The organism is Veillonella sp. CHU740 (assembly GCF_003992055.1).
Taxonomy (GTDB): Bacteria; Bacillota; Negativicutes; order Veillonellales; family Veillonellaceae; genus F0422.
The window spans coordinates 1-57,671 of sequence record NZ_RQVD01000001.1 but is presented as its reverse complement, the minus strand read 5'-3'; the positions used below and the strand labels follow the sequence as shown (position 1 = coordinate 57,671).

The following is a 57,671-nucleotide window of genomic DNA, read 5'->3' as shown; positions in this document are numbered from 1 at the left end:
AGTAGCAGGATTTGGCGCATTTGGTGCTGTAGTGGCTCATGGTGGTATTACCTTGGCAAAACATAAATATGATTCTATCCAAGAAGAGAAAAAATATTTAGCTGAACAAGAAGCAAAACAAAAAGAAGTGGAACAGAAAGGTAGTGACCAATAATGAAACGAGTTGTAGTGGATCCAGTGACCCGTATTGAAGGTCACTTACGTGTAGAAGTTAGTGTTGATGAATCCACAGGTAAAGTGCAAGATGCCTTATCTAGTGGTACGGCTTGGCGTGGGATTGAATTAGTAGCTAAAAATCGCGATCCTCGTGACGTATGGGCCTTTGTACAACGGATTTGTGGTGTGTGTACTTCTACGCACGCCTTAGCATCCCTTCGAGCGGTAGAGGATGCATTGGGTATTCAAATTCCTAAGAATGCAAACTATATTCGAAATATTATGCATAGTTGTTTAGATACACACGATCATATTGTGCATTTTTATCACTTGCATGCTCTTGACTGGGTAAGCCCAGTAGAGGCGTTGAAAGCAGATCCTAAAAAAACTGCAGAATTGCAACAACAAGTATTAGAAACTTATAATGTGAGTGGATTACAACCAAAAGATTTGGAATCTGCCACATCTGCATACCCTAAGGAGTTTCCTAAAGGAAATGCTACGTATTATGCAGCGATCCAAACAAAAGTGAAAAAAATTGTAGAAAGTGGGCAATTAGGGATTTTCTCTGCTCAATGGTGGGATCATCCAGATTATCAATTATTGCCTCCAGAAGTGCATTTGATGGCCATCTCTCACTATTTGACAATCCTAGATCGTCAACGTGATATTGTAACACCTCATGTTATTTTCGGCGGTAAAAACCCACATCCTCACTACATTGTAGGTGGTATGCCATGCTCTATCTCTATGGATGACATGAATGCACCTGTGAATGCGGCTCGTTTAGCAAGCGTAGATGAATCTATTTCCTTGGCGAAAGATTTGGTGAACAATTTCTACTTACCGGATTTACTAGCTATAGGTCATTTATATGTGAAAGCTGGCATGGTTGATGGTGGGGGCTTAGCCAAAAAACGTGTCCTTGCTTACGGTGGCTATCCAGATGATGCATATACAGGTATAAAAGATGGAGACTTCTTTAAAAAGTCTCTTGTTCGTGCTAATGGAGTAGTAGAAAACTTTGAACTTGGTTGGGAAAAAGCAACATTTACAGCTTTAGAAGGTGAAGACTTGATGAATCCAGACTTCTTGTCTGAAGAAATCAATCACTCTTGGTTTGAATATCCAAATGGTGAAACATCCTTGCATCCAACAGAAGGTGTGACAAAACCAGCTTTCACAGGTCCTAAAACAGGAACAAATAAAAAATGGGAATTCTTGGATGAAGAGAAAAAATATTCTTGGATTAAATCTCCTACATTCAAAGGAAAAGCCTGCGAAGTGGGTCCATTGGCAAAATATATCGTTGTCTATGTAAAAGTAAAACAAGGCATCATCAAAGCCCCAACTTGGGCTGAGAAAATGATGGTAGATCAAATTGAGGCAGTATCTAAAGTGCTAGGCGTACCAGCACATGTGTGGATGTGCTCCACAGTGGGCCGTACAGCAGCTCGTGGTTTAGATGCACAAGTAGCAGCGAACTTGAGTCAACACTTCTACAATCGCTTGATTGAAAATATCAAAACTGGTGATACTGTTGTGGCGGATACTCGTAAATTCGATCCTAATTCTTGGCCAAAAGAGGCAAAAGGTGTAGGTTTATTAGATGCACCACGTGGTGGTTTAGGACATTGGTGTGTCATCAAAGATGGTCGTGTAGACAATTATCAATGTATCGTGCCAACGACATGGAATGCATGCCCTAAAACGATTGCTGGCGAACATGGTGCATACGAATCTAATATGATAGACACTAAAGTCAAAGTGGCGGATAAACCATTAGAAATTTTAAAAGGTATACATTCCTTTGACCCTTGTTTGGCATGTGCTACACACTTGTACAATAAAAAAGGTGAAAAAATAGTGTCTGTGAATACAGATGCCCTATGTAAATAGGGAGGAGGCGCATCTATGTTACCATTAAATAAAAAGCCTTATCGTGTATTTAGTTTATGGCTCCGCATTTTCCATTGGACGATGGTTCTCTGTGTAACGGCTCTATTCTGGACTGGTTTATACATTGGGAATCCAGGTTTCCAAGCTACACCAGGTAGTGTGGAACCAACTATCGCAGTAGGTGGTTGGTTCTCTATGGAGATGATTCGTAAAATTCACTTTATCGCAGCATTTATCTTAATTGCTGCACTTATATTCCGTATTTATGGTGGAATTCGATATCGTGGGGATAGATTGTTTCCTAGATTTCATAAAAAGTCGTATTGGATTGGTCTGTGGGACACAATTAAGCACTATCTAATGCTACCACAGCAACGAGAGCATCGTTTCTTGCGTAACTCTATGGCTCGTACTAGTTATTTTGGGGTATATGTGATGTTATTCCTAGAAATTTGTACAGGTCTTGCTATGTTTGCACAAGTATATCCTAATACGTGGATTGCACAAATTTTTAATCCTGTAAATTTATTATTTACAGAGTATGAAGTGCATATGATTCATCACTACATTGCTTGGGGATTTTTATTATTTACAATTATACATGTGTATATGGCATTCCGCGAAGATGTTATGGAAGAATCTGGAGAAGTATCTAGTATGGTTTCAGGTATGAAATTTTACCCAGAAGATCCAGAAGATATAGAGGACTTATATGGACCAAATAAAAAGTAATCCCATCGTATTATTAGGGGTAGGCAATATTTTGCTTACTGATGAGGGATTCGGTGTCCATGTGGTGAACCAATTACGGGAGGATTATGTATTTAATCCTCCTATTACCATTCTAGATGGGGGAACCATGGGCATGGAATTGCTTACCTATATGCGAGGTATGACAAAATTGCTATTAGTAGATGCTATCAATGGCGGTGATGCGCCAGGCACAGTATATGAGTTTCCTCATGAGGAAATGAACACCTATTTTACAGAGGCTATTTCTGTGCATGAGGTAGGAATGCAAGATATTTTACGAATCCGAGCCTTACAAGAAGATCCTTTAGAAGATGCTGTTGTCATCGGTGTGGAGCCTGAAAGTTTAGAGTTAGGCCTTACATTGAGTGATGCTACACAGGCTGCTGTAGAAGATGTGAAAGCCCGTGTGCTATCTGTTTTATCGAATTGGAACGTAACCGCTAGCCCTGTGAATACAGTAACAGAATAGGATATTAAGGAGTATGACTCTGTATGGATTTGATAAGGAGTTTCTATGCAAAATGAATTTGGCCGTGTAAAAGCGGTATTTCAAGAATTAAAAAATGCTTTGCAACAGTTGCGTAAAACTGGTGAAACCTATACAATTTATGTGGAAAACACAGGACTGACTATGGAAGAACAAGTGGAAGTGTTAGAAACGTTAGGTCGTGGTGATGTAACAGTACACTTAAAAGATACAGATCAACCTGTGGAATGGTATGAGTCTACTATTCGTGGTGTATGGATTGGCACCTTCCGTAATGGTCGAGATGAAGCAATTTTATATACTATTGAAGTATGTCGCTATCCAGAGTTAGCAGGAGCCTATGATGAAGATATCATAGGAGGTGAAGCAGATTTACAAGAATGGATTGAAGCGGCTGACTTATAATTGGTATCATTGTCTATAAAAAATGTTACATGTTACTATGAAATTGTCTCTTTTATGTATATCAATAAATCATAGATAGTCGTAATTATTGATTAAAACATGTAAAATATGATTAAATACACTCTCTCATCATTCGTTAATGAGAGAGTTTTTCATTTTTGTAAGTACACATATTGTAGAGGAAAATAGTAGGTTTTTGGAGAAATTATAGAATAGATAATTTTGAATATAAGTTGTATTTAAAGGGTTTGTGAAGGGTGGATATATGTCCATAAATAGAATATCATAATATCTTTAATAAAAGACTACATAAATGTTAAATTTATTACATAACCTTAAATGATAATAAATACTATCATAATAAACAGTTATAGAACATATTCTTAGGGAATTGAAAAAGGTAGGGCATGGTGATACAATAATACACAAGAGAAAGGTCTCTGTTTTAAGTTGAGGAGGGATTACTTTGCGTAACATTCACGTTGAGAAAGTAACAGAAAAGGTAGCAGAATTATGTATGAATGCAGCATATCATCTTCCAAAAGATATGTACAATGCATTGAAAAAAGGCTATGAGTGTGAGAAATCTCCAGTAGGTAAAGGTGTATTAGATCAAATCATTAAAAATGCGGAAATCGCTGATGCTGAAGATCGTCCAATTTGCCAAGATACTGGTCTTACTATCGTATTCTTAGAAGTTGGTCAAGATGTACACTTCGAAGGTGGAAATCTTGAAGAAGCTATTCAAGCTGGTGTAGCAAAAGGTTATGTTGACGGATACCTTCGTAAATCCGTAGTAGCTGAACCTTTGTTCAATCGTGTTAATACTAAAAATAACACTCCAGCGGTTATTTACACAAAAATCGTTCCAGGCGACAAAGTTGATATCAACGTTGAGTTAAAAGGCTTTGGCTCCGAAAACAAATCTGGCGTTAAAATGCTAGTACCTGCTGATGGCGTTGAAGGCGTTAAAAAAGCAGTTCTTGAAATCGTTAAAAAAGCTGGCCCTAACCCATGCCCTCCAATGGTACTAGGTATTGGTATCGGTGGTACTATGGACTATGCAGCATTCCTTTCCAAAAAAGCTCTTCTTCGCTCTGTAGAAGAACGCAATGCACATCCTGAATATGCAAAATTGGAAGAAGAAATCAATGCAATGGTTAACAAAACTGGTATCGGACCTCAATTAGGTGGTTCTACAACAGCAGTTTCCGTTAATATCGAGTGGGCAGCAACACATATCGCTGGTCTTCCTGTAGCAGTAACTATCTGCTGCCACGCTAGCCGTCATGCTCACGGTGAAGTTTAAGAGGGGGAATAACCATGGCAGAACAAATTCGTATTCAAACACCTTTAACAGAAGAACAATCCCGTAAATTAAAAGCTGGCGATATGGTTCTTATCTCCGGTAAAATCTATAGTGCTCGTGATGCTGCTCATAAAGTAATGACTGAAGCATTAGCACGTGGCGAAGAATTGCCAATCGATTGGCATGATAAAATCGTCTACTACTTAGGACCAAGCCCAGCTAAACCAGGAGACCCAATCGGTTCCGCTGGTCCTACAACATCTGGCCGTATGGACGCTTACACACCAACAATGCTTGATCAAGGTATCAAAGGCATGATCGGTAAAGGTTCCCGTAAACCAGAAGTTATCGAATCCATGAAGAAAAACGGCGTAACTTACTTTGCAGCCGTTGGTGGTGCAGCAGCTTTGATTGCTAAATCCATCAAAAAATATGATGTTATTGCTTATGCTGACTTAGGTCCAGAAGCTTTGGCTGAATTGACTGTAGAAGATTTCCCAGCAATCGTTGTTATCGATAGCGAAGGAAACGATTTCTACGAAATTGGTCAAGCTCCATACCGTGAAGATGTTTAATAACAATAGTAAAGAGACTCTCTTATATGAGAGTCTCTTTTTTCCTATATACTTTTAATACAAAGCAAAATCTAGAGCTTTTTCATCTTACTTATACACAGTCTGTGTTATAATACAGGTATATAGACATTGTAAGAAAGGAGATACTATGATAGGACTTATCATCAGTGGTATTATTTTGCTCCTCATTGAAATGATGATACCTGGGTTTGGTATTTTTGGCCTAACAGGGCTATTGCTACTCCTCTGGGGCATCTATGATGGGCTGGGCGGAGGCCCTATGGCGATGATCATGGTAATGGCGCTTTCAATAGTAGGTGTCATTGTACTGTGGTGGATTATATCTGTTTTTCCGAAAACAAAAGTTGGAGATAGGTTGACATTGCGCTTACAATCTACTAAGGAGAAAGGGTATGCCAGTCATCCTGATCCAACCGCATGGTTAGGGAAAATAGGCGTCGCAAAAACGGTGTTGCGCCCTGTAGGAACCATTGTGGTAGACGATACTTTTTTAGATGTTGTTACAGATGGTGAATTTTATGAGCCAGGTACGGAGGTTATCATTGTATCCGTTATGGGTGGTCGTATTGTAGTGCGAGCTACAGAAAAGTAGGAGGAATTATGGAAATTAGCATTGGCAATATTGGATTTGTTATACTTCCGATTGTATTAGTAATTGGGGTATCTTTATTTTTACATTTTGTTCCATTAGGACTTTGGATTTCTGCTTTGGCAGCGGGAGTAAAAGTTAGTATCATGACCTTAATTGGTATGCGTCTACGCCGCGTATCACCAGCTCAGATTGTTCTTCCTTTGGTAAAAGCTAATAAAGCGGGTTTGGATGTAACCGTAGATCAATTAGAAGCACATTATTTAGCAGGTGGCGATGTAGATCGTGTAGTAGATGCCTTAATTGCTGCTGAGCGGGCAACTATGGAATTAACTTTTGAACGCTCTGCTGCCATCGACTTAGCCGGTCGTGATGTATTAGAAGCTGTACAAATGTCGGTAAATCCGAAAGTGATTGAAACGCCGATTATTTCTGCAGTAGCTAAAAATGGTATTGAATTAAAAGTTCGTGCTCGTGTGACAGTACGTGCTAATATTGATCGTTTAGTAGGCGGTGCTGGAGAAGCAACAATTATTGCACGTGTTGGGGAAGGTATTGTTACTACCGTAGGTTCTTCTGAAGAGCATACGGATGTATTAGAAAATCCAGATCATATTTCTCGTACGGTGCTGAATAAAGGCTTAGATGCTGGTACAGCTTTTGAAATCTTATCGATTGATATTGCGGATGTGGATGTAGGACGTAATATTGGAGCCCAATTGATGACAGATCAAGCAGAGGCGGATAAAAAAATTGCCCAAGCTCAGGCAGAAAAACGCCGTGCTATGGCGGTAGCACAAGAACAAGAAATGCGTGCGCATACACAGGAAATGCAAGCGAAAGTAGTAGAAGCTCAAGCAGAAGTGCCAAAAGCGCTATCTCAAGCGTTACGTGAGGGTCATTTAGGCGTCATGGACTACTATTCTATGAATAATATTATGGCGGATACAAAAATGCGTGAAAGTATTTCTGGAGGAGAGTATCAATCAGATATCGATGCGAAAGGCATACATGAGTAAAGGTAAGGAGGTATTCTAGTATGGAGTTTGGTATACTCATATTGATTATCTTAGGGGCCTTTATTTTTAAAAGTAGCAAATCTGGCTCTACCGAAACGACAAAACCGATCCCTAGCAAGGATATGACTTGGGAAGAGATGGAAGCGTATTATGGAATTACACTTTCACGAGATCAGAAAGAACCTATAGAAGTGGAAGTAGATAGTCATACTGATGAACATTTAGAAGCGATGTCTGTAACATACGATCCGGTAGGTCTAGATAGGCAAGCGCGGTCAGTAGAGGCAAGTAAGAGTGATACACTAGTGGATAGGGACGTATCCTATGAGGGGGCACAGGGGGTACGTGTACACCATAAAAAACAGTCTACTCCTGGGACTGTTTCTAACAGGGAATCCTTGCGATTAGCGGCTAGGCGTGGCATGGTGTGGTCCATCATATTGGAAGCGCCGAAAGGGCTGATGCGACGATATGGTCGATAAATAGAACAAGGCATTGTAGACGATACATATAAAATGAGATACTCGATAGGTGTATTATATGGTAATAGAATCATAAAGAAGAGCTGTCATTCAGGATATAGCGATCCTGATGACAGCTCATTTTCGTATACGCATTTGTAGGTAAAAAGCGACCCTACTGAGTAGAGTCGCTTTGGTTATTTGTGGTTAGAAAGTTTTGATTTCTGTTTCTTCTAAGGAAGCTACGATGGCATCTGCCAATTCTTCAAATAATGGCAATTGTTCATCATGTAATGCACCTTTGATATCTAATGGAGTGCCTACGATTTCCATGTTGTTGAATTTTTCAGTGAAATACTCAACCATGCGTTTCATTGCGCCGGATGCCCAAGAGTGGTTACCAACGATAGATACTTTATGATTGTGGAAATTTAATGCTTGTAATTCGTGTAACAAGTTTTCCATAGTCAAATATAAGCCTAGGTTGTATGTTGGTGCCATACATACTAAATGGCTATATTTCCATGCATCAGAGATGATGTAGGAAGGATTTGTCTTAGATACATCGTGGATACGGATATCTGTGATACCGCGTAAGGACAATAGTTTTGCTAATTGTTGTGCCATTTCAGCAGTGTTACCATACATGGAACCGAAAGCGATCACAACGCCTTTTTTCTCTGCGTTGTATGTGCTCCAGTGCATATATTTGTTTACAATGTAAGAGATGCTTTCAGGGGTTCTCCAAATTGGACCATGAAGAGGAGCGATGTTATTGATTTGTAAAGACAAAGCTTTTTTCATTGCATTTTGTACTTGTGCACCGTATTTACCTACGATGTTTGTGTAGTAACGACGTGCTTCGTCTTCGTATAGACGGTCAAAGTCTAATTGATCAGCGAAAATATTACCGTTGATTGTGCCGAATGTACCGAATGCATCAGCAGAGAATAATGTACCTGTTGTGGATTCGTATGTGCAAGTTACTTCTGGCCAGTGAACCATTGGCATAGTATACGTGTGTAATTTATGATGGCCAAGGTCAATTGTGTCACCCTCTTTTACTTCGTAGTAATTATCAGGAGCAGGGCGGCCATAGAACTGTTCAAAGAAACGGAATGTAGTTTTGTTACCTACCATCTTTACATTGGGATAGCGGTCTAGTAATTCTACTAATGTAGCGCAATGGTCAGGTTCCATATGATTTACAATTAAGTAATCCAATTGGCGGCCATTTAATAAATGTTCTACGTTATCGAAGAACTCTTGACGAATGCTGTCATCTACAGAGTCCACGATACAAGTTTTTTCATCATCAATAAAATAGGAATTGTAGCTTACCCCATGTGGAATTGGAAATAGGTTTTCGAACCGTTCAGTGCTCCAATCGTTGCTACCAATCCAATAAATATGATCAGTCAATTTTTGTGCGCAATGCATAGTTAAATTCCTTTCATACATACGGGGGATTGTTATGCCCCAGATTTTCTTATCAAATATATATTACTAGTTTATAGGCTATAAAGCAACTGTTTTATCGGTGCTTATAGGAAATTTTAGATATAATTGTCTTACATCATTTGACAACATTTATAAATCTAGGTAAACTTATAAGTAATTATAATAGTTGATTAGAGGGTGAAAGGGTACTTTCACAATAGATATGAGGTCAGTATGTCTGTGTCTGCAGAATTATTGCGCTCCTTTGTGGGCGTAGGTTTGCACCTATCTTTTTCCAAGGCGGCTAAAGCAAGTGGGGTTTCACAATCAGCCATTAGCCAGAGCATTAAGCAATTGGAAAAAGACTTGGGGATTCCCTTGTTTGAAAGGACGACAAAATCAGTAGCATTTACAAAAGCCGGCCGTGAATTGTTTGAAACGGCAGTAGAAGCATTTTCAATGTTAGATAATGGTCTTATGCAACTGCGAGAACGTCTATCTCGCGAATATAAGAGCTTGCACCTGGCAGCTACTGATACATTGAGTAAATATTTTTTATTGCCCTATTTTAAAATGTGGCAAGATAAAGACCTTGATATTAGCTTACGCATTACCAATCGACCATCCCGTGAATGTGTGGCTATGGTGGAAGCTGGTGAAGCACAGCTAGCAGTTGTTCATGCGTATGAAGGATTATATGATAATAATCATTTAGAAGTTGTTGATTTAGCTGCTGTACGCGATATTTTTGTGGGTGGTACTACATACCAGGATACTGAAAAGGTTTGGAGTATTGATGATATTTTGGCTGAGCCACTATTAGTACTCACAATGGGTGCTAGTAGCCGAAACTTTTTTGATGCTGTTACCTACAATCGATGTACGAAACCAGCCTTTGAGCTTGGCAGTTTAGAGGTTCTTATTGATTTAGTAGAAATTAATTTAGGTCTATCATTAGTGCCAGAAATGGTAGCACGCGAAAAAATTCGCAGTGGTTCATTAGTAGAGTTACAGACTAATTTGCAAATTCCAGAACGGAGAATTGTATTAGTACGATCGCGAATGGATGCATTGACAGAAGGCGTAACGCAATTTATTGATATATTAGATACAGGAAAATAATAAGGAGGATCATCGTGGATTTATTAAAACAACGTATTGATGCAGAGGGAATTGTATTAAATAATCGAGTATTGAAAGTGGATGGTTTTTTAAATCATCAAATTGATCCAAAGTTATTTGTTCAAATTGGTAAGGAAATTGCAAGACAATTTGCAGATAAGCAAATCGATCGCATTGTCACTATTGAAGCTTCTGGTATTGCTATTGCATTGCAAGTAGCGATTGAATTGGATGTGCCATTGGTATTTGCACGCAAGAAAAAATCTATTTTGATGACAGAAGATGTATATCACTCTGTAGTGTATTCGTATACAAAAGAAGAAAATTATGATATGACGATTTCTAAAAAATTCTTACCAGCTGGAGAAAAAGTGTTAATCATCGATGACTTCTTGGCCAGTGGTGAAGCAGCTATGGGGCTTGCAAAATTAGTAGAAGGTGCTGGAGATACAGTAGAAGGTATTGCTATTGTTATTGAAAAATCCTTTCAACCTGGCCGTGAACGTTTGGAAAAAGCAGGGTATGATGTGCATTCCTTAGTGCGTATTGCGCGCTTTGAAAATGATCGTTGTATTTATGTAGACGATGAAAATTGTTAATGAATTGATATTTTATACCAATATATGGTATGATTGTGGCAATGAGTTTTAATTTTAAAAGTGTTAGTAAATGGAGTTAAGACAGTGAATAAAAAAGCAGAATTATTTCAACAGTTTATTGCAGAGAATGAATTAACAAATCTTTTCACGTTGCGTGAGATTGAAAATGACCAATATAATACAGTAGTATTTGATGCTAGTGTAGAATACAATGACATTGTATTCCCATTATTTGTTGTATTAGATGATACACCATTTGGATTTGTGCGTTTAGAAATTGCTGGTGGTCGTTTTACACCTGAGCAACGCAAAGCTACATTAGAGGTATTGAATCAATTAAATAGTGAATTTAAATGCTTCAAACATTATGTAATGGAAGAAAATGGTTATGAAGCAATTATCTTAGATGTAAGCTTGTTGGCAGGAGAAGAAGAGTTTAATCCAGCATTAGTAGCCTATACTATCTTTGAAGTGTTGTATCCACATACTCAAAAAGATTTAACTCGTATCATTGCGGCGTTAGAGAGCGTAAAAGTGGAAGAAGCTCCTGTAGAAGGACAAGAAGCTAAAAAAGAAAGCAAGCCACGCAAAACGACAAAATCTAAAAAAGGTTAATACACAGAGATAATAGCATATGGGGCATTGTGACAAGCAATGCCCCTTTTTTTACGAGGTGATATTCATGAATGAAAAGGCGAGAGTATTTGAAGAATTTTTAATCGAAGAAAAAATAACATGTTTTGAAAAACGAGAAGTTGGGGATGATGATCATACAGTTGTGTTCCGATCCTATGTGCAAACTGAGTTGGGTGATATTCCCGTGTTTCTATTGTTAGATGATACCATCTATGCTACTATTCGATTTTTAATTGGTGCAGGTGTAGTCACAAAAGAAAATCGTCAAGAGATTCTGACATTTATCAATCGTGAAAATAGTACTTATAAAAGCTTTAAATATTATATTGAAGAAGATGATGATAGCGTATACCTAGATTGTATTAATCAAAGTGCAAACTCTCATTTTGATCCAAGATTGTTATATGTGCTAATGTCTCAAATTGTAGAGTATATTCCAGGAAAAATTGAAACTATAGGAAATATATTTGGTGTTGAACAGTTGCCTCCACCTGAGCATGCACATGAATGATATGATTCTTTTTTACAAAAAGGAATAATATCAATCAAATTGCGATTAATAGCAATCAAAAACGCTCAGAAAAACATATGTGCAATTGGAGTAAACAATTCAATTCGTGTAATACAATTCAAAAATGTTAAAAAATGTTGATAGATACACAATTCGTGATATGTGAATTCAAATGTATCTATAGCAAATGTACTATGTATCGTGCTATAATAGATGTAGGTTATTTATACTATAGCATCACGTAGTATAAGGGGTGATACAATGGCATTAGGTGAAAATTTAAGACATGCCCGTAAACGAATTGGGCGGAGTCAACTAGATGTGGCTCGTGATATTGGTATTAGTAATGCTGCCCTGTCAAATTATGAAACAGGATATCGAGAGCCTGATTTAGAAACCTTGAAGCGATTAGCTAATTATTACGATGTGACCATTGATGAACTGGCAGGTAACGCAAGTATGGCCAGAGAAATACTCTATGATCTAAGTAGCATTGTAAAAAATGGGCGGATTGCACATAATGGTGTAGAATATGTATTAAGTGATTCACAACGATTAAAATTAAGACGCCAAATTGCACATGCATTTGAAATGTTCAATGAAGGAAAATCTAATTGGTAGGATAAACATGTTATTCTAGAGACGTTTGTGGAATAGCATATCATCGTATAGAAAGCGCAGGGGCTCTCGGGTACGTTTGAGAGTGCAAGTACTGTATCTACAAAATGAAAAGAACAGTTCTATGAAAATAGGACTGTCTTTTTTTATTGTCCAAGTATATATGATATAATTTACATAAGATTATATACAGGTGAATGCTAAGATATGGCGGTCTGTATATGATATAGAATTAGCAAGTAAGATAGTACATGGTACTATATGAGCGAAAAATTAGGTGATTATGAAATAGAATCGAGAATATGAAAGGATGCTTATGAGTAAACCGATCGTAGTTGTGCCAGGTTTGGTACGTAAAGATGTAGTAGCTTACCTTAGTGAGCATGTGACAGTTCGCCAATGGACTGAAAAAGAAAAGATGCCAAAAGAGGTATTAAAGGAATGGCTTCGTGAAGCGGATGGCTTGTGGAGTATTAATCATTTTACTGTGGATGAAGATCTAGTGAAAGATGCTCCTAATTTAAAGGTCATCGCTCAGGCTTCTGTAGGGTATGATAATATTGATATCGATGCCTTAACAGCGCGCCATATTCCGTATGGAAATACGCCTGATGTATTAACGGAAACAACAGCGGAGTTAGCTTTCACATTGATGGCAGCTGCAAGCCGTAGAATTTATGAGAATGCCCAATTTGTGAAAGATGGAACATGGGCGGAACGACCTTCGAATATAAAAGGTAAAGATTTAAGCCGTATGACATTGGGTATTATTGGCATGGGTAAGATTGGTGTATCTGTATCTCGCAGAGCGCGTGCTTTTGGTATGACGGTGCAGTATCATAATCGGAATCGTCGCAATGATGATAGCTTGCTGATGACAACGTATGTGTCATTAGGTAAATTATTAACGACTAGTGATGTCATCTTGGTGATGGCTCCGCTGACAGAGGAAACCTACCATTTAATCGATGCAGAAGCTTTTGAAATGATGAAAGAAACTGCTTTGTTTGTCAATGTAGGGCGAGGGAAAATTGTAGATACCGATGCGTTAGTACATGCTCTAGAAACAGGTCAAATCGACTATGCGGCTCTCGATGTGGTAGATCCAGAACCAATTGGTGCGGATCATCCACTATTAAAAACGGGAAAATGCCTAGTGGTACCACATATCGGGTCTTTCACAGATAGAACTCGGAAGGAAATGGCTATGCTCACAGCCAATAATCTTATAGCTGGTGTACATGGTAAGCCTTTATTGACCTGTGTCAATGAAAGTGTCAATTATACGGTAGCTGAAGAGTAGGAGAGACACCGTAGCCGGTACGATACGAAATACTAGGATTTGCAAGAAATCCATGAAACATGGAGTAGCCTGTGGTATAATAAGAGAATGTGTAGAACTTGCACGTGTGTATAATCAATATAAGAGAGGAAGAATCACATGGAATCGAAAGAGACGATGATGAGTACGGAAGAAACAACGCCTCAAACAGTTAACTTTATTGAAGCGATTATTAATACAGACAACGAAGAAAATACCTATGGAAAACGTGTCCACACACGTTTCCCGCCAGAACCTAATGGGTATTTGCATATTGGCCATGCAAAATCTATTTGCCTTAACTTTGGGTTGGGTAAATCCTACCAAGGTTTAACAAACTTGCGTTTTGATGATACGAATCCGGTCAAAGAAGATGTGGAATATGTAGAATCCATTGAAGAAGATGTAAAATGGTTAGGCTTTGAGTGGTATGGGGATATACATTATGCATCTGACTATTTCGGTAAACTATATGAATATGCTCAAGTGTTGATTAAAAAAGGTAAAGCCTATGTAGATGATCAAACACCAGAAGAAATTCGTGCTACTCGCGGCGACTTTACAACGCCTGGTACGAATAGCCCTTACCGTGATCGCAGCGTAGAAGAAAATTTGCGACTTTTTGAAGAAATGAAAGAAGGCAAATATAAAGATGGGGAAAAAGTATTACGTGCCAAAATTGACATGGCAGACCCTAATATCGTAATGCGAGATCCTGTATTGTATCGTATTTTACATGCTGATCATCATCGTACAGGTTCTGAATGGAATATTTACCCTATGTATGACTATGCCCATCCAGTATCTGATGCGATTGAACGTATTACTCATTCTGTATGTACCTTAGAATTTGAAGTGCATCGTCCATTGTACAATTGGGTATTAGAAGATTGGGAAGATACAGAAAAACCAAAACAGATTGAATTTGCCCGCTTGAATGTGACAAATATGGTCATGAGTAAACGTAAATTGCGTCAATTGGTTGAATTGAATATTGTGAGTGGATGGGATGATCCTCGTATGCCGACGATTTCTGGTTTGCGTCGCCGTGGCTATACACCAGAGTCCATTCGTGATTTCTGTGAACGCATTGGCGTAGCAAAAGCAGATAGCATGGTAGAAGTAGGACTATTAGAGTTCTGTATCCGTGAAGATTTGAAATTAAAAGCTCCACGCTACATGGCGGTATTAGATCCTGTGAAAGTTGTCATCACAAACTACCCAGAAGGACAAACAGAAACACTTATCATTGAAAATAACATAGAAAATGAAGCGATGGGGCATCGTGAAGTGACATTTGGTCGAGAAGTGTACATTGAACGTGGTGACTTTATGGAAGAGCCGGTGAAAAAATTCTTCCGCTTAGCACCAGGTAAAGAAGTCCGTTTAAAAGGGGCCTACATCATTGAATGTCAATCTGTTGTCAAAGACGCTGATGGTAATATCACTGAAATTCACTGTACATATGATCCAGCTACAAAATCTGGCACAGGATGTCAAAAGAAAGTGAAAGGTATCTTGCACTGGGTAGAGGCATCTACTGCGGTAGATATGGAAGTGCGTCTCTATGACTATCTATTGAACTCAGAAAATGAGGAGAATGCAGATAAAGATTTCTTACAACAGTTGAATCCAAACTCCTTAGAAGTAAAAGCTGCGAAAGGGGAAGCTGCATTCCGTACTACACAAGCTGGAGACCATTATCATTTCTTGCGTACAGGCTATTTTGTAACCGATAAGGATAGCACAGCAGATCATATCGTGATGAATCGTACGGTAGGTATGCGCGATACATGGGCTAAGATGCAAAAGAAATAAGATTAGGCGAATTGTATGATGAAAAAATATAGTATAGTATCCTTAGCGGCGGTTGCGGGAATCTTTGCATGGGGAAGTATTGTGTCTGATGTAGATGCGGCGAATACCTCTACAATCCGATGGCCTAAACATATGGTAGTGCAAGAAGGTAGTAGTCAAAGTATTATTTCTACGGGAATTGCACAGACGTTGGAATCAGGGATGCAACAAATTGGATTCGAAGTGACAAAGTCCTATATGATACTGGATAAGTCTGGAAATAATTACTATTATGCTCGTTATGGGAAAGGTAGATTGTTGTATGGATTTGGCCCAGAGGCTACTGATAGTGCGCACCCATTCCCAACAGGAGAGCATATGGGTGAGCAGATGGTTCAGGATTACCAAGCGTATATGGAAAGTCACCCAGAACTATTTACGATTGTGACTCCATTACATGTTGAGGGGAATCGACGCTACCGCGGAGAAGTAATTGTAAATTCTTGGTATAAACAGGCGGAGTATCCACTGTATATGCAAGTAGTGTTTACCGTAGAAAGTAGCCACCCGCCACGTGTGCAATACGTATTAACCAGTGTAGATGATATACATATGCGTGAAAAGTTACAATCGATTCTAAAATAAAAGAAGACTTCGAGAGATAGGTATGGTGTATAGCCAATACTATATCTTTCGAAGTTTTTTATTGTTTGCTGTATCTTGGTTCCTATATCCGTGTATAAGAACTAATGGTATGAGTATATAGTTATAGTTAGATTGTATATATAAAAAGATATAACTGCTTATAATAATGAAAAAAATTCTCATACTTATTGACATGAGTGCAAAATATTTGTATCATATTAATAGAAATAATTTTCAATTATTTTAGCTATCTTTTGATAGCAAATCCGGATTATCTATTTGCTGTGAGAGCAAGTGTTCTCCCCAAAATACGTAAAAAGGCAGGTACAACAAATGGGATCCATCGAGCAGATTATCGGATATCATTGTGCGCCCGCGATTCGAGGTATCAAAGTGGCTAATTTAGTGGCTTTACCTCAACATTTAGGGGCCCATATGATAAAGAAAACAAATGAGTATAATGATAAATTTAATCAAAAAGGGCTGTTCTTTTATGAATTGTGCCATTGTGAAAAACGAAAATTATTACTCGTATTCCGAGAACGAATGCTTGATGAGTATTTGAGACGACCTGATGTGCTAGCGTTTCTCCAACAGTATGGATATGAATCTTATGAAACATTACAAGAGTGGTTATTACACTTACGTCATCGTATTGAAATGAGCGATGTGTTTCCCCATGAGATAGGCGTATTTTTAGGATATCCTCTAGAGGATGTCAAAGCTTTCATACAATTCCGAGGAGCAGGCTATAAAGTTTGTGGAGATTGGAAAGTATATGGAAACCAAGCGTCTGCTATGCACGCATTTCATTGTTTTCGAATGTGCCGTGACTATTGTCATGCACAATTGAATAAAGGAAAATCTTTAGAGTCTTTGGTTGCCGTAACGGCATGCTAGGAGGTAACATTATGATCGCTGTAATTTATTGGTCTGGAACAGGTAACACAACTGCAATGGCGGAAGCTGTAGGTAAAGGCATCGCTGATGCTGGTCAAGAAGTAGTAGTAAAAGCTGTTTCCGAAATCACGGCTGACGAAGCTGCAGGTTATGAAAAATTAGCATTAGGATGTGCTGATATGGGTGCAGAAGAATTAGAAGATGCAGAATTCGCACCATTCTATGATGCATTAGAACCAAAATTAGCTGGTAAAAAAGTAGTATTATTCGGCTCTTATGGTTGGGGCGGATCCTGGTTAGATGACTGGGCTGTTCGTGTTGAAGGTGCGAATGGTGTAGTGGTAGATAAATTACCAGTACTAGGTGAACCTGATGATGCAGGCAAAGAACAATGCGAAGCATTGGGTAAAGCACTAGTAAACGCATAATCCAAATATAAGGCATATAACAAATCAATATACTAGCTCTTACTCATAAGAGGTGGATAGGTAGATCTATTCACCTCTTATTTTAGTTTTGCAACCTTCTTGCTAATTCGGAATCGATGACACATTGACCATGCACGTTAAACTTTACTATAATAAAGAAATCATATAGTTATTAGTATAGGAGGTATTGTATGCAAGTATTACAAAATTGGAAATTACATGCGTTGGCTCTTCTCATCACCATCATTGCAGAAATGATTGGTATTCAACGATTTGGAGCAGTCGTATTTTTGCCGCTTCTCTACGCGTTGATTATGGGTCTATTTGTATCGATTCCATCATTAAAAATTTTAACTGTGGAAACAATGGAAAAATCAGCCGATTACCTAGGGATTGCAGTGATGTTGTTAATGGTGAAAGTAGGCTTAGGTATTGGCCCCAACTTAGAAATTTTGTCTACTGCTGGATTGGCTCTTATGCTACAAGAGTTAGGTCATTTCTTTGGTACAATCTTGTTCGGCTTACCAGTGGCATTATTAGTAGGAATGCGCCGTGAAGCGGTGGGTGCTTGTTATTCTGTAGACCGTGAACCTAATGTAGCGATTATTATCGATAAATTTGGCTTTAGTTCTCCTGAGGGCCGTGGTGTTATGGGTATGTACATCTGTGGCGTATTAATTGGTGCTATGTGGGCCTCTGTGCTAGCAGGTTTCTTTGCACAAATGGGCTGGTTCCATCCATTGGCATTGGCTATGGGTGCTGGCGTAGGCAGTGCTAGTATGATGGCTGCTTCTACAGCTCCTATTATTGCGGTATATCCAGAGCATGAAGCCCAAATTGCAGCCTTAGCGGGGGCAGCCAATTTATTGACCACTGTATTAGGTGTGTACTTTGGTATCTTCGTATCCTTACCGGTGATGGAGAAAACATATAATTTCTTTACAGGCCGTACACGTGAACAAGATTTAGCAGAGGAGGGACAATAAGATGACTATCAGCGAAAAAATTATACAGTTTATCATTGTGATTTGCATTGCAGCCATCATGACGGCTATAGGTAATATCCTTGATGGCAAGCATCTATTGGGACCAAGTCTTGTGGGGGTCTTTGTCATTGCAGGCTTAGCTATCATTGGTGCTATTATTTCTTATTTACCATTAGCAAATCGATTTCCCATGGTATTCTGGGTGTCTTTAGTAGGTGTGATTGCATCTTTGCCAATGATGCCAGGTCAAGCGTGGATTATTGCACAAACAAAAGAAGTAACATTCTTGGCGACTACTACACCAGTATTAGCCTATGCAGGTCTTTCCTTAGGGAAAGATTTAGGCGCTTTCCGTCGTCTATCTTGGAGAATTATTCCAGTAGCGTTAGCGGTAACGGCAGGTACATTTATTTGCGCTGCTGCAATGGCTCATTTTGTATTACATATGCAAGGCGTTATTTAATATTGAATAGATGCATATAGATTGTAGATGCACTTAATAAAAGAGAGTTGATGATTTCCTATCAACTCTCTTTTTGATTTCATGGTACAATAGAGTTCAAGAGTCATACATAGATACCTTTTGGTGAAAGGTATTTTCATACAATGTAAAAGGAGACAGACTATGTTAACAAAAGAAGAAGTAAAACAACGTGTGTGTGATGCCATTGTAGCAGGACAAGATCGATTGCGTGCATTAGCTAGTGCCATTATGGATGAGCCAGAATTGGGTTATAAAGAGCATAAAACATCTCAAAAAGTACAAGATATGTTTACAGAGCTAGGGATTCCTTTTACAACGGGTCATGCTATTACAGGTGTGAAAGGACGTTTACAAGGGGGCAAATCCAAAAAAACTGTAGCCATGATTGGTGAGCTGGACGCCATCGTATGTCATCGTCATCCCAAAGCAGATCCATTAACTGGAGCAGCCCATTGTTGTGGACATAATGTGCAAATTGCTAATTTATTTGCAGTAGCTATGGGCTTACAAGCGGAAGGGGTTATGGAAGCTCTTGGAGGAGATGTAGTTTTATTTGCTGTGCCAGCGGAAGAAATGATCGAAGTCGATTATAGGAATACATTGCGTGAAAAAGGAACAATCAAATACCTTGGGGGCAAACAACAGCTTATCTATGAAGGATCCTTTGATGATATCCATATGGCCATGCAAATGCATGTGGAAACAGCGGATACACCTACGGGAGAGATGAATTTGGGTAGTACCTCTAATGGATTTGTGGCGAAACTGATTGAATACCACGGTAAAATTGCTCATGCGGCGGCAGCTCCTCATGAAGGGATTAATGCATTAAATGCAGCTTTAATGGGTGTTATGGGGGTACATGCTATTCGTGAGACTTTCAAAGAAAGTGATTACTTCCGTTTCCATCCTATCATTAATCAAGGGGGAACATTGGTAAATTGCGTACCAGATTATGTGCAAGTAGAAAGCTATGTACGGGCATCGAATGTACAAGCGATTGTGGATGGCAATCAACGAGTGAATCGTGCCTTGAAAGCTGGCGGCGATGCAGTGGGGGCTACTTGTGTTATCCATGATTTACCAGGCTATTTGCCGATGCGTGATAATCCAGATATGAATCAGTTATTGCGGGCTAACTCAGAACCGCTATTTGGTACAGACAATGTACGTCAACGGGTGCATATGACAGCAAGTACAGATATGGGTGATGTATCCCATTTAATGCCTGTTATTCATCCTTGGGTGGGTTGTATTGAAGGAGTGCTTCATAGTGCGGAATACAATATCACCGTACCAGACGTAGCCTATATTAAAACGGCCCAAGCGTTAGCTATGACTATTGTTGATTTATTATATGATAAGGCACAGGTGGCGGAAGAGATTCTAGAAAACTTTGAAGCTCCGTTAACGAAAGAAACGTATATTGAATTGTTAGATTCCATTGCTAGTGGAAAATAGTAAAAATTCTCATATCTAAAATAGTCGATGTATGATATACTATATATTAAAGAATAAAGATTATCCAATAGTTTAGAAAGGATGACGTAAATGAAGCAATATGATGTAATCGTAATTGGTACTGGCGGTGCTAGTTTAGTAGCGGATGCAGCATTAAAAGCAGGTAAACGTGTAGCTGTTATTGAAAAAACAGGCTTTGGTGGGACTTGTTTAACACGTGGCTGTATTCCAACAAAAGTAATGGTTACGGCGGCAGATGTGGTACATGAAAGCCATGGTTGGAAAAAAATTGGTGTAGAAACTGCTACACCGACTCTTAACTGGGATGTAGTGAGTGAACGTGTATGGAAAGCTATCAATAAAAGCAAAGGGGTCAAAGAATTTTATGAAAGCTTTGACAATGCTGATGTATACCATGGAGCAGCTACTTTCATCAGCGATAAAGTGTTATATGTAACATTACAAGATGGCACAAAAACAGGAGAAATTACTGCACCTACTATTATCATTGGGACAGGTGGACATTCTAAAGTGAATCATGTGGACGGCTTAGAAGAGGCGGGGTACATTACTAGTGAGAAATTATTTGGCAATGAATATCCAAAAGTACCATATAAACGACTAGCTGTATTTGGCGGTGGTCCTATTGGTACAGAATTTGCTGGTGTGTTTGCTGCAGCAGGTACGGAAGTGACGTTAATCCAGCGCAATGTGCGTTTATTGCCAAAAGAAGATGAAGCGATTTCTGCTCATATTTTAGAAGAAATGAAAGCCATTGGAGTGAATGTATTAACAGATACTGTATGTGATAATGTGCGAGTAGACAATGGTGATAAAGTGATCACTGTGAAAAACCGTACTACAGGTGAAGTATCTGAAATCCGTGTGGATGAAATTTTGGTGGCTACTGGGATTGCTCCGTCTGTAGAAGATTTGCACCTAGAAAATACGCATATTGAACAATTACCAGGCGGCTGGATTAAAACTAATGAATTTTTAGAAACATCTGTAGAAGGTGTGTATGCCTTAGGTGATGTAAATGGTAATGCAGCATTCCGTCATCGTGCTAACTATGAAGGGGATATTATCTCTCATAACTTATATCGTGCTACGTCTCCAACAGACTATCGTTGGGCGCGCTATGATTTGATTCCTATGGTGACTTTCACATACCCAGAAGTAGGTCGTATTGGTATGACAGAAGCGGAAGCTAAAGAAGCTGGTTATGATGTAGGGGTTGGTATCAACCATTATTCTAACTCTGCGAAAGGCATGGCTCTTGGTATTGACAAAGGTGATGTACATGATGGGTTTATCAAAGTAGTGGTAGACAAAGCTACGAATCGTCTATTAGGGGCTCATATCGTGGGACCACAAGCATCGATCTTGTTCCAACCATATGTACATTTAATGAATAGTGGTGAGGTGAAATTAGTTCCTGTTCACGAAGAAATTGGTTCTACTACAACGAAAGAACTACGTGCACAAGGTTTGACGCGGTACTTGGATCCACAATCTGTTATCTCCATTGGCGAGGCTATGGCCCCACATCCAACATTGTCAGAAGTGTCTATGTGGACGCAAGTGTTCTACGAACATAAATGGTAATCTATTAATTGAAATATATAATAAAGCTGTAGTGATGGGGAACTCTGTCGCTACAGTTTTTATATTATACTGCATGGTTATAATTGATACTGCTTACAGTACCTAGAAAAAGAACATGTCTACTCGGTACAGGCTAATACAAGTTTGAAATAATAGTAAAGCTAAAGGAGTAAAATATCATACAGAAATATACTCGACTATGTTGTATGAGTGTATGACATAGGTTATAAGTATTTTGAAAATTTAAATTCTCAATTAAAAATGTAGTTGATAAAATAAAAATAAAAGTATATAATGAGAAAGTAATTGAGAATAAAAAGAAATCTACAGGGATGTATAAAATGATTTCTGTGTGGATTTCAGAAAATATGTAGTAAATTATCAAAGGGAGTATGTATGACAGAAGTATTAATCCGTTTATTTGTAAACAACAAAGATGAAGTAAAAGATACTAGTGTGCGCCAACAATATGGTATTATGGCGAGTGTTACTGGTATTGTGGTAAATGTACTAGTTTGTTTAGGGGAATTAATTATTGGTTTTCTTATTGGATCCATCGCTATGATTAGTGATGCCATTCATAATGTAGCTGATGCAGGGGGATCTTTAGTATCCTTTTTGAGTTTTAAATTATCTGGCCGTAAAGCAGATGCAGAGCATCCATATGGACATGGTCGAATGGAATATTTATTATCCATTGGTTTTTCTATCTTACTGTTTGTTGTAGCGGCTCAACTAGGTATTGAAGCGGTAGAGCACATTATGAATCCCGAGGTAGTAGAGTTTTCTATGTCTGCATTGGCTGTGATGCTAGGTGCTATGGTGTTAAAAATTTGGTTATCTTTCTTTTTGCGTTCCATTGGTAATCGCATTGATTCCCCTATCTTGCGTGCTAATGGTAAAGAAGCCTTATCTGATGTATGGGCTACTGCAGCCATTGCTATCGGCTTATTGTTAGGTGGTATATTCCAGTTGAGCGTTGATGGTTACTTAGGATTAATCGTGGCGATTATCATTGCAAAAGCCGGCTTTGAAGTGCTGAAAGAAGCGACAGACCGTTTATTGGGATTTGAGCCTAGTGTAGAACGAGTACAAGAGATTATTGAATTTGTTGAATCTAAGCCGGGTATTTTGGGGACGCATGATTTGATGATTCACGATTATGGTCCAGGTCATGAATATGCATCCATCCATGTAGAAGTAGATGCGAAACAAGATGCTATGACCATTCATAACATGGTGGATCGAGTGGAACGATTAGCTTTGAAAGAATTGCAGTTAAAACTGACTATCCATATGGATCCAATCGTTGTCAATGAGCAAACCCTAGCTTTACAACAGCGTTTAATAGCAGTGATTCAAGCCTATGATGACAGTTTTTCTTTATACGATATTCGAATCGATGTGGAGAATAGAAAGATTGGTTTTGACGTACAAGTACCGCATGATGTGAAATATACGAAAGAGGAACTTTCACAAAAGTTGCGCCAATTAGTGGAAGCCGTATTGCCGACCTATGAAGTGAAACCGAATGTAGTGCATGGCTACACTGGAGTATAGTGGAAAGTAGACTAAATCTACGAACTATATAGGATACAATAAAATATATAAAACAAACTAGAGGCAAGTTGAACGATGGATGTCAACTTGCCTTTTGTGTTTGAGGATGGTTATTGCTGCAGAAAATATAGTATAGAACCATAAAAAAATGTTATAGAGCGGATAAGAAAAGGACTGGTGCAGATTGTACCAGTCCTTATTAGCGCTTACGTTCATAAGCTATATGTAGTTGTAGATTCTATTGGGCATCCCATACTTTATAAATTAAGTATCTTTCAAATACTACGTATCTAGTACTCTTATACTTTATCTGCAGGGTAGCCATTACGTGCATAGTCTACAGCAGCTGTGAATAAGATATCTGTAGAAGAGTTCAGCGCTGTTTCAGTGGAGTCTTGGATGACGCCGATGATGAAACCAACACCAACAACTTGCATTGCTACGTCGTTGGAAATACCGAATAAGGAACAAGCAAGTGGAATCAATAATAGAGAACCACCAGCTACACCAGATGCACCACATGCGGAAATTGTAGCAATAATGCTAAGTAAGATAGCAGTGGCAATATCCACGTGGATACCTAAGGTAGATACAGCAGCCAATGCCATAACAGTAATTGTGATAGCAGCACCACCCATATTGATCGTAGCCCCTAAAGGAATGGAAATAGAATATGTATCAGGTGTAATACCCAAACGTTTTGCTAGGTCCATATTCACAGGAATGTTAGCTGCAGAACTACGAGTGAAGAATGCGGTCACACCAGACTCACGTAAGCAACGGAATACAAGTGGATATGGATTGCGTTTCATTACGATAGCTACGATGATTGGATTGATAATCAATGCTACAGCAAACATGCAACCAAGAAGCACTAATAATAATTTACCGTATGTTAGAAGAGCGCCTAAGCCATTCTCTCCAATGGATTGCGCCACTAAACCAAGAATACCAAGTGGTGCAAATTTAATGATCCATTGTACAGAGGTAGTAATCGCATCAGAAATGGATGCCATCACATCTTTTGTTTCCGTAGATGCATTGCGTAAAGCTGCACCGAATATTAAAGCCCACCCTAAAATACCGATGTAGTTACCGCCTAAAATTGCTTTCACTGGGTTTTCTACTACATTTGTTAATAAGGTAGATAATACCGCAGTAATACCACTAGGAGGTGCTGTATCTGCAGGAGATGCAGTTAATAATAACGTAGTTGGGAATAAGAAACTGCCTACAACAGCAATCGCTGCAGAAGCAAAAGTGCCAACTAAATATAGTACGATGATGGATCGCATACCTGTTTTTTGTCCAGAACGATGACGACAGATAGCAGAAATTACCAAGAAAAATACTAATACCGGTGCGACACCTTTCAAGGCACCTACGAAGATTGTACCTAACAGTGATAATTTAACCGCTAAATCTGGTGCATACACGGCAATTAAGGTGCCGATGATAAGACCTACACAGATTTGCTGAATCAGGCTAAACCTATTGATAAAATTAAATAATGCCCTCATAGAAAACTCCTTATACTTATAAATACTTAAAATCGAGTACAAATATCTACTCATAAAAGACATAAGGACATTATAAACGGATTGCTCGGTTTTGGCAAGAGAAAAATATCACATGTTATGGAATATACTTAGCCATTCGTGTATAATGAGTGTCATTAGAGAATCATTGGAGGTAGACCGTGGAATTTAAAACACATGATGATAAAAAAGCCTATGTACAGGATGTATTTTCTCATATTGCAAAGCATTATGATATGATGAACACATTGTTGAGCTTTAACCAGGATGCGAGGTGGCGTAGATTTGCCATAGCACAATTACAGTTATCAGAAGGGATGCGTATTGCAGATATTGCTTGTGGTACATGTATGCTCACAAAGACGGCATTACAAGAAATTCCGTCTCTCCATGTGGAGGGGTTAGATTTTAGTCCGGAAATGTTAGCAGTAGGCCAAGATCGTTTAGAACGTGAGGGCTACACAGATAGAGTTACGTTAACACAAGGGGATGCGATGGATCTTCCTTATGAAAGTAATTCCTTTGATGGTGCTGTATCTGGATTTGCTTTGCGAAATGTGCCAAGCATTGAGCAGACAATTCGAGAAATGAAACGAGTTGTTAAACCAGGTGGGAAAGTAGTCACTTTAGAATTGGCTAAGCCTACCATGTTTGGTTTTAAACAAGCTTATTATCTATATTTTGAAAAAATCTTGCCTATCTTAGGCAAACTAAGTCGAGATCAATCGTCTTATGCGTGGCTTCCAGAGTCTTTGCGAAGATACGTAGGGCAAGAAGGGGTATTGCAGATTTTTAAAGATGTGGGATTACAAGATGCCACATACCATGAATTAACGGGTGGTATTGTAGCTGTACACGTAGGCACGGTACCTGAAGAGACAGAGGCTAGCCTTGGTGAATAAATAAAAAGCTGTCATTCATTGTGCAATGGATGACAGCTTTGTGGTTTCCAATATGTTACTTATTCATGGCCGAAGCGAGTAGGGTTCTTTAACGTAGTATCATACAATTGGTTGACTTTGTCCCAATTGATGATGGTAAAAAAGTTACGGATATACTCAAGGCGACGGTCTTGATATAGTCCGTAATAGGCATGTTCCCATAGATTGATACCTAAGAGGGCTATTTGCATTTCCATAATAGGGTTATCTTCGTTATTAGTAGTTGTGATAGCTAGAGTGTTGTCTGGATTGATTACTAGCCAAGCCCATCCGCTACCAAAGTGTGCCATAGCAGCTTCCGTCAATGCTGTTTGGAATGCTTCGTATGAGCCAAATGTTTTATTGATAGCTTCCGCGATAGGGCCTTCATACTTTGAAGTATTAGGCTTTGTTAGGATGTCCCAGAATAAATTATAGTTTTTATAAGCGCCTCCATACTGACGGACATCTTGACGAATTTCTTTAGGCACATGGCTTAAGGCCCCTAATAAACAATCTATATGACCAAATCTAAGATCGGGATGATGTTCTAAGGCGTGATTCAGCTTGTTAGTATAAGCTTTGTGGAACTTTTCATATTGAACTTCCAAGCTTGTATAGTCTATAACAGGCTCTAAGAAATCGTAAGAGTAAGGTAATGGTGGGACTTCAAAATACTTCATAGTAACCTCCTTAATGGAAATTTCGATAATGATATATATTATCATAGTTACTATTATAGTAAGATATGGAACTATAAAAGTCAATAAAGTAATCGAACATAACAGATTGAATAAAAGGGCCATAATCTGTATAATAAAGGTATAGAATCAAATAGAAGCGTGTCAATTCTTGAAAGGAGTTTTGTATGGAAATGCAAAGTAAACGTTGGATAGTAGGTGCAGTAATCGCAGGTATAATGACATTGGGACACACTGCTTATGCAGCAGCAGATCCTTTAATGTTACCAGAAAAAGAAGGGTTACAAGCAATCACGGAGATGCAAGCTAAGATTACGGTAGAAAGTCCTAATTGGGAAGTAAAACAAATAGTTGATACTTATACAACATTTGGACAAGAGCATAGTAAGCAATTATTTGAATTGCAAACGAATCAAGTAATAACAGCTGGACAGTTAGATGTATCTAATGTTCTATTCTATATGAATGTTCGCAAGAACTTTTATATTGAAAGCCATCGTTGGAAAAAAGATAGTTATGGACGAAAAGTATTAAATCGATTGTATGATGAATACCAAACATACTTTAATAACCATCGTTTCGTTCCTAAGGATCAAGTAAATGCCTACAAAGAAGGTATTCTAGAGATTTTAGAACGTCACTCTAAAAATGTATATAATGATGAGTTGCGTACGTACATGAATGAAATGGTTATTTTCAGTTTAGAACAAGCTATGAAGGACCATAATCCAACGATTAAAGTGTACACAGGTAAATAATATTTTACCTATAATTAGGTAATTATCCAACTTGCAAAGGGGCTGTAACAAAATGTACTTTTTTACATTTTAGTTACAGTCCTTTTTTATTGGGTAAGAAATAAAAGAAATACCAGTATTTAATAAAAGGTATTTTGACAAACTATATAAGTTATGGTTTAATATGAGTAGATTATAATTAGTATAACTTCTTAATGAATGGAGACATGACATGAGTGAAATGGCAAAACAAGTCCATCCTGTGGACGAGATGCTTCCCGTATCAAAGTTGTTTTCCTATGGTCTGCAACATGTGCTAGCAATGTATGCTGGAGCTGTAGCGGTCCCGATTATTTTGGCAAATGCATTAGGATTGTCGTCGGCAGACTTAATTCGGCTTATTAATGCGGATCTATTTGCTTGTGGTATTGCAACGTTGATTCAGACATTAGGGATAGGGCCTGTCGGTGCGAGAATCCCAATGATTCAAGGGGTGACGTTCGCTTCTGTAGCGCCGATGATTATCATTGGTTCAGAACATGGGTTGCCAGCCGTGTATGGTGCGATTATTGTAGCCGGGCTATTTACTTTTTTGATTGCTCCTTATTTTAGTCGTTTGATTCGTTTATTCCCACCTGTGGTAACGGGAACGATTGTGACGATTATCGGCATTAGTTTAATGCCGGTGGCTATTATGTGGATTGCAGGCGTCAATCCGGCTGATCCCGATTATGCAAGCCCAACGAATTTATGGTTAGCAGGACTTACATTATTGATTGTTGTCTTAGTGAATCGATTTACAAAAGGATTTATTAGTAATCTATCGGTTTTGATTGGATTACTGGGTGGCACGCTTATTGCCTATGCCTTAGGTGTTGTTAACTTTCACGAAGTAGGGCAGTCTGATTGGGTGGCGTTGGTGACACCATTAGCATTTGGTATGCCAACATTTGATGTTAGTTCTATTATTGCCATGCTAGTCGTTATGTCTGTGTGTATGGTAGAAACGACTGGTGATGCTATTGCAATTGGTGAGATTGTAGATAAAAAGATTGATAAAAAGACACTTAGTTCTTGTTTGCAAGCTGATGGATTATCCACATGTATTGGTGGTTTCTTGAATAGTTTCCCCTATACGGCATTTGCACAAAATATAGGATTGATTGCAGTAACCAATGTAAAAAGCCGATTTGTAGTGGCTACATCAGGTATTATTTTGATGGTTCTAGGTTTATTCCCTAAATTAGCCGCTGTAGTGGCATCGATTCCAAGTCCTGTATTGGGCGGAGCAGGGATTGCCATGTTTGGTATGATTATTGCTAGTGGTATCCGCTCGCTAGGTAAAGTAGATTATGAAAATAATCATAACTTAATTATTGTAGCATTAAGTATTGGTGTGGCCATGATACCAATTGGAGCACCTGAGTTCTACCATAATTTCTCTGCAGCAGCAAAAATTATCTTTAAAAGTGGCATTACCTTTGGTAGTATCTTAGCAGTCGTATTGAATGTAGTGTTCAATGGACTGGGCAAAGAAGATACAAATCAATAAAGAGTGTGATAGCTAGCATATGTTACTAGCGTTGAGAAATAAGAGCACGTCCTTTGGCTAATAAATTTTTATTAGAATCTTTGAGGGCGTGTTTTTTGTTATAGCTTTACAAAATAAACATGTTATAATATGAACTATATAGGTAAATTTAAATATACTAATCTAAGGAGATATAATGAACGCTAAAATTATTGCTATATCGATTAGCAGAGCAAAAGGTCAGAAAAAAACGAATATTCCTGAAGCGGAATTGTTGGTCAATCACGGTATTGAAGGAGATGCACACGCAGGCCCTTGGCATCGCCAATTAAGCTTATTAGGGATTGAAAGTATTGAGCTCATGCGAAAAAGTGGAGCAGATGTAAACCCTGGTGACTTTGCTGAAAATATTACTGTGGAAGGGCTAACATTATACCAGTTACCAGTGGGTACTAAGTTAGAGTTAGGCAAGACGATTGTTGAAGTCACACAAATCGGCAAAGAATGTCATCATGGCTGTGAGATTATGCAACAAGTTGGAAGTTGTATTATGCCGACACAAGGTATTTTTGGACGTGTCTTAGAAGGTGGCATCATTCGTGTGGGAGATGCAGTGAGAATTATCGAGGAACAATAAATGCAAGATAGTCAAGGGCGTGTCATTGAATATGCACGCATATCGTTGACCGAAGCCTGCAATTTTTGTTGTACCTATTGTCGTCCTCATGAAATTACAGAAGCTATGGCCCCCGTGTTGCCCGCATCTTTTTGGATGTCCGTGTTAGAAGCTTTGTGGTTAGGCGGAGTCAAAGCAGTACGCTTTACCGGTGGGGAACCTCTATTGTATCCACACTTATATGAATTGTTAGAGGTGGTGCAAAAAAAAGGATGGTTTTCTGATATTTCGATGACTACTAATGGGAGCTTACTTTCACAACATGCTGAAAAACTATATGCGGCCGGCGTGCGTCGATTAAATATTAGCTTGGATTCCGTAGAAGAAGAAGGGTTTGCACAAGCCGTTGGACGATCGGGACAATTAGAACGTGTATTGCAAGGAATCGAGGCGGCAAAAACAGCAGGCTTTAAGAACATAAAGATCAATACAGTTGTACAAAAACCTATGTCTGATGAGGAAGTTCGAGTATTGTTACACTATGGTGATACATGGAATGTGGTGTGGCGGTTTATTGAGTATATGCCATTTCAAGGCAAACAGAGTCATGTTCCTACATTTCAAGAATGGAAAGCACAGTTAGAACGTATTGTAGGGGCTCCTCTAGAGCTTGTGACAGATCGATTGGGATTCGGTCCAGCTCAATATTTCCGCTTACCTAGCGGGCAACAAATCGGGTTTATCTTCCCTTTATCTAATCAATATTGCTCTTCTTGCAATCGGATTCGATTTACGGCAGATGGGTATTTGCGATTGTGTTTGCTTCGAGATGAGGATTTGGAACTAAAACGTATGGTGCAACGAGGCGCCGATGCTCAGGCTATATTGCATTGTATAGAGGAGGCCTTGCAAGGACGATACGCAAGTCATGATGGAGAAGCTATTGAGAAGGTGGAACGACCAATGTGGCGCATTGGCGGATAGGAGATATGATGAAAGTGGAATCATTTGGACACTTACAAACTGGTCAAGAAGCAAAATTATTTACATTAGAAAACGACACATTGCGAGTGCAAATTAGCAATTATGGTGCTACCATTGTAGCTGTCTATGATAAAGTATTAGAACGTCATTTGGCATTGGGATATGATTCTGTACAGGATTATGAAGTGCGCCATGGACAGTTAGGCGCCACGGTAGGCCGTGTAGCCAATCGCATTGCTAATGCAAACTATACTTGGAATGGAGTAGTCCATCAATTAGAGGCTAATAATGGACCTAATTTATTGCATAGCGGAAAAGGAAATATCGGACATCGACTATGGGATGTAGTGGAAGAAGATTGCTCTGACACAGCAGTACATCTATCTCATACCATTACTTCCGAAGAGGATGGATTCCCAGGAGATCTCTATGTAGAAGCTGTCTTTAGAGTGGTAGAAGAAACATTGGTGGTAACATATGTGTACACAACCTCAGAGGACTCCTTTGTAAATTTGACGAATCATGTATACTTTAATTTACATGGAGAAGGGGACTTATCGGGGCATGTATTAGAACTAGGGGCCCATCAATATATGCCATTTGGAGAACACCAGATTCCACAGCTAGAACCAGCATCAGTAGAAGGAACTCCTTTTGATTTTAGAAAAGGGATGGATCTGCAAAAAGCCTTGGACTATTATGCAGATGTATTACATCCTTACAAAGGTTATGATCATGACTTTGTAACATCTTCTGTTGATGGGCTGCATACAGAGGATTCTGTTGTGCCATTTGCAGTGTTGCAAGCTAAGGATGTAACTGCCGTATTTCACACAGATGCGCCACATTTTCAGGTGTATACGGGGAATTGGCTAAATGAGAAAGGTAGAGATCGCCAGTATGGAAGTCATGCGGGGATTGCGATTGAACCTCAATTTGTGCCGAATGATATTAATGTGAACGGTGAAAGCAAAACTAAGGCAGATACAGTTTATGAAAGAACGATAGCCTATTCATTTTTTCACCGATCTTAATATCTCTTAGGAAGGAGACAAGGGTCTTATGAAACCATTTATATACCATAATCCAACAAAAATCGTATTTGGGAAAGACTGTGTAGTAGAGTCTTTGACTAGTGAATTAGAACAATATGGGAAACGAGTGCTAGTCACCTATGGTGGTGGAAGCATTAAGAAAAATGGTGTATATGATACTGTTATCAATGTACTGCAAGAGGCAGGAAAAGAAGTTTTCGAATTAAGTGGCATCATGTCAAATCCACGCACTACAAAAGTGCGAGAAGGGATTGCATTGTGTAAAGAGCATCAAATCGACTTTATATTGGCTGTAGGTGGTGGCTCTGTCATTGACTGCACAAAGTTTATTGCCGGTGGTGCTAAGTTACCTGATGGTGTTGATTTTTGGCAAACCTTCTTTTTAGAGCATCAGCCAGTAACAGAGGCGATTCCTTTTGGTGTTGTGTTGACGATGGCAGCCACAGGTAGTGAAATGAACAATGGCGGTGTCATCACAGATTGGGAAACACAAAAAAAATTAAGCGGCTACGGACCAGCTATCTTCCCGCAATTTTCTATGTTGGACCCAACGTACACATATACTTTGCCAAGAGAACAGGTGGCGTATGGTATTGTAGATATGTTATCTCATTTGATGGAACAATATATGTCGACACCAGATGATGATAATGTAACAGACTCTGCTATTGAAGGGGTGTTTAAAAATATCGTTCGCAATGGACGTAAATCTATGGAGAACCTAGAAGATTATGAAGCAAGATCCAATATTATGTGGGGAGCTACTTTAGCATTAAATCGTTCTTTAGGGCTAGGCAAAGATCAAGATTGGATGACTCATGCTTTAGAGCATGCCCTATCTGCCTTTTATGATATTCCCCATGGAGCGGGCTTAGCCATTATGCATCCAGCCTATTTACGATGGATTTTGCCAAAGGCCACCGATCGTTTGATGCGCTTTGCTCGTGAAGTATGGGGCATTGAACGTGGAACTATGACAGAAGAGGAGTATGCCCTAGCAGGGATTGAGACACTAGAAGCGTATTTCCGTGAAATTGGTGCACCTAGTACGTTGCAAGAAGTAGGGATCCCGAAAGAATCTTTGGGATCCATTGCAAAGAGTTGTGTACGATATCCGACTGCCTATAGTAACTTATCAGTAGAAGATGCACAACGAATTTATGAAAGTGTCTTTGAAAAATAAGGGTTTACATTGACATTTCAAGGGAAAATCAGTATAATTATAACCATTGTAAAGAAGAAATTTAAGTGACTTTTTCATATAAGAAGCAGTGTCTAGTGGCACTGTTTTCTGTATATGAAGGAAAAGAAATGGAGAGACATATATGGCAGAGGTAAAAGAAACATTACTTACAGCCGAAGGCTTAAAGAAACTGGAAGAGGAATTAAATCATTATAAATCTGTACGTCGAATCGAAGTAGCTGAACGTATTAAGATTGCCATTTCCTACGGTGATATTTCAGAAAACTCTGAATATGATGATGCAAAAAATGAACAAGCTTTTATTGAAGGCCATATCATTGAATTAGAAAATAAAATTAACACAGCTAAGATCATTGATGAGAATGTGAAAGGTGATACGGTAACAGTAGGTAGCAAAGTATTGCTATTGGATAAAGAATTTGGCGATGAAGTAGAATATACAATTGTAGGTTCTTCTGAAGCGGATCCTTTCAACAATCGTATTTCTAATGAATCTCCTGTAGGCATGGCCATTTTAGGTAAAACAAAAGGCGATACAGTAGAAGTTAATACACCAGATGGTGTGGTAGCTTTTAAAGTTTTAAGTATTCAATAAGGGTAAAAAAACAAAAGGAGGCCCCTCATGAGCGAAGAAAGACAAGTACCTGAACAATTAGATTTGAATGATCAAATGTTGGTACGCCGCGATAAGTTGGCGCAATATGAAGCAGATGGTATTTTTCCATTTGGACAACGATTTGTTGTACAACACAAGGCTCTCCAAATTAAGGACGAGTTTCGAGATTTTGACGGTCAACCAGTCGTATTAGCTGGTCGATTGATGACAATTCGTTCTCATGGTAAAACAGCGTTTGCTAATTTACGTGACTTATCTGGTGACATCCAAGTCTATTTCCGTCAAGATGTGATGGGAGAAGACGCTTACAAGTATGTAAAAATGCTTGATATGGGCGATCTAGTAGGTATTGAAGGTCACGTGTTTAAAACACAAAAAGGTGAGATTACAGTCAAAGTTAACAAATTGACTTTACTATCTAAATCACTTCGTCCATTGCCAGAAAAATGGCATGGCTTAAAAGATACAGAGCTTCGTTATCGTCAACGCTATGTAGATTTAATTGTGAATCCAAGTGTTCGTGAAACGTTTGTAAAACGTACGAAAATCGTTGCAAAAATCAGAGAATATTTGAATCGCAATCAATTCATGGAAGTAGAAACTCCTATGATGCATGCGATCCCTGGTGGTGCGGCAGCACGTCCTTTCATTACCCATCATAATGCATTGGACATCGATATCTATATGCGTATTTCTCCAGAGTTATATTTAAAACGTTTGATCGTTGGCGGTTTAGAACGCGTATATGAAATCAACCGTTCTTTCCGTAATGAAGGTGTGTCTGTTCGTCATAATCCAGAATTTACTATGATGGAATCCTACCAAGCCTATGGTAACTTTGAAGATGCGATTGCCTTAACAGAAGGTATCGTATCCTACTGTGCGAAAGAAGTACTAGGTACAACAAAAATTAATTACCAAGGTATGGATATTGATTTAACTCCTCCTTGGAATCGTATCACAATGCAAGAAGGTATCAAACAATATACTGGTGAAGACTTTGATGCAGTAGAATCATTGAGCGAAGCTCGTGCTATTGCAGACCGTCTAAATGTAGAATATGGTGATGCAGATGGCATTGGTAAAATCATGAATCTTTGCTTTGAAGAATATGTAGAAGAAAACTTGATGCAACCAACAGTTGTATATGGCCATCCAGTTGAGATTTCTCCATTGGCAAAACAAAATCGTGAGAAACCATTAACAACAGAACGTTTTGAAATCTTCATCTATGGTCGTGAATTAGCGAATGGCTATTCCGAGTTAAATGACCCAATTGATCAAAAACAACGTTTTGAGTCTCAATTAAAAGAACGTGAAGCAGGTGATGATGAAGCCCATCGTATGGATGAAGACTTCGTAACGGCTTTGGAATATGGTTTACCACCAACAGCTGGTTTGGGTATTGGTATTGACCGTCTTGTGATGTTCTTAACTGATTCTGCATCAATTCGCGATGTATTGTTGTTCCCTCTTATGAAACCAGAAGTGGCAAAACAAGAAGAGGAAGCTACAGAAGAATAACATGATGTAATATGAGCGCCTATGATGGAAACCTCATAGTGCATACACAAGCGGCTAAACTTTGTATGAGTTTAGCCGCTTTTTTGTATCTTTACAGTGTATGGGGGCTAGTTATATAAAAACTTACCACACGGTACGTGCTGTATAAGGTAGAAATGTAATGGCAAATGTGCTAATATTAAAGATAGATTAATGAAGTACTTATATGAATTCTATGAGGTCATGACTATGTTGGATTTAAAATATGTCCGTGATCATATTGACACGGTACAAGAAAACCTAAATCGTCGCCATACTACGGGCGATTTAGACAGCTTTGTAAAGTTCTACGATGAAAGACGAGCTATCATTCAAGAAGTAGAACAAATGAAAGCGGTTCGTAATGCAGTAACTGCTGAAATTAGTCAATTAAAACGAAATAAAGAAAACGCAGATGATAAAATTGCAGAAATGCAACGTGTAGGCGATGAAATCGGTGCATTGGACAACAAATTGCGTGAAGTAGAAACAGAATTGCAACAAGTGGCTTTAATGTTACCTAACATGTGTGATGCTTCTGTACCAGTAGGGGCTGATGAAAACGAAAATATCGAACAACGTCGTTGGGGTACACCTCGTTCCTTTGACTTTGACGTAAAAGCACATTGGGACCTAGGTGAATCCTTGGGTATTTTAGACTTTGAAAGAGCGGCTAAAGAAAGTGGTGCTCGCTTTACAATTTACAAGGGCATTGGTGCTCGCTTAGAACGTGCATTGATTAACTTTATGTTGGATATGCATGGCAGTGCAGGATTCACAGAGATGATGACACCATATATTGTCACTCGTGAAACACTAACGAATACTGGGCAATTGCCTAAATTTGCGGAAGATATGTATAAAGTGGAAGGAGAAAATTATTTCTTGATTCCAACCGCAGAAGTTACATTAACGAATTACCATGCGAACGAAATTTTAACTGCAGCAGAATTGCCTAAATACTATACTGCATTTACGGCATGTTTCCGTGCAGAAGCAGGTTCCGCTGGTCGAGATACACGTGGACTGATTCGACAACATCAATTCAATAAAGTTGAATTAGTTAAATTTGCTAAACCAGAAGAGTCTTTTGAGGAGTTAGAAAGCTTGACAGCACAAGCTGAAAGCATTTTACAAGCTCTAGAATTACCACATCGTGTGATTACACTGTGTACTGGTGATATGGGCTTTGGTTCTGCAAAAACATACGACATTGAAGTGTGGATGCCAAGTCAAGGCGTGTACCGCGAAATCTCTTCTTGTTCTAACATGACTGATTTCCAAGCTCGTCGTGGTAATATCAAGTTCCGTCGTGAACAAAAAGGTAAACCAGAATTTGTACATACATTAAATGGATCTGGCTTAGCCGTAGGCCGTACGGTAGCAGCTATTTTAGAAAACAACCAAGAAGCAGATGGCTCTGTACGTATTCCAACTGCTCTTCAACCGTATATGGGAGGCTTAGCCGTCATTCATCCAGAAGCTTAGAAAGGAGTCTATTATGAAATTCTTTATTGATACAGCTAATTTTGATGATATTAAAGCCGCTTATGAAATGGGCTTTATTGCAGGGGTTACTACTAACCCATCATTAATTGTAAAAGAAAAACGTGATTTACACGAAGTGATTCAGCAAATTGCAGATCTTGTAGAAGGACCTGTTAGTGCAGAAGTGATTGCGACTACTGCTCCAGAAATGGTGAAAGAAGCACATGAGTTAATTAAATTAGGGGATAATGTAGTTATTAAAGTACCTATGACAGCAGAAGGATTAAAAGCTGTTTCTATCCTTTCTAAAGAAGGTATTAAAACGAATGTAACTTTAATTTTCTCTGCTAACCAAGCCTTGTTAGCAGCTCGTGCAGGAGCTACCTATGTTAGTCCTTTTGTGGGCCGTATAGATGATATTTCTATGGATGGGATTCAATTAATTGAAGATATTGCAGAAATTTTCATGGTTCACAATATTGCAACAGAAATCATTGCAGCTAGCGTACGCACACCAATGCATATGACACAATGTGCAAAAGCTGGCGCACATATTGCTACAGTACCGTTCAATGTGCTACAACAATCTTTAAAACATCCATTAACAGATGCGGGATTAGCACGTTTTCTTGCGGACTGGGAAGCAGCCAATAAATAGTAGACACAAGTGGGAGGATCAAAATGGATCGCACATTAGCGTTAGAATTTGTTCGAGTTACGGAAACAGCAGCATTAAAAAGTGGTCGTTTATGTGGCCGTGGTGCTAAGGATGCAGCGGATCAATTAGCTGTTGATGGCATGCGCCAAACCTTTGATACAGTGCCTATTTCTGGTACAGTTGTCATCGGAGAAGGCGAAATTGATGAAGCGCCAATGTTATATATTGGTGAACGTGTAGGAGCCGGCGGAGAAGAAGTAGATATCGCTGTAGATCCTATTGAAGGTACAAATCTAATAGCAAAAGGTCAAAATGGTGCGATTGCTGTGTTGGCCATAGCTCCTAAAGGTGGTTTGTTACATGCACCAGATATGTACATGGAAAAACTATGCGTAGGCCCACGTGCCAAAGGTGTGATTGATTTAAATCAATCTATGACAGAAAATTTACGTCGTGTAGCAGCTAAAATGGAACGCGCCATAGATGATTTAACGGTTGTTATGTTGGATCGTGAACGCCATCAAGGATTGATGGATGAATGTCGTGCCGCAGGTGCTCGTATTCGTCTCATTACTGATGGTGATGTAAACCCAGCGATGGAATGCGGATTGGAAGGATCTGGTATTCATATGGTAGTAGGTACAGGTGGAGCTCCTGAAGGCGTATTGGCAGCAGCCGCTTTAAAATGTACTGGCGGCGATATGCAAGCTCGTCTAAAACCAGCTACTGATGAAGAAATTCGTCGTTGCCATGAAATGGGGATTACAGATCTAAATAAAGTACTAACCATTGATGATCTAGTGAGTGGAGATGATGTTATTTTCTCTGCCACTGCCATCACAGAGGGGAATGTATTGTCCTCTATTAAATACTTCCCAGGTGGTGCACGTACACATTCTGTTGTGATGCGATATAAAACGGGAACGGTCCGTTTTGTAGACACCATTCATCGGTTAGATAAAAAACTTTCTATGAAAGTAAAATAAAAAAGTATTAGAGTGCTAACTTTGGAAAGACCGTCTTTGAGACGGTCTTTTTTGTTGCATAGAGAGAAAAGATTTAGTATACTAAGATAGAATGTTTGTAAGATAAAATACATATGATTCAATCTTGTGATGATTGAGTTGTAACCATACATAAGATTAGGAGGAATTCAGTTGGAAAAGCTTATTATTCAAGGAGGTACGCCTTTAGAAGGTCGTATTCGAGTAAGTAGTGCAAAGAATGCAGTACTACCTATTATTGCTGCGACTTTGTTGGCGTCTACTCCAAGCACCCTGCTTGAAATTCCAGATTTGGAAGATGTTCATACTATTTGTGATGTTATTGCATCCTTAGGTGTGAAAGTAACAAAAGATGGAGACAATATTACGTTTGATGCGTCTACGATTTCTGCGGTAGAAGCACCTTATGATTTAGTGCGTCGTATGCGTGCATCCTTTTTAGTGATGGGTCCTTTATTGGCTCGCAAAGGAGAAGCTCGCATTGCATTGCCAGGAGGTTGTGCGATTGGTAGTCGCCCTATCGATTTGCATTTGAAAGCATTTGAAGCATTAGGTGCAACGATTACTATGGGTGAAGACTTTGTAGAAGCAAAAGCACCAGAAGGATTAAAAGGCAATTTAATTTATTTAGACTTTCCAAGTGTAGGGGCTACAGAAAATGTGATTATGGCAGCTACCTTTGCAGAAGGAAAGACGATTATTGAAAATGCTGCAGAAGAACCAGAAATTGTGGACTTAGCTACCTTCTTAAACAGTATGGGTGCTAATATTCGCGGTGCAGGTACAGATGTCATTCGTATTGAAGGGGTCAAAGAATTAAAAGGTGCTGTACACACAGTGATTCCAGACCGCATTGAAGCCGGTACGTATCTTATTGCAGCAGCCATGGCTGGTGGCAATGTATATGTAGAAAATGCACTTTCAGAACATTTAAAACCTGTAGTGGCTAAACTAAAAGAAGCTGGTGTCACAGTAGAAGAAGATATTGATGGTATTCGAGTTATTAGCGATGGTAACTTAAAAGCCACAGATATTAAAACCTTACCGTATCCAGGATTTCCAACAGACATGCAAGCCCAATTCATGGCGATGACAACCATTGCAAAAGGCAAAAGTACTGTTATGGAAACTGTATTTGAAAATCGATTCATGCATGTAGGAGAGCTGCAAAAAATGGGAGCCTCCATTGAGGTGGATGATCGCAAAGCATTTGTAACTGGTGTTGATCAATTAGTAGGTGCTGAAGTAGAAGCAACTGATTTACGCTGTGGAGCGGCACTAGTATGTGCTGGTCTAGCGGCAAAAGGCGTAACTAAGGTTGGTCAATTAACGCATATCGATCGTGGTTACGATAATTTAGTGACCAAATTAAAAGGGATAGGTGCTAACATTGTTCGGGTGGACGAGTAAGCGAAAAGAATCCAATACACAAGATGAGCGTCGTAAGCAACGACGAGTGCGAAGAAAACCCTTAGGCACTACAACAAAGCAGACTTCTTTGAAACGAGAACCTCGAAAATTATCATTTTTAGAAAAAGTGGCACTCTTATGGACCACAGATATTGGTATCGATTTAGGGACTACTAATATCGTTATGTATGTCAAAGGTAGAGGTATCGTATTAGATGAACCTGGTTTTGTGGCCTGCGATACCAAGACTCGTGAAGTCATTGCAGTAGGTCATGAGGCGCGAGCGATTTTAGGTAGAACACCAGATGGTATTGAAGTCATTCAACCTCTCAAAGGTGGAGTCATCGCTGATTACGATACAACGGCTTATATGTTACGTCACTTTATTCGCCGTGTTATTCCCATATCAGGACTTGTGCGGTGTAGGATTGTTGCTTGTGTGCCATCTAGTATTACACCGGTAGAAAAAAGAGCCGTCCTAGAAGTATTGTTACAAGCGGGTGCGAAAAAAATAGTTCTTATGGAGGAGCCATTGGCAGCAGCCATTGGAACTGGTCTTGATAAAGCGGAACAAGTAGGGGCTATGGTAGTAGATATCGGTGGGGGTACCACAGATATTGCCGTAATTTGTGACTCCGGTGTGGTGGTAAGTGAAAGCTTGCGTACTGGTAGTGATGATTTTGATAAAGCTTTACTTCGCTATATGAAGCGGAAGAAAAAACTTCTCATTGGGCCTTTGACAGCAGAAGATTTAAAAATCGAAGTTGGTACCGTGGACCCTCGATCAGGAGAAGAACGAGCCATTGTACGCGGTAGACATACGAGTACTGGATTGCCGAGAGCTGTAGAAATTACTTCGAAGGATATGAAGATAGCTTTGGAACGACCTGTGCAAATGATCGTCGAAGGTATTGTGAGCATTTTGGAGAAAACACCACCAGAACTATTAGCACAAATTAATGATCACGGCATCATTCTTACAGGTGGAGGAGCCTTGTTGCGTGGACTGGATCGAATGATTACAGAGCGGACGGGACGACCTGCATATGTAGTGGAACATCCAAGATATTCTGTGATTCTAGGGACTGGGAAAGCGTTATCGGAACTGAATCAATTACGAGATACATTAGAAGAGTTACGATAGGAGATTCATCTTTCTTTCATGTAAGAACGATACAATATAGATGTATCTATAGCTTGTAAAACATAGAATTCGATATATCATGCTAATGGTAATACTACATATTTGGCAGATATCAAAAATGTGATATACTGTATATAGAAAAGAACTAGGAGGTGTTTGTATATGAAAAAAACGCTCGTATATAGTTTAGGGGCCGTTCTTGCAGGCCTATTGATGGTAGGAACTGTGGATGCAGCACCAGTCAATCATGAAACAGTACTATCTGGTGACGTAGTGACTGTTGTTCCAGTTGGAACTGCGGTAAAAGAAGGAGATCCTTTATTAACCGTACAAACACTAGGTGGACCTATGGTAGCATCTCGCGCCACAGTGAATGGGGTTGTTGAGTCTGTATCTGTAGCACCAGGTGCGACAGTGGCAAGAGGTCAAATTATAACAATTGTGAATAGTCAATAAGAAGAGGCGATATAAATGCAACTACATCGTTTTTGGCGTCGGTGCACTAAGGGTGTGCTGGCGCTCTTATTGTGTGGGGCCGCTTTTACAAGTGCCCATGCAATAGAATTTATGAAAGTAGAAGATTTACACCGTGGCATGGTAGGTCATGCAGATACAGTCGTACAAGGTGACAAGATTGATTCCTTTAAGGTTGAGGTCCTTGGTGTTATGAAACAACGTGGTCCTTCTGGAGATTTAATATTGATAAAAGTATCCGGTCCTGTTATTGATGCATCGGGAGGTATCGTCCACGGTATGAGTGGTAGTCCTGTATACATTGATGGAAAATTAGTAGGTGCTGTTGCCTATGGTTGGGGATTTACAGATGGTACGTTGGGAATGGTCACACCTATCGATCAAATGGTAAAGCTGTGGGATGAAAGATACCAAAAAGATTTACCTAATCCTTGGAAAGATACAGAACTCATTCCATTGGGAACGCCTTTGATGGCAGATGGCTACGATGAGGCATCCTTATCTTATTTAGGAACAAAGTTTAAAGACTTTGGCTATAAAGGATATGCCACGGCCAGTGATAGTACCGATGATATTGTGAAACCGATGGTGCCTGGTGGCTCTATTGCTGCTTTATTGGTAAAAGGTGATTTGAAAATGGGTGCGGTAGGTACTGTAACCTATGTCGATAAAGATAAAGTGGTTGCCTTTGGACATCCTTTTGATAAACGAGGATCTACGGGTTATTTTATGAATAACTCTAGTATTTTTACAATCGTAAAAAGTATGGACTCTGGATTTAAATTGGGGTCCTTAGGCCGAGAAGTAGGGGTCATTACAGAAGACCGTGGTGCTGGTATTGCCGGAACTGTGGGTGTATTTGGAAAAGGCGTTCCTGTACGCATGAATTTACGAGATTTAGACCGTGGTGTAGAACGTAATGCAGGGGTTACCGTTGTGGAATCTCCTAAAATGACACCGACCCTAGTGGCAACATCCGTCTATAGTTTGCTTAATAAAACATTGGATCGTGTAGGCGGTGGTACCGCAAAAATAAACATTAAAATTACACCGGCGGACCCTAAACTACCTACTTTAGAACGACGCAATATGGTGTATTCTAGCAGTGCTGTATCTGAAAAATCTATTGATGAGTTGTTTGATATTGTGGAAAGTTTAATGAACAATGCTTTCAAACCATATGAAATTCGTGATATTCAAGTAGATGTACAGGTAGAAGAGGCAAAACGAACTGCTACCATCATCGATGCTAGTGCAGATCAAGTGATTGTTTCTCCTGGCGATGATATTGCTATTACAGTAAATTTGCAAGCCTACCAAAAAGGAAAGATTCAGAAGGAAATCATCTTTAGGGTGCCGGATGATCAAAGGCTAGGAACGTATACCCTTGAAGTGCGTGGTGGTGGCGTCATACCATTGCCATATTTGTTTGAAAAACAAAAATATAATCTCACTGATGAAATCGTAGAACGATTGAAAGTGCATAAAGACTTTGATGAATACTTCAAGGATTTAAGTGAAGATGATCAGAATAACCAAATTGTAGCAGAGTTCTTGTCTGATGATATTAGCATGGTGGAAGAGTCTGGCGACAAGGTGAAAAAGCAACGTTTAGAAGCAGATGATGAAGATGTGGATGATGATGAGTTGCCAAATGGCGGTAAACATAAAAAAGGTTTACGAGCTTCTGATGATGATGAAAAAGAAAACAATGAAGCAACACGAGTAGTTGTGGATTACGTTGTCTTAGGTGATGGACAATTTACTGTGAATGTAGTTGATAAAAAAGATCGTGACCATCTACGAAAACAACGGATCAAAGAAAAGCTTTCAAAATTAGCAGACCAGAAGAAAGATGAAACAAACAAATCTGATGCTAAAAAATAAGGAACTTGCGTTTTAGACGAATTGTGTTCAACAGGAAATATTGGAGATGCTCCAGTATTTCCTGTTTTCTTTTTTGAAAAGTCTGGTGGTACTAGTGCACATTCTCGTAGTTTTGTGATATACTGAAGAATGATATATAGAATCAGGAGGGACTATGACTTGGCTAGAGTGGATAGGTAAAAGAGTTATCTTTTTCTTATCGCAAATCGGGGAAGCAATGTTGCTCTTATGGCGCACCATTCGACAAGTACCGAAACTAAATTGGAAGCTAACAATTGAACAAATGGCACATTTAGGTGTCAATTCATTACCTATATTAAGCCTTACTATGTTTTTTGCAGGTGCTGTTATGACATTGCAGATGGCAGATGTATTAATTCGCTATGGAGCACAAGGTACCGTAGGTGGCATTATGGCCATCGCTATGGGGCGTGAATTAGGCCCTGTATTGGCAGGTGTTGTATTGGCAGGACGAGTAGGTGCAGCGATTACAGCAGAATTGGGGACTATGAAAGTAACCGAGCAAATTGATGCACTGCGCGTTATGGCGGTGAACCCCATTGGATATTTGGTAGTACCAAGAGTCATAGCTTGTATGATTATGGTACCTATTTTGACATTTTATGGCATCCTTATTGGTACCGGGGGTGGTTATTTAGTAGCTACTGTGGTGAAAGGAATGGCAGGCATGACATACACAGATTCGATTCAAATTTTTTCTACCTTATCAGACTTAACGTATGGGTTGATTAAATCTTGTGTATTTGGAGCTGTCATTGCCTTAGTAGGTTCCTATAAAGGCATGTATACCAATATGGGTGCTACAGCAGTAGGTTATGCTACAACTAGTTCTGTAGTAACAAGTATTATTCTTGTCTTTGTATTAAATTACTTTTTATCTGCTTTATTATTCTAGGAGGGGCTATGATTGAATTAAGAGATGTAGTCCTTTCCTATGAAAATCGAACTATCTTAGACCATGTAGACCTAACGATTCATGATGGAGAAACATTGGCTATTTTAGGTGGCTCTGGAGCAGGGAAAAGTACATTATTAAAGTTGATTATTGGATTATTGCGCCCTACGAGTGGTACTATTTTAGTAGATGGAATTGATATTACAAAGATTTCTGACGAAGAGTTCGATAGGTTGCGGCAAACTATGGGGATGGTATTTCAATACTCAGCACTATTTGACTCTATGAGTGTAGGTGAAAACGTAGCCTTTGGCTTGCGACAACATACAACTATGACAGAGGAACAGATTCAACATACTGTAGCGAGAAAGCTGAGGATGGTGGGGTTGCCTAAAACGGAAAAATATATGCCTAATGAATTATCAGGTGGTATGAAGAAACGGATTAGCTTAGCTAGGGCGATTGCATTAGATCCCAATATTATTCTCTATGATGAACCTACATCAGGCTTAGATCCCATCACATCGGGCACGATTAGTCGCCTCATTCGCAGTATGCAATCCCATTTGGGATGTAGTTCTGTTGTGGTTACTCATGATATGCAGTCAGCTTTTTTTGTGGCCGACCGTATAGCGCTCTTAGATAAAGGTAAGTTTATTGAAGTATCGGAAACGGAATCATTTAAGCATTCTAAAAATCCGAAGGTACAACAGTTTATTGAAGGACGAAAATCAGTGAAAAAAGATGAAATAGAGAAAGGAGAGATATCATGAAGTGGACTACGGAAGCAAAAGTAGGACTATTTACTGTATTGGGAATAGCTTTATTTGCAATTTGCATCGTATTCTTGGGACGATTTGATATATTTGCCTCTCCGAGTATGCATATTACAGGTTCCTTTCAGTCTGTTACGGGATTGAAAGAGGGAAATACAGTGCGCTTTTCTGGCGTGAAAGTAGGTAAAGTTGCGTCTATGGTGGTGACAGATAAAGGTGTCAATGTGACGATGGATATTGATAAAGATGTGAAGATTCCTACAGATTCGGCTTTCACAATGGAAAGTGATGGCATATTAGGTGATAAATTTATTCAGATTACACCGGGAAAAAGTACTTTATACTTAGATGACGGATCTATGATCAAAGGGGATGGCAAAAGCGAAATCGATAAAACTATGGCACAAGCCACTAAGTTGATGGAAGCAGCGACCACAACCTTGGATTCTGTGAATGGAATTATTGGGGATGCAAAGACACAGGCAGCCTTACGCAATGCGTTACAATCTACAGAACTAATCGCTCAAAATACTGCGAGTTTAACAGGACAAATGAATGAGATGTTGGCAGAAAATAGAGGAAATATTGCTTCCTTAACGGCTAATATGGTCAGCATTACTCGCAATATGGAATCATTGACTAACCAGATGGATACGAATATGAAACAATTTAATGCAGATGGGCAAGCTGGCACAGAAATGCGAAAAATTGTAGATAATTTAAAAACAACAACAGATAGTATTTCCAAAATGGCAGGTGCCATGGAAGGTGTTGTGACAGATCCAAAGAGCGCCGCAGATATTAAGGAAACATTGCATAATACAGCGCAATTGACCACTAAATTAAATCGTCTCACAGGTGGAGATGTGAAAGCAGGCGATGCTGGAAAAAAGTCCGACCTTAAGGCGCAAGTGAGTGGTGAAGTTCTATATAATGCGAAAGATGCAAAAGTACGGACTGATGCTGAAGTGCGGCTTATGATAAATAAAAATCTGTATGCGCTAGGCATCTCTAATGTAGGCAATGGGTCTAATTTGGATCTCACCTATGGAAAAGAAGTGCGTGACAAAGTGTATTTACGAGGTGGTCTTTTTGATGGTAAGTTGGGGTTAGGACTTGATGTGGGGGTAGGCTCACCAGTGACTCTTTCTGGCGCATTCTACGATTTGCATCATGGCTCGTATCGAGTCCGATCAGATGTGCGCCTATGGAACAATACGTATGCTGTAGGGCAGTGGATATGGAATGGACAACATAAACATCATGACAACTATTTCGGTGTAAAAAAGGTATTTTAATGATAGATATTATATCTACGATATATTGTAGGAGGAAGTATGAATCGAAAAGTTATTACAATGGCAACTCTTTTAGCAGCCTATGCATGTACAGTGGGGGCGGCTACACCACATATTGATACAGTGAAGTTAGTATCGTATCAACAAAAGACAACTGCCCAAGCAGCTACGATGACAAATACATATAAAAGTCAAGTGCAAACAAAACAACAAAGTATGTCTGTTACGCTGCCACAATCGATTGAGTTAGCATTGAAAAATAATCGAGAATTGCATCAAACACAATGGGATTATGAGGCGGCATTAAGTCAAGTAGATGTTGCACAAAGTGGTAAAAGGCCTGCTATTTCTTATGGATATAGTGCGAATCATGCAATTAAAGAAGTGGGATCTGTTCGTGTAACAGGTAATGAGTTTGGACATAAAGTAGGCGTGAAAATGCCTCTATATAACCAAGCATTACAGGCACAAATAGAAGCCTCCAAATATAGTCGAGATGGTAGTGGGGCTGCTGTAGAAGAGGCCGAGCAAAAGGCGAAATTAACGGCTACTTCTAACTATTTATCTTTGATTATGTCCCGTAATAAAGTAGGCGTAGCAGAACAAACCGTACGTGACTATGAAGAACATTTAAAAAATGCTAATTTACAATACAGTGTAGGAATTGTATCTAAATCTGATGTATTAGCCACAAATACACGATTGGAAAATGCAAAAACAATACTAGTAGAAGCGAAACATGCAGCGAGCGTTGCAGAAGCAAGATTTAATAATCATATAGGTGTACCTGTATCTACGTCTATCGTAACAGCAGATAAAGAGTTGACATATAAACCGCACAAGATTTCCCTAGAAGCGGCGAAACAATATGGTGTATACCATCGTTCAGATATTGTTCGTGCAGCGATGGCTGTAAAGGCTGCTGAAGAATCTGCTCGTCGAGTGGATGCATCCGATATACCTGTTGTAGATGCTAATGCCAGTGGCTCTATGGGAGGTACCAGTGTAGGAGCTACGGATAACAAAAATTGGACAATTGGTGCTACTGTATCTTGGAATCTTTGGGATGGCGGTGCCTCTAAAGCTAATTTGAAAGTGGCTAAGGTGAATGTAGAAAAAGCAAAAGAGGCCTATGCACAAACAATTGAAGCCGTAGAATTACAAATCCATGAAGCCTATTTAAATATGAAGTCTGCAGAACAAAAAATTATTAGCACTCGTGCGGCAGTAGAAGCGGGACAAGAAGACTATCGTATCAAAACCTTACGGTATCGTTCTGGAGTAGGGACAAATGTAGATGTATTAGATGCGGAAACAGCATTAGCGACTGCTCGTAATAATTATGTAGATGTGCTATATACGTATAATCTTAATGTTGCTACCTTAGAAAGAGCGATGGGAGTACCAGTAACTACGGCGATTGGGGATGGTCTTTCTGTAGTCAATCAAGGAGCAAACAAATAAATTCCATGATGAGGTGATTCATGAAGAGGAAAGGGTGGCTGATTAGTGCTTTCATAGGGAGTACCATACTAGGAATTGGTTTTGGTTTACAACCGTTTAGTGAAGCCTATATAGGGCCTTATGTGCAAGAACAATTACATACAGCACTGAATGGAACCGTTTCTTATGAATCATTCCATATTGGATGGGATGGATCCATTCAAGTAGGTGACGTTACAGTGGATGATACTAAAGGAAATAGAGTGTTAACTGCTGATATGGTTACCGTCTCTATACAGTGGCTTCATGTGTTGCAATATCCATTTGGCAATGTATCTCCTGATGCATTAATCGGTACAATTACTGTCACGGCACCGCATGTAAATGTAGTGCGGGAAGCTGATGGTGAGTGGAATCTGTCCAAGCTTATGAAACCACAAGAGAGCGAGACTCAAAGCCAATTTAGTGGGCTTATTCGACTGAAAAATGGTACAGTATCTTTGATGATGCCTCAAAGGACGCCACTTGTGTTAAGGAATGTCAACGCATCTGTTGTAGGTGATGGGGGGCATACTTTGGAGAGTGTCATAGATACAACGCTAGGAAATGACAAGATTCATGGGAAGGTCACATTAGGCTTAGGGGAGACTACAGATAGATCTTTTTATTTAGAGTCTAGCCATTTAGAGTTGAAACCAATACTGGAAAGCTTCGATATTGTAGATGCAGAACATGCGTTTACAGGGGCCCTAACTGATGTGGCTGTTACTATGCAAAAACGGAGTGGATTTTGGTATGGAGAAGGGCAACTTTCCTTTGATAATGTAGGGGCTAAGGTAGATGGCTATGCATTACAAAAAGGTAAAGGGAGTGTTCAAATTCATGGTGATGTAGTTACGCTGCAGAATATAGAAGCGGAGATCAATGATGAGCATCTATTCTTGGGTGGAACAGTGCATCATGTATTTGATGAGGATCCTACACTACATCTATCCATTGGACTGAAAGAGTGGAGCTTAGCTCCATTTACGCAGGGAAAAGGTACAGGGTATATTTCTGGCGATGCGATTGTAACGGGGCCTATTTCTAACGTGAGAGGCAGTGCAGATATACAAGTACATGATGTCAGGTATAATGGGGCTACCTTAAACCGTGGCACAGCACATGTTGCCTATGGTGATCAAACCATACAGATATCTGATATGATGGCGTATACACAAGGTGGAACCGTATTGGGATCTGGATTGTATCACGTAGAGGATGGCACATATATGGCTGCTCTTAGTGCACAGAATCTGTCCTTGTATCAATTACCTATCGATTCCATGCCACAGTTACAAGGTGTAGTGAGTGGTGATTTCACGATTCAGGGGGATTACAGTGGAATTACTTCTGTACAGGGGACCGTATCAGGTAAACAAGTGAGCTATCAATCTATATTGCTAAATACATTGGAAGGCAGTATTGCTTGGGATGGCTCTACTCTTGTTGTTCCGTATATGAATGGTACTATGGGATCTGGCTCATTGACTGGTAATGGACAAATAGGTAATGGTAAATTTGCTGTTAATGTACATGGCACTGAGATTGAGCTTTCAAATCTGAATGGATGGTCTCCAAAACCGTTGAGCGGACATGTATCGATGTCAGTTAACCTAGCAGGATCTTTGGAAAACCCTAGTGGAACTCTTGAAATCAGTGGTAAAGACATGGGCTTTGGAGCTATGAAGTTTGATCAGGCACTAGTGAAAGCTACTATGCAAGATGGCAAATTACAGTTGACCACAGGTGATGTATCCTATAAAAATAGTCACTATCAAGTGCAAGGTTCATTAGAACTAGGTGGAGATCAGCAAATTGATATGACGGCTAAGGCCGATGATGTACGGTTAGAAGAGGTCACCTCAAATGTAACATCTATGCCAATTACAGGTTGGGTGCAGACAGAGCTACAAGCACAGGGAGCCTTGCATAATCCTCAGATATCAGGTCATCTAAAAGCTTGGGATGGTTCAATCTATGGAAAACTTTTTGAATCTATTGAGGGTGATTATTCCTTTGCAGATGGAGTGCTTACATTGCCTCGGTTAGAAATGAGTACGTATGGTGCATTAGTTATCGTAGATGGCAAATTAGATAATCGAAAATTAGATATCAATTTGGCAGCGAAGGCATTGCCAGTGGAACCATTTATTCGCAACACTGGGGTGAATTTAGAGGGATATATTGAAGCCCAAGGATATCTAGGTGGTACCGTGGATGATCCAATTTTTGAGGGGGCTATTACATCTGATGAACTTCAGGTTCAGAAGTCTACATTACATAATGTAGCAGGTAGCCTATACATGACTCCTAAGGTGCTTAACTTACAAGAGTTGACTTTCACAGGGGCTGGAAATAGTCGCTATGAAATCAAAGGTGGAGTTCAGTTAGATGCGTCAAAACGGATATATGGATATGCCCATGTAGAGGATGGAGATATTCATCAATTACTATCATTCGGTAATACTAATGTGCCAGATATTAATGGCAAGTTGCGAGGTACTGTAGATCTTGGTGGTACTACGGAAAATCCACGAATTGATGTAAAAGGGTCTATCGTAGATACCTCTATTCGCAATGAAGTAGTTGGAACAGCTATGATTGATGCCACGTATGCGGGTCGTACAGTTGATATACGGACATTTACCTTGCCTATCAAAGAAGGTTTGATTGCAGCGAAGGGTAAAGCTGACTTAGATGGAGATTCAGATATACAGATAGTGGCATCGAAAGTTCCGGTGGGAACTGTATTACCACTAGTCACAACAGAGGTGCAAGGTCAAGGGGATTGGAACTTTATTATCAATGTAAATGGTAAGACGAAGTCTCCTAAAGTGGAGTTTTCCAGTGAAGTAGCAAATCCTGTTGTCAATGGAATTGCCTTAGACCAATTGAGTATCTTGGGAACGATGGAAGATGAAGTAATTTATATCCAACAGGGAATGATTAAGAAAGCAGACTCTTCTATCAAAGTTCGAGGTAAGGCTCCATTGGAGGCGATTGTTCATAATGAATACATGTCACCAGACCCTAATAAGCAGTTTGACATCTATGTAGATATGAATGAAGCGAATCTATCAGTTCTTCCGCTCATGTTCAAAGGCGTTACTAGTGCAGATGGAGCTATACGAGGTGTAGTTCATGTGACAGGTACTGCTTCTAATGTATTGGCAAAGGGTACGGTAGAATTATCTGAAGGTACTCTTAAATTAAAATCCATGAAAAAGCCTTTCGATAAGTTGAAAGCACAACTTGTGTTCAGAGGTAATCAGCTAGACTTGACAGGTAGTACTCTAGTGGGAAAAGGTAATGCAGGTATATCCGGTAGTATGGGATGGGCTGCCAATCATATTAACTCCTATTATGGTGCTTTGCAGATGAAAAACCTAGAGATGGATCATGAATTCTATACGGGACCTTTGGATGGGGAATTGTATATGGTGGATAAGCATGATATGCCAACTTTAGTGGGTACTATTTCCCTACATGATGTGGTGGCGTCGATACCACTTTCTTTTGAAAGTTCCGGTGAGTCTATACCGCTAGGTCTTGATTTAACCATAGATGCAGGTGATAATGTGCGCTTGTATAATCCACTTCTCTATGATATGTATTTACAAGGAAAAGTAAAATTTGAAGGTACTCTGGGGGATCCTAAAGCCAGTGGTCAATTATCTGTTCGAAAAGGATATTTGAAATACCTGAAGAATCGATTCAAGATTACAGAAGGACAAGTAAAATTTGTATCTGGTAGTATTATTCCGGAGCTTAATGTACGCAGTATGGCCAATGTAAAAAGCTATCGTGTATCTTTACAAGCGGAAGGTCCAGCGACGCAGATGAAGTTAAAACTTTCAGCGGAACCAAATCTATCAGAGCGACAAATCATTTCGCTGCTGACATTTGGTAGGAATGTAGGGAATACGAGTGGCGTTACCTCAGAGGACGCTAATGCCTTACTGGCATCTGGATTGCAATCGTTGGCTTTTGGCTATATCGAAGATGTCTTACAAGATTCTTTGGGCCTAGATATGGTTAATATTACAACTGGGTCTCTAGACGGAAAAGATTCTAGAGATTTACAGGAAAAAAATAATTTTAATGTGTCTATTGGAAAATATGTATTGCCAGATTTCATGGTTACCGTCACACGGGGGCTCAATAATGATCGGATGGCCTATGGATTCCAGTATGATGTGAATCAAAGCATTAGTGCTACGGGATGGTTAGATAATAGTAACCGAAAATACCTAGGGGCGCAGTGGAGATATCGGTTCTAAAGGAGGTGAAAGTATGCTTAATGATTATATTGCCAGTGTTGATAAAATTGAACTATTGTCGGCTGAAGAAGAACAGAAGTTATGGAAAGCCTATGAAGAATCAGAGGATATGCAAGCTCGCATGACAATCATTGAGCATTATCAACCTCTAGTATTAAAGGAAGCGAATGTATATAAGTCGACGAAAGTAGATATGATGGACTGCATTCAGGAGGGGACTATAGGTCTTATTGAAGCTGTAGAACGGTATGACTCAACAAAAGGGGTAGCCTTTTCTCTCTATGCAGTACATCGCATTCGTGGACGCATATTAGATTACCTACGAAAAGAAGGCAAAGAAGGCGTCATTTTACAGGAAGAAACCGAAGATGGTGAAACTTGGTGGGAACAATTACCTGCTGAGGGCCCTTCTACAGAAATCGTTTGCGAGGAGCGCATGTATGGTGATATGGTCACATCGGCTATGAAGCAGTTGCCTTTGGCGGAGCAGCACGTAGTGGAAGAGGTCTATTACAAGGACCATAGTGTAGCCTCTATTGCAGATACCTTGGAATGCAGTCATAGCTATATTCATCGACTGCGAAGAAAAGGCTTAGCACGCCTGAAAGGAATGTTAGAAACTGTAAAAGAAACGTGGGATAATAGTTAACTTTAATAGATAGAGCCTATTTTACTTATGAAGCACTACCTAGATGTCAACGGGTAAGTTGATGACAGAGGTAGTGCTTTTTATTTGTGAAGATATATCGAAATAATTCACTTGACATAGATATGGTTTTTGTTTATTATAATTATATTATTATATAAAGAACAGTGATGCGAAGGACATGACCTTAATCATCTATACTTTCAGAGAAAGATACCTTGGCTGTGAGTATCTAGTGTAGACTTAGGTGTTACCACCTTCAAACTGGTTTGGTGAAGGCAATGCTTGTAATCGAATCCGTGGGGACACGTTATAGTCCGTAAGAGTGAGTCCGTTATATAGGACTAACTAGGGTGGAACCGCGAAGATCTTCGTCCCTTGTATGGGAGAGGGTCTTTTTTTGTTGGTAAGATCATGGCCATCCCCAATGGCGTATAATTGTTTAGACCTAGGGAGGTACAAAATGAGTGAAGTAAATATTATATTACCTGATGGAAGTTCTAAAGCATTTGCTGCAGGAACTACTTTGGGAGAAGCAGTAAAACAAATTTCAAACAGTTTAGCAAAAAAAGTATTGGCTGCAGATGTGAACGGTGAATTAACAGATCTTCGTGAAGTGTTGGTGGAAGGTTCTAAAGTAAGTTTTTTAACTTTTGCAGAAGATGGTGGTAAACATGCATTCCGTCATACAGCATCTCATGTGATGGCGCAAGCAGTAAAACGTTTATGGCCAGATGCACAATTGGCCATTGGACCAGCTATCGAAAATGGTTTCTACTATGATATCGATATGGAACATAAATTGGTGCCAGAAGATTTGCCAAAAATCGAAGCGGAAATGAGCCGTATCGTAAAAGAAAACTTGCCTATCGAAAAAGTGTTGATGGAACGCCAAGAAGCATTAGATTTCTTCGCTGCAAAACATGAAAACTATAAAGTAGAATTGATTAATGACTTGCCAGAAGATGCAGTGATTTCTGCGTATAAACAAGGTGACTTCACTGACCTTTGTGCTGGTCCACACTTGGCAAGCACTGGTAAAGTGAAAGCTTTCAAACTACAAAGTATTGCAGGTGCATACTGGCGTGGTGATGAAAAAAATAAAATGTTACAACGTATCTATGGTACTGCTTTTGAAAAGAAAGAAGAACTAGAGGAATACTTACACTTGTTAGAAGAAGCGGCTCGTCGTGACCATCGTAAATTGGGCAAAGAGCTTGGCTTGTTCGTCATTAAAGAAGAAGGCCCAGGATTCCCATTCTTCTTGCCAAAAGGTATGGCAGTGCGTAATGCTTTAGAAGATTTCTGGCGTGAAGTACATCATGACTATGATTATGAAGAAGTTCGTACACCAATCATCTTGAGTCAACATTTGTGGGAAACATCAGGTCACTGGTTCCATTACCGTGAAAACATGTACACTACACAAATTGATGGCGCAGAATATGCAATTAAACCAATGAACTGCCCAGGTGGTATTTTGGTATATGCTAATGACATGCATTCTTACCGTGATTTGCCAATTCGTATGGCAGAGCTTGGCTTAGTACATCGCCATGAATTGAGCGGTGCTTTACATGGTCTGTTCCGTGTACGTAGCTTTACACAAGATGATGCTCATGTATTCATGACTCCATCTCAAATTAAAGAAGAGTTAATGAGCGTTATCGATTTATTCGGTCGTATCTACTCTCAATTTGGCTTGTCCTATCATGTAGAGTTGAGTACAAAACCAGAAGGTGCTATCGGAGATGATGCAATCTGGGAATTGGCAACAGAAGCGTTGCGTGAAGCAATCGAAGCAAAAGGTATTCCATACCGTATTAACGAAGGTGATGGTGCCTTCTATGGTCCTAAACTAGACTTCCATATTCGTGATTCCATAGGCCGTACATGGCAATGTGGTACTATCCAATTGGATATGAACTTGCCAGAACGTTTCAACTTGGAATATATCGCAGAAGATGGACAGAAACATCGTCCAATCATGATTCACCGTGCTTGCTTCGGTTCTATGGAGCGTTTCATCGGTATCTTGATTGAACACTTTGCAGGGGCATTCCCAACTTGGATGGCGCCAGTACAAGTGAAAATCCTTCCAATCAGCGAAAAACATGTAGAATATGCTGAAAAATTACGTAAAGCATTTAAAGATGCTTATGTAAGAGTGGAACTTGATGACCGTAGCGAAAAGATTGGTTACAAAATCCGTCAAGCCCAAATGGAAAAAGTATCCTACATGCTTGTTGTGGGTGATAAAGAAGTGGAAGAAGGAAAAGTGGCAGTTCGTAAACGTGGCGTAGGCGAACAAGGGGCAATTCCTTGGGAAGAATTCCTGGCAAACATCACACAAGAAATTAAAGATCGTGCATAATACCCTCCTTAGCGTATCTAAGAAGAAAGTATCGTGTATACATAGGAAAAGCATCTTCACAAGAAGATGCTTTTCGTCATATAATGGATTTAGAAAGAATTTGGTCTTTCTTACTTTCTATTAATCTGAGCAGAGGTGATAGGATCATGATTACATTCGACGATGCAGAAAAACAAAAATTAAGTCCTGAAGATTTAGAAAAACTAAAAAAACACAATGACATTAATGAATGGCCTTGTCCATTGACTGATGAGATGAAGCAGCAAATGCATGATAGTTTTAAAATTGTTCCTAAAAAGAAATAAGAAAAAGCCGTAGCGACAATAGTTGGAACTCGTTACGGCTTTTTGTATATAGAAAACCGTCATCTTTGTGATGACGGTTCTTCTATGTGTTTCTATTGAGTGATTGGTGAAGTTTATTGTAAATAGAAAACTACATTTGCTGTTTTGTTGGCCGCCATATCTCCCTTTTCGACAGGTGTAGAGCTAGATAAATCCATAGATTTTACTGCAAGCATAGCATATCTAGGGTTTACCTCCATAGTCTGTGTATGTGTAGTTCCTAAGCTTGCGGATTTAACAGGGCCTAGTTCGCGACCAAGAGATTTTGCAATCACTTCTGCTTGATGGCGTGCGTCGTTGATAGCAGATGTGGACAGTTGATCTTCCATTTCTTGGGATACATCTGTTTGGAAGGTAAGAGAATTTACATCAGAAGCGCCACTAGCAATAGCTGCGTCGATAGCCTTGCCTATAGAGGCGGTATCATAGATTCTAACGACAACAGTATTGTTCACATTATACCCATTTAATTTGGAGTTTCCATCGATATAATCGTAATTAGGGTTAATCGTGATGTTAGATGTTTGAATATTGTTTCTTGACACGCCTAAATGTTGTAAGGAAGAGATGAGTTTAGACATAATTGCATCATTGTGTGATTTAGCAGATTGAACAGAAGTGTTTTTGCTAGATACGCCAAGATTTAGCAATGCATACGAAGGTGCTACTTGACAAGCAGCTTGCCCTGTGACTGAAATTTCTCCAGGACTTATGTCAGCTGCAATTGCTCCCAAAGTAGCGGATGCCATTAGTGTGCCAATTGTAAAAGCTTTCAGAAAAAGTGAGTGTTTCATAATTTTTCCTTTCCTTGTCATCGTGGATGTTGACAAATGAAAAATAGGTGACCTACAATGAAAGATGTATAGTGCTATGCATCCTTTTATAGTTATTATACTACACAATAAAAATGAATTTAGAATGAAGGTTAGGAGTAGAATCATGAACCCAATTGATATTATGTTAGACCATAAAAGTATTCGTCAATATAAACCAATGCGAGTGTCACCTCAACACTTAAGTATTTTATTAGATGTGGCAAAACGAACAGCTACAAGTATGGGGATGCAAACATTCAGTATCATCCGTATTGTAAAGCCAGAAATTAAGGCGGCTATTGCAGAAGTATGTAAACAAGAGTATGTGAAAGACATGCCTGAACTGTTTATATTTGTGGTGGATGCCTATCGTAATACACAAATTATGAAAGAAAAAGGACTAGACCTTGATACAGCAAATGATGCAGATCGATTTTTCCAAGGTTGGACAGATGCGTGTTTAGCGGCGCAAAATATGGTAACGGCAGCAGAATTAGCTGGATATGGGACAGTGTATTTGGGGAGTATTTTAAATGACACAGACAAAATGATTGAAATTTTAAATCTGCCTGAATTAACATTCCCTGTAGTAGGACTTGGGTTAGGTATGGCTGACCAAAAACCTGCTTTAAAGCCACGTATGCCAAGAGAAGCGAATGTATTTGATGATGCATACAGCACGTTTGACAATTACCATGAACTACTGGAAGATTATGACGAAGAGATGAATCAATATTATGATCTTCGAAGCCCTAATTATCCATTGCCTAAATTTACAGACCAAGTAGTAGGGCGATTGAAAATGAAAGATGAGAAGCGAAGTGCATTGATTAGAATAGCGGAAAAACAAGGGTTTCGCTTTTAATGCTATTTTGTTTTGCTTTAGTTCTTAAAGGGAGAAAGGGAAACGAGTAACATATTCCTTCGCAAACTGATCCTACGGTAGGTTTGCTCCGGAAGATGTTGCACGTTTCTGCGTTTCTACATTTAGGTAGAAATAACAGCACAAAACATTCTACGCAAGATGACACTACAAGGGTGGTCAGGGAACATGCTGCTCGTTTCTGCCGTTCTACGTTTAGGTAGAAATAACGGTGTGAAATATTCTACGCAAAGATGGCGTTCCTTGGTAAATATAGTTTTTAATAAAGTTTGAAAATAATTGTGTTAAGGGGTTGCAAATTATTTGGAAATGGCATATAATACTTTTAGTGCTTGAGACACAAGCACTTTTAATTTTCTCAAATCATATTAGATGAAAGAAAATAAAAAATGATTAAAATAACTGTTGACACAAACTTGTGAATCTGTTATTATAATCTAGTCGCCACAACAGAGGGTTGTGAGAGACGAAGTTGATCTTTGAAAACTGAACAATGTAAGGTAATTATTTCGAAAGAAGTAAACATAAGCCAGAGTGCGGGTTTCACATAGTTGA

The 57,671-nt window shown here is 39.3% G+C and carries 54 protein-coding genes and 1 other annotated feature (1 of these 55 running past the window's edge); of the genes, 50 read left to right on the top strand and 4 right to left on the bottom strand.

All coding sequences use genetic code 11. The features are described 5' to 3' along the window. From EO115_RS00270 to EO115_RS00225, 10 genes are all read left to right on the top strand, one after another. Positions 1-154, top strand: partial view of a hydrogenase small subunit gene (locus EO115_RS00270; RefSeq protein WP_126937002.1) — the final stretch only. 989 nt of this gene lie to the left of the window's left edge; 154 of the gene's 1,143 nt are visible here — the last part of the coding sequence; its start codon lies off the left edge, out of view; it ends in the stop codon at positions 152-154. Then, complete coding sequence (locus EO115_RS00265; protein WP_126937001.1) at positions 154-2,055, top strand: nickel-dependent hydrogenase large subunit; 1,902 nt, start codon at positions 154-156, stop codon at positions 2,053-2,055. Before EO115_RS00270 ends, EO115_RS00265 begins: the two co-directional genes overlap by 1 nt. A gap of 15 nt (positions 2,056-2,070) precedes the next feature. Beyond that, entirely contained in the window at positions 2,071-2,787 is a 717-nt protein-coding gene (cybH, locus tag EO115_RS00260; RefSeq protein WP_126937000.1) for a Ni/Fe-hydrogenase, b-type cytochrome subunit, read from the top strand. Then, positions 2,768-3,277: a HyaD/HybD family hydrogenase maturation endopeptidase gene (locus EO115_RS00255; RefSeq protein ID WP_126936999.1), complete on the top strand. Its 510-nt coding sequence runs from the start codon at positions 2,768-2,770 to the stop codon at positions 3,275-3,277. The genes cybH and EO115_RS00255 overlap by 20 nt, the downstream gene beginning before the upstream one ends. 45 nt (positions 3,278-3,322) lie before the next feature. After that, the gene (locus EO115_RS00250) at positions 3,323-3,700 is read left to right on the top strand and encodes a hydrogenase expression/formation C-terminal domain-containing protein (protein WP_126936998.1); all 378 of its coding nucleotides are present in this window, start codon (positions 3,323-3,325) and stop codon (positions 3,698-3,700) included. 466 nt (positions 3,701-4,166) lie between these two features. Next, positions 4,167-5,009, top strand: coding sequence for a fumarate hydratase (locus tag EO115_RS00245; RefSeq protein WP_126936997.1), 843 nt, complete (start codon positions 4,167-4,169; stop codon positions 5,007-5,009). A gap of 14 nt (positions 5,010-5,023) precedes the next feature. Continuing rightward, on the top strand, positions 5,024-5,584 hold the full coding sequence (locus EO115_RS00240) for a Fe-S-containing hydro-lyase (RefSeq protein WP_009353067.1): 561 nt from the start codon (positions 5,024-5,026) through the stop codon (positions 5,582-5,584). A 148-nt stretch (positions 5,585-5,732) separates the two neighbouring features. Next, the gene (locus EO115_RS00235) at positions 5,733-6,197 is read left to right on the top strand and encodes an NfeD family protein (RefSeq protein ID WP_126936996.1); all 465 of its coding nucleotides are present in this window, start codon (positions 5,733-5,735) and stop codon (positions 6,195-6,197) included. An 8-nt stretch (positions 6,198-6,205) separates the two neighbouring features. Then, positions 6,206-7,213 carry a flotillin-like protein FloA gene (gene floA / locus EO115_RS00230; RefSeq protein ID WP_126936995.1) on the top strand — a complete coding sequence of 336 codons (1,008 nt, stop codon included), beginning with the start codon at positions 6,206-6,208 and terminating at the stop codon, positions 7,211-7,213. Positions 7,214-7,233: 20 nt separating this feature from the next. Further along, on the top strand, positions 7,234-7,695 hold the full coding sequence (locus EO115_RS00225; RefSeq protein WP_126936994.1) for a hypothetical protein: 462 nt from the start codon (positions 7,234-7,236) through the stop codon (positions 7,693-7,695). A gap of 186 nt (positions 7,696-7,881) precedes the next feature. Here EO115_RS00225 and EO115_RS00220 read toward each other — a convergent pair whose 3' ends face one another. Then, positions 7,882-9,114, bottom strand: a complete 1,233-nt coding sequence (locus EO115_RS00220) for an FprA family A-type flavoprotein (RefSeq protein WP_126936993.1) — start codon at positions 9,112-9,114, stop codon at positions 7,882-7,884. 234 nt (positions 9,115-9,348) lie between these two features. Between EO115_RS00220 and EO115_RS00215 the strand changes: the two genes are divergently transcribed. The 15 genes from EO115_RS00215 (at position 9,349) to EO115_RS00145 (ending at position 23,790) form a co-directional block, all read left to right on the top strand. Beyond that, positions 9,349-10,236: a LysR family transcriptional regulator gene (locus tag EO115_RS00215; RefSeq protein WP_126936992.1), complete on the top strand. Its 888-nt coding sequence runs from the start codon at positions 9,349-9,351 to the stop codon at positions 10,234-10,236. Between the two features lie 14 nt (positions 10,237-10,250). Next, positions 10,251-10,835: a xanthine phosphoribosyltransferase gene (locus EO115_RS00210; protein ID WP_126936991.1), complete on the top strand. Its 585-nt coding sequence runs from the start codon at positions 10,251-10,253 to the stop codon at positions 10,833-10,835. Between the two features lie 84 nt (positions 10,836-10,919). After that, entirely contained in the window at positions 10,920-11,450 is a 531-nt protein-coding gene (locus EO115_RS00205; RefSeq protein WP_126936990.1) for a hypothetical protein, read from the top strand. Between the two features lie 67 nt (positions 11,451-11,517). Then, on the top strand, positions 11,518-11,982 hold the full coding sequence (locus tag EO115_RS00200; protein ID WP_126936989.1) for a hypothetical protein: 465 nt from the start codon (positions 11,518-11,520) through the stop codon (positions 11,980-11,982). 261 nt (positions 11,983-12,243) lie between these two features. After that, a complete protein-coding gene (locus EO115_RS00195) occupies positions 12,244-12,603 on the top strand; it encodes a helix-turn-helix domain-containing protein (protein WP_009353094.1) in 360 nt (119 codons plus the stop codon). Positions 12,604-12,910: 307 nt separating this feature from the next. Next, the gene (locus EO115_RS00190; protein ID WP_126936988.1) at positions 12,911-13,903 is read left to right on the top strand and encodes a D-glycerate dehydrogenase; all 993 of its coding nucleotides are present in this window, start codon (positions 12,911-12,913) and stop codon (positions 13,901-13,903) included. A 138-nt stretch (positions 13,904-14,041) separates the two neighbouring features. Next, entirely contained in the window at positions 14,042-15,739 is a 1,698-nt protein-coding gene (locus EO115_RS00185; RefSeq protein WP_126936987.1) for a glutamine--tRNA ligase/YqeY domain fusion protein, read from the top strand. 15 nt (positions 15,740-15,754) lie between these two features. Next, positions 15,755-16,363 carry a hypothetical protein gene (locus EO115_RS00180; RefSeq protein WP_126936986.1) on the top strand — a complete coding sequence of 203 codons (609 nt, stop codon included), beginning with the start codon at positions 15,755-15,757 and terminating at the stop codon, positions 16,361-16,363. Between the two features lie 333 nt (positions 16,364-16,696). Further along, the gene (locus tag EO115_RS00175; protein ID WP_126936985.1) at positions 16,697-17,263 is read left to right on the top strand and encodes a DUF3793 family protein; all 567 of its coding nucleotides are present in this window, start codon (positions 16,697-16,699) and stop codon (positions 17,261-17,263) included. 11 nt (positions 17,264-17,274) lie between these two features. After that, positions 17,275-17,691 carry a flavodoxin domain-containing protein gene (locus tag EO115_RS00170; protein ID WP_126936984.1) on the top strand — a complete coding sequence of 139 codons (417 nt, stop codon included), beginning with the start codon at positions 17,275-17,277 and terminating at the stop codon, positions 17,689-17,691. A gap of 191 nt (positions 17,692-17,882) precedes the next feature. Continuing rightward, entirely contained in the window at positions 17,883-18,677 is a 795-nt protein-coding gene (locus EO115_RS00165) for a DUF3100 domain-containing protein (protein ID WP_126936983.1), read from the top strand. Between the two features lies 1 nt (position 18,678). Continuing rightward, a complete protein-coding gene (locus EO115_RS00160; protein ID WP_126936982.1) occupies positions 18,679-19,140 on the top strand; it encodes a hypothetical protein in 462 nt (153 codons plus the stop codon). A gap of 162 nt (positions 19,141-19,302) precedes the next feature. Next, positions 19,303-20,622 carry an amidohydrolase gene (locus EO115_RS00155; RefSeq protein ID WP_126936981.1) on the top strand — a complete coding sequence of 440 codons (1,320 nt, stop codon included), beginning with the start codon at positions 19,303-19,305 and terminating at the stop codon, positions 20,620-20,622. A gap of 90 nt (positions 20,623-20,712) precedes the next feature. Then, the gene (locus EO115_RS00150) at positions 20,713-22,230 is read left to right on the top strand and encodes an NAD(P)/FAD-dependent oxidoreductase (RefSeq protein ID WP_126936980.1); all 1,518 of its coding nucleotides are present in this window, start codon (positions 20,713-20,715) and stop codon (positions 22,228-22,230) included. Positions 22,231-22,626: 396 nt separating this feature from the next. Then, positions 22,627-23,790 (top strand): cation diffusion facilitator family transporter, encoded by a 1,164-nt coding sequence (locus EO115_RS00145; RefSeq protein WP_240628880.1) that lies wholly within the window; start codon positions 22,627-22,629, stop codon positions 23,788-23,790. Positions 23,791-24,089: 299 nt separating this feature from the next. Here EO115_RS00145 and sstT read toward each other — a convergent pair whose 3' ends face one another. Further along, positions 24,090-25,310 carry a serine/threonine transporter SstT gene (gene sstT, locus EO115_RS00140; RefSeq protein ID WP_126936979.1) on the bottom strand — a complete coding sequence of 407 codons (1,221 nt, stop codon included), beginning with the start codon at positions 25,308-25,310 and terminating at the stop codon, positions 24,090-24,092. Between the two features lie 179 nt (positions 25,311-25,489). Between sstT and EO115_RS00135 the strand changes: the two genes are divergently transcribed. Beyond that, complete coding sequence (locus EO115_RS00135; protein ID WP_126936978.1) at positions 25,490-26,230, top strand: class I SAM-dependent methyltransferase; 741 nt, start codon at positions 25,490-25,492, stop codon at positions 26,228-26,230. A gap of 59 nt (positions 26,231-26,289) precedes the next feature. Here EO115_RS00135 and EO115_RS00130 read toward each other — a convergent pair whose 3' ends face one another. Continuing rightward, positions 26,290-26,931, bottom strand: coding sequence for a superoxide dismutase (locus EO115_RS00130; protein ID WP_126936977.1), 642 nt, complete (start codon positions 26,929-26,931; stop codon positions 26,290-26,292). Positions 26,932-27,116: 185 nt separating this feature from the next. On the opposite strand from EO115_RS00130, the gene EO115_RS00125 reads away from it, so the two are divergent. The 23 genes from EO115_RS00125 (at position 27,117) to EO115_RS00015 (ending at position 55,379) form a co-directional block, all read left to right on the top strand. Beyond that, the gene (locus tag EO115_RS00125; protein WP_126936976.1) at positions 27,117-27,707 is read left to right on the top strand and encodes a hypothetical protein; all 591 of its coding nucleotides are present in this window, start codon (positions 27,117-27,119) and stop codon (positions 27,705-27,707) included. 220 nt (positions 27,708-27,927) lie between these two features. Continuing rightward, positions 27,928-29,238: a nucleobase:cation symporter-2 family protein gene (locus EO115_RS00120; protein ID WP_371413232.1), complete on the top strand. Its 1,311-nt coding sequence runs from the start codon at positions 27,928-27,930 to the stop codon at positions 29,236-29,238. Between the two features lie 172 nt (positions 29,239-29,410). Beyond that, complete coding sequence (locus EO115_RS00115) at positions 29,411-29,854, top strand: MOSC domain-containing protein (RefSeq protein WP_126936974.1); 444 nt, start codon at positions 29,411-29,413, stop codon at positions 29,852-29,854. Next, a complete protein-coding gene (locus EO115_RS00110; protein ID WP_126936973.1) occupies positions 29,855-30,817 on the top strand; it encodes a GTP 3',8-cyclase MoaA in 963 nt (320 codons plus the stop codon). It abuts the gene before it with no gap. Then, positions 30,799-31,851 (top strand): aldose epimerase family protein, encoded by a 1,053-nt coding sequence (locus EO115_RS00105; RefSeq protein ID WP_164724007.1) that lies wholly within the window; start codon positions 30,799-30,801, stop codon positions 31,849-31,851. The genes EO115_RS00110 and EO115_RS00105 overlap by 19 nt, the downstream gene beginning before the upstream one ends. 28 nt (positions 31,852-31,879) lie before the next feature. Continuing rightward, entirely contained in the window at positions 31,880-33,055 is a 1,176-nt protein-coding gene (locus EO115_RS00100; protein WP_126936971.1) for an iron-containing alcohol dehydrogenase, read from the top strand. Between the two features lie 142 nt (positions 33,056-33,197). Continuing rightward, a complete protein-coding gene (gene greA, locus EO115_RS00095) occupies positions 33,198-33,671 on the top strand; it encodes a transcription elongation factor GreA (RefSeq protein ID WP_126936970.1) in 474 nt (157 codons plus the stop codon). A 27-nt stretch (positions 33,672-33,698) separates the two neighbouring features. Next, positions 33,699-35,216: a lysine--tRNA ligase gene (gene lysS / locus EO115_RS00090; RefSeq protein WP_126936969.1), complete on the top strand. Its 1,518-nt coding sequence runs from the start codon at positions 33,699-33,701 to the stop codon at positions 35,214-35,216. A 228-nt stretch (positions 35,217-35,444) separates the two neighbouring features. Then, a complete protein-coding gene (gene serS / locus EO115_RS00085) occupies positions 35,445-36,722 on the top strand; it encodes a serine--tRNA ligase (protein WP_126936968.1) in 1,278 nt (425 codons plus the stop codon). Positions 36,723-36,735: 13 nt separating this feature from the next. Next, positions 36,736-37,380 (top strand): fructose-6-phosphate aldolase, encoded by a 645-nt coding sequence (gene fsa, locus EO115_RS00080; RefSeq protein WP_126936967.1) that lies wholly within the window; start codon positions 36,736-36,738, stop codon positions 37,378-37,380. Between the two features lie 23 nt (positions 37,381-37,403). Then, positions 37,404-38,366, top strand: coding sequence for a class II fructose-bisphosphatase (gene glpX / locus EO115_RS00075; protein WP_126936966.1), 963 nt, complete (start codon positions 37,404-37,406; stop codon positions 38,364-38,366). Positions 38,367-38,537: 171 nt separating this feature from the next. Beyond that, positions 38,538-39,794, top strand: a complete 1,257-nt coding sequence (murA, locus tag EO115_RS00070; protein ID WP_126936965.1) for a UDP-N-acetylglucosamine 1-carboxyvinyltransferase — start codon at positions 38,538-38,540, stop codon at positions 39,792-39,794. Then, positions 39,766-40,938, top strand: coding sequence for a rod shape-determining protein (locus EO115_RS00065; RefSeq protein ID WP_126936964.1), 1,173 nt, complete (start codon positions 39,766-39,768; stop codon positions 40,936-40,938). The genes murA and EO115_RS00065 overlap by 29 nt, the downstream gene beginning before the upstream one ends. 162 nt (positions 40,939-41,100) lie before the next feature. After that, positions 41,101-41,394 (top strand): biotin/lipoyl-containing protein, encoded by a 294-nt coding sequence (locus EO115_RS00060; RefSeq protein ID WP_126936963.1) that lies wholly within the window; start codon positions 41,101-41,103, stop codon positions 41,392-41,394. Positions 41,395-41,409: 15 nt separating this feature from the next. After that, positions 41,410-43,299, top strand: coding sequence for a SpoIVB peptidase S55 domain-containing protein (locus EO115_RS00055; protein ID WP_126936962.1), 1,890 nt, complete (start codon positions 41,410-41,412; stop codon positions 43,297-43,299). 154 nt (positions 43,300-43,453) lie between these two features. Next, complete coding sequence (locus EO115_RS00050) at positions 43,454-44,215, top strand: ABC transporter permease (protein WP_126936961.1); 762 nt, start codon at positions 43,454-43,456, stop codon at positions 44,213-44,215. Positions 44,216-44,223: 8 nt separating this feature from the next. Then, positions 44,224-44,988: an ABC transporter ATP-binding protein gene (locus EO115_RS00045; protein ID WP_126936960.1), complete on the top strand. Its 765-nt coding sequence runs from the start codon at positions 44,224-44,226 to the stop codon at positions 44,986-44,988. Beyond that, positions 44,985-46,289, top strand: a complete 1,305-nt coding sequence (locus EO115_RS00040) for an MlaD family protein (protein WP_126936959.1) — start codon at positions 44,985-44,987, stop codon at positions 46,287-46,289. Before EO115_RS00045 ends, EO115_RS00040 begins: the two co-directional genes overlap by 4 nt. A 39-nt stretch (positions 46,290-46,328) precedes the next feature. Then, entirely contained in the window at positions 46,329-47,753 is a 1,425-nt protein-coding gene (locus EO115_RS00035; protein WP_126936958.1) for a TolC family protein, read from the top strand. Positions 47,754-47,773: 20 nt separating this feature from the next. Next, on the top strand, positions 47,774-52,054 hold the full coding sequence (locus tag EO115_RS00030) for a translocation/assembly module TamB domain-containing protein (protein WP_126936957.1): 4,281 nt from the start codon (positions 47,774-47,776) through the stop codon (positions 52,052-52,054). Positions 52,055-52,067: 13 nt separating this feature from the next. Further along, complete coding sequence (locus tag EO115_RS00025) at positions 52,068-52,703, top strand: sigma-70 family RNA polymerase sigma factor (protein ID WP_126936956.1); 636 nt, start codon at positions 52,068-52,070, stop codon at positions 52,701-52,703. A 158-nt stretch (positions 52,704-52,861) separates the two neighbouring features. Continuing rightward, positions 52,862-53,082 (top strand) — a binding site (T-box leader). A gap of 81 nt (positions 53,083-53,163) precedes the next feature. Then, complete coding sequence (thrS, locus tag EO115_RS00020; protein WP_126936955.1) at positions 53,164-55,074, top strand: threonine--tRNA ligase; 1,911 nt, start codon at positions 53,164-53,166, stop codon at positions 55,072-55,074. 83 nt (positions 55,075-55,157) lie between these two features. Then, positions 55,158-55,379 carry a hypothetical protein gene (locus tag EO115_RS00015; RefSeq protein ID WP_126936954.1) on the top strand — a complete coding sequence of 74 codons (222 nt, stop codon included), beginning with the start codon at positions 55,158-55,160 and terminating at the stop codon, positions 55,377-55,379. A gap of 113 nt (positions 55,380-55,492) precedes the next feature. Here EO115_RS00015 and EO115_RS00010 read toward each other — a convergent pair whose 3' ends face one another. Next, complete coding sequence (locus EO115_RS00010) at positions 55,493-56,212, bottom strand: SIMPL domain-containing protein (protein ID WP_126936953.1); 720 nt, start codon at positions 56,210-56,212, stop codon at positions 55,493-55,495. Positions 56,213-56,357: 145 nt separating this feature from the next. Here EO115_RS00010 and EO115_RS00005 point away from each other — a divergent pair, with 145 nt between their 5' ends. Beyond that, a complete protein-coding gene (locus EO115_RS00005; RefSeq protein ID WP_126936952.1) occupies positions 56,358-57,098 on the top strand; it encodes an NADPH-dependent oxidoreductase in 741 nt (246 codons plus the stop codon). Positions 57,099-57,671 lie beyond the last annotated feature (573 nt).

Excerpts from the sequence above, each read along its gene's own strand:
- EO115_RS00195 (WP_009353094.1), top strand. The coding sequence starts at position 12,244 with ATGGCATTAGGTGAAAATTTAAGACATGCCCGTAAACGAATTGGGCGG.
- EO115_RS00055 (WP_126936962.1), top strand. The coding sequence starts at position 41,410 with ATGCAACTACATCGTTTTTGGCGTCGGTGCACTAAGGGTGTGCTGGCG.
- EO115_RS00170 (WP_126936984.1), top strand. The coding sequence starts at position 17,275 with ATGATCGCTGTAATTTATTGGTCTGGAACAGGTAACACAACTGCAATG.
- EO115_RS00110 (WP_126936973.1), top strand. The coding sequence starts at position 29,855 with ATGCAAGATAGTCAAGGGCGTGTCATTGAATATGCACGCATATCGTTG.
- lysS (WP_126936969.1), top strand. The coding sequence starts at position 33,699 with ATGAGCGAAGAAAGACAAGTACCTGAACAATTAGATTTGAATGATCAA.
- floA (WP_126936995.1), top strand. The coding sequence starts at position 6,206 with ATGGAAATTAGCATTGGCAATATTGGATTTGTTATACTTCCGATTGTA.
- glpX (WP_126936966.1), top strand. The coding sequence starts at position 37,404 with ATGGATCGCACATTAGCGTTAGAATTTGTTCGAGTTACGGAAACAGCA.
- EO115_RS00255 (WP_126936999.1), top strand. The coding sequence starts at position 2,768 with ATGGACCAAATAAAAAGTAATCCCATCGTATTATTAGGGGTAGGCAAT.
- EO115_RS00035 (WP_126936958.1), top strand. The coding sequence starts at position 46,329 with ATGAATCGAAAAGTTATTACAATGGCAACTCTTTTAGCAGCCTATGCA.
- EO115_RS00125 (WP_126936976.1), top strand. The coding sequence starts at position 27,117 with ATGGAAATGCAAAGTAAACGTTGGATAGTAGGTGCAGTAATCGCAGGT.
- EO115_RS00185 (WP_126936987.1), top strand. The coding sequence starts at position 14,042 with ATGGAATCGAAAGAGACGATGATGAGTACGGAAGAAACAACGCCTCAA.
- EO115_RS00160 (WP_126936982.1), top strand. The coding sequence starts at position 18,679 with ATGACTATCAGCGAAAAAATTATACAGTTTATCATTGTGATTTGCATT.
- EO115_RS00050 (WP_126936961.1), top strand. The coding sequence starts at position 43,454 with ATGACTTGGCTAGAGTGGATAGGTAAAAGAGTTATCTTTTTCTTATCG.
- EO115_RS00200 (WP_126936989.1), top strand. The coding sequence starts at position 11,518 with ATGAATGAAAAGGCGAGAGTATTTGAAGAATTTTTAATCGAAGAAAAA.
- thrS (WP_126936955.1), top strand. The coding sequence starts at position 53,164 with ATGAGTGAAGTAAATATTATATTACCTGATGGAAGTTCTAAAGCATTT.
- EO115_RS00015 (WP_126936954.1), top strand. The coding sequence starts at position 55,158 with ATGGATTTAGAAAGAATTTGGTCTTTCTTACTTTCTATTAATCTGAGC.
- EO115_RS00240 (WP_009353067.1), top strand. The coding sequence starts at position 5,024 with ATGGCAGAACAAATTCGTATTCAAACACCTTTAACAGAAGAACAATCC.
- EO115_RS00165 (WP_126936983.1), top strand. The coding sequence starts at position 17,883 with ATGCAAGTATTACAAAATTGGAAATTACATGCGTTGGCTCTTCTCATC.
- cybH (WP_126937000.1), top strand. The coding sequence starts at position 2,071 with ATGTTACCATTAAATAAAAAGCCTTATCGTGTATTTAGTTTATGGCTC.
- EO115_RS00250 (WP_126936998.1), top strand. The coding sequence starts at position 3,323 with ATGCAAAATGAATTTGGCCGTGTAAAAGCGGTATTTCAAGAATTAAAA.
- EO115_RS00220 (WP_126936993.1), bottom strand. The coding sequence starts at position 9,114 with ATGCATTGCGCACAAAAATTGACTGATCATATTTATTGGATTGGTAGC.
- EO115_RS00175 (WP_126936985.1), top strand. The coding sequence starts at position 16,697 with ATGGGATCCATCGAGCAGATTATCGGATATCATTGTGCGCCCGCGATT.
- EO115_RS00120 (WP_371413232.1), top strand. The coding sequence starts at position 27,928 with ATGGCAAAACAAGTCCATCCTGTGGACGAGATGCTTCCCGTATCAAAG.
- EO115_RS00030 (WP_126936957.1), top strand. The coding sequence starts at position 47,774 with ATGAAGAGGAAAGGGTGGCTGATTAGTGCTTTCATAGGGAGTACCATA.
- EO115_RS00010 (WP_126936953.1), bottom strand. The coding sequence starts at position 56,212 with ATGAAACACTCACTTTTTCTGAAAGCTTTTACAATTGGCACACTAATG.
- EO115_RS00130 (WP_126936977.1), bottom strand. The coding sequence starts at position 26,931 with ATGAAGTATTTTGAAGTCCCACCATTACCTTACTCTTACGATTTCTTA.
- fsa (WP_126936967.1), top strand. The coding sequence starts at position 36,736 with ATGAAATTCTTTATTGATACAGCTAATTTTGATGATATTAAAGCCGCT.
- EO115_RS00155 (WP_126936981.1), top strand. The coding sequence starts at position 19,303 with ATGTTAACAAAAGAAGAAGTAAAACAACGTGTGTGTGATGCCATTGTA.
- EO115_RS00150 (WP_126936980.1), top strand. The coding sequence starts at position 20,713 with ATGAAGCAATATGATGTAATCGTAATTGGTACTGGCGGTGCTAGTTTA.
- EO115_RS00265 (WP_126937001.1), top strand. The coding sequence starts at position 154 with ATGAAACGAGTTGTAGTGGATCCAGTGACCCGTATTGAAGGTCACTTA.
- EO115_RS00145 (WP_240628880.1), top strand. The coding sequence starts at position 22,627 with ATGACAGAAGTATTAATCCGTTTATTTGTAAACAACAAAGATGAAGTA.
- EO115_RS00005 (WP_126936952.1), top strand. The coding sequence starts at position 56,358 with ATGAACCCAATTGATATTATGTTAGACCATAAAAGTATTCGTCAATAT.
- EO115_RS00215 (WP_126936992.1), top strand. The coding sequence starts at position 9,349 with ATGTCTGTGTCTGCAGAATTATTGCGCTCCTTTGTGGGCGTAGGTTTG.
- EO115_RS00060 (WP_126936963.1), top strand. The coding sequence starts at position 41,101 with ATGAAAAAAACGCTCGTATATAGTTTAGGGGCCGTTCTTGCAGGCCTA.
- EO115_RS00100 (WP_126936971.1), top strand. The coding sequence starts at position 31,880 with ATGAAACCATTTATATACCATAATCCAACAAAAATCGTATTTGGGAAA.
- EO115_RS00190 (WP_126936988.1), top strand. The coding sequence starts at position 12,911 with ATGCTTATGAGTAAACCGATCGTAGTTGTGCCAGGTTTGGTACGTAAA.
- EO115_RS00225 (WP_126936994.1), top strand. The coding sequence starts at position 7,234 with ATGGAGTTTGGTATACTCATATTGATTATCTTAGGGGCCTTTATTTTT.
- EO115_RS00045 (WP_126936960.1), top strand. The coding sequence starts at position 44,224 with ATGATTGAATTAAGAGATGTAGTCCTTTCCTATGAAAATCGAACTATC.
- EO115_RS00025 (WP_126936956.1), top strand. The coding sequence starts at position 52,068 with ATGCTTAATGATTATATTGCCAGTGTTGATAAAATTGAACTATTGTCG.
- EO115_RS00235 (WP_126936996.1), top strand. The coding sequence starts at position 5,733 with ATGATAGGACTTATCATCAGTGGTATTATTTTGCTCCTCATTGAAATG.
- EO115_RS00040 (WP_126936959.1), top strand. The coding sequence starts at position 44,985 with ATGAAGTGGACTACGGAAGCAAAAGTAGGACTATTTACTGTATTGGGA.
- sstT (WP_126936979.1), bottom strand. The coding sequence starts at position 25,310 with ATGAGGGCATTATTTAATTTTATCAATAGGTTTAGCCTGATTCAGCAA.
- serS (WP_126936968.1), top strand. The coding sequence starts at position 35,445 with ATGTTGGATTTAAAATATGTCCGTGATCATATTGACACGGTACAAGAA.
- EO115_RS00180 (WP_126936986.1), top strand. The coding sequence starts at position 15,755 with ATGATGAAAAAATATAGTATAGTATCCTTAGCGGCGGTTGCGGGAATC.
- greA (WP_126936970.1), top strand. The coding sequence starts at position 33,198 with ATGGCAGAGGTAAAAGAAACATTACTTACAGCCGAAGGCTTAAAGAAA.